We start from the raw sequence: 57,671 nt of genomic DNA, 5'->3' as shown, positions 1-57,671 counted from the left end.
CGGCGGCCTCCCGGGTGAGGCCGAGGGAGTGCCGGAGCAGCAGCGCGCCGGAGAGGACGGCGCCCACCGGGTTGGCCCGGTCCCGGCCGGCGATGTCGGGGGCGGAGCCGTGGATCGGCTCGTACAGCCCGAAGGTGCCGCCGGCCGTGCGCCGGGTTCCGAGGCTGGCGGACGGCAGCATGCCGATGGATCCCGTCAGCATCGACGCCTCGTCGGTGAGGATGTCGCCGAACAGGTTCTCGGTGACGACGACGTCGAACTCCGACGGCGTCCTGATCAGGCGCATGGCGCAGGCGTCGACCAGCATGTGCTCGTACGTGACGGTGGGGTGCTCGGCCGCCACCCGCTCCACCACCTCGCGCCACAGGACGGAGGAGCTGAGCACGTTGGCCTTGTCGACCGAGGTGACCTTCCGCTCCCGCAGCAGCGCGATCTCGAAGGCGGCGCGCACGACGCGTTCGATCTCCTCCTCGGTGTAGAGGAGGGTGTCCACGGCTTCGGTGCCGTGCGGTGCGCGGCGGATCTCGCTCGGCTTGCCGGGCACGGATTCCAGGCGCCCGTAGTAGAGCCCGGCCGACAGTTCCCGCACGAAGAGCAGGTCGGCGCCCTTGAGGTGTTCGGGCTTGAGCGAGGAGGCGCCGTACAGGGCCTCGAAGGGCCGTACGGGGCGCAGGTTGGCGAAGAAGCCGAACTCCTTGCGCAGGCGGAACAGGGCCTCCTCGGGCCGGGGGCCAACGCCGCGGTCCGCGCCGGGCGGCAGGCTGCCGATCGCGCCGAAGAGGATCGCGTCGCTCTGGCCGCAGATCTCGAAGGTGCTGTCGGAGATCGCGACGCCCTCGGCGGCGATGGCGTCCAGGCCGACCCGTCGCTTGTGGACCGTGAAGCGGTGCCCGTACGTCTCCTCGACGGCGCGCAGCACCGCCAGTGCCTGGGCCGTCACCTCGGGGCCGACCCCGTCGCCCGGCAGCACGGTGATCGTGGCTGCACTCATCTGGTTCACCTTTCGCGTGCGTTCTCGGTGCTTTCCGGCCGGTGTGCTCGGTGCGCGCTACCGGCCCGGGTGGAAGGAGCGCAGCCGGTCGACGACGGTGCCGCGCCAGCAGACCATGTCGTGGCCTCCCAGGAATTCGCTGAAGTCGACCTCGTAGCCCTTCTTTTCCAGGGCGGCCACCATGTTCCGGTGGCTCGTCATCGGGTCGTGGTCGACGATCGAGCGCTCAAGGCTTCCGATGTCCATGGAGAATCGGATCGGGAGTTTCGGCGATTCCTCGAACCGCCGGGTCAGCCATTCCTCCTCCTTCTCCGGTACGTCCTTTCCGGGCCACCAGTACGACCCCGACTGGGAGATGACGCAGCCGAACCGCTCGGGGGTGCGGTAGGCGGCGTACATCGCGGCCAGCGCGCCGAAGCAGGAGCCGCCGACCACGGTTTTCGCGGGGTCCGAGGTGATGTGGTAATTGGCGTGGACCCAGGGCATCAGCTCCTGGTTCAGGTACGCGTTGAACGGGTCGTGGCAGGTCAGTTCGCGGGCGCGGATCTCCTGGTCCTCGTTGGTGTGCATCACCAGGACGTACGGGGGGATGCGGCCGGCGTAGAGGAGGTTGTCCATGACGGTCGTGATGGCCGCGAAGTTGTAGTAGGACCACCCGTCGAAGAGCAGGAAGACGTGGTACTCGTCGCCGTCGGCGGTGTAGCCGGGCGGGGTGTGGACGCTGACGTGGTGGCGGGTGCCGAGCACGGCGCTGTCCATGGTCTGCATCCTGCTGTGGCCCTTCGGCACACCGCGCCGCGGGATGTTCCACGGCTGCGGGGGCGCGGCGGGCAGTTCCAGCACCGACACCCGGAACCGGTCGCGGTCGCCCGTGAGCGTGTAGTCGCGGGGGTTGAGGGGGTCGGGCTCGTACTCGGGCAGGCGGCGCAGCACCTGCGCGTACGACTCGAAGGGCTCCATCGGGTCGTTGACCGAGAGCAGATAGGTGGTCCGCAGCCGGGAGGGCATGAGGTAGGACCGGTACCAGAGGTCGGTGCCCGGCATCCGCTCCATGCGGAACTCCCGCAGGTCGCCGCTGGGCGCGCTGCAGAAGAGCACGATCACGTTCTCGGTGTCGCCCGGGTCCCGCCACAGGAAGGTGACCAGGGTCAGGGACTCGTCGTCGGTCGGCTCCATCAGGGGGGTGCCGGTCTCGGCGGCCTCCTTCCAGAACTCCTCGACGGCCGCGTGGTTCCCGGCGTCGACGGCCGCGGCGAGGGCGGCGATCCGGGGGCTGGTCATGGACGTCTCGGCCGCGAACGGCGCCTCGTCCCCGGGTGTCTCCCGGTCCGGGGCCGCCGGCTGGACTGCGGACATGGTCTTCGTCTCCTTGGGCCTGGCGGGCACGCACCGCGGTGCACGGTGCGCGCCGGCGTTTCTCAGAGCAGGTCGAACAGTTCCGCCGCGTCCGCCTCCGCGTCGTCGCCCTCCTCGACGCTCTGGTCGATGACCCGGGCGAGCGCTTCGACCGTCCGGTTCTGGAAGACCGAGGTGAGCATGAGCGTGACGCCCCACCGGTCCTGCACCTCGGTGGCCATGGAGGCGACGAGGAGGGAGTGGCCGCCGAGGGCGAAGAAGTCGTCCCGTGCGCCGACCCGTTCGAGGCCGAGGAGCCGGGCCCACAGCTCGGCCAGGGCCCGCTCCGTCCCGGTCGTCGGCGCGACGTAGGTGTCGTCGGCCCGGGTCTGCCGGACGACGTCGGAGAGCGCGGGCAGGGCCTTGCGGTCCACCTTGCCGTTGGCGGTGAGGGGGAACTCGTCCAGGGCCACGAAGTAGGCGGGCACCATGTACTCGGGCAGCCGTTCGAGCAGGGCCGCCCGCAGTTCCTCGGGGCCGGGCCGGTCCGCGGGCGCGAGGTCGGGCTGCCAGGTGACGAAGGCCGTCAGCCGTTTGTCCGCGGCGGTGACCTCGTGGACGACGACCAGGCAGGAGCGGACGGCCGGGTGCTCGGCCAGGACTGCCTCGATCTCCCCGATCTCGATGCGGTAGCCCCGGATCTTGATCTGGTGGTCCTTGCGGCCCACGTAGACGAGGGCGCCGTCGGGACGGTAGCGGGCCAGGTCACCGGTGGCGTAGAGGCGCCCTTCGCCGAACGGGTCGGCGACGAAGCGTTCCGCGGTGAGGTCGGGGCGGCCCAGGTAGCCGCGGGCCAGCTGCACGCCGCCGATGAACAGTTCGCCGACGACGCCGTCGGGCACCGGTTCCATCGCGGCGTCGAGGACGTACAGGCGGGTGTTGGCGACGGGGTGGCCGATGGGGACGGTGGCCGGGTCCGGCGTGTCGTCGCACTCCCAGAAGCTGACGTCGACCGACGCCTCGGTGGGACCGTAGAGGTTGTGCAGCCGGGCGTCCGGCAGGGTCCGCCGGAACTCGTCCCGCACCTCGGGCGGCAGCGCCTCGCCGCTGCACATCACGTGCCGGACGCCCCGGCACCGCTCGGGGACGGTCGGCTGCTGGAGGAAGGCCTGCAGCATCGAGGGGACGAAGTGCAGGACGCCGATGCCCTGCCGTTCGATCAGGTCGGCCAGGTAGGCCGGGTCCCGGTGGCCCTCGGGGCGGGCGAGGTGCAACTGCACGCCGGTGATCAGCGGCCAGAAGAACTCCCAGACCGACACGTCGAAGCTGTACGGGGTCTTCTGCAGGACCCGGTCGTCCGCCTCGAGGCCGTAGGCGTCCTGCATCCACAGCAGGCGGTTGCAGATGCCCCGGTGGGACAGCATCGCGCCCTTGGGGCGGCCGGTGGACCCGGAGGTGTAGATGACGTAGGCCAGACCGTCGGGGTGCACGGTGACGTCCAGCGGTTCCGGGCCGGCGTCCGGCCATGAGCCCTCGTCCGGACCGAGTTCGAGCAGGCGGACGCCGTCGGCGCCGTCCCCGGCGCCCAGGAAGCCGGCCTCGTCCCGGGTGTCCGGCTGGGTCAGGACGAGCCGCACCCCGGCGTCGCCGGCCATGTGGGCGAGCCGTTCCCTCGGGTGGTCCGGGTCCAGCGGGACGTAGGCCCCGCCGGCCTTGAGGACGGCGAGCAGTGAGGTCACCAGGTCGGGGGAGCGTCGCATGCAGACCCCGACGCGGCTCTCCGGTCCCACCCCCAGGTCGCGCAGGGTCCGGGCCAGCCGGTCGGCCCGCCGGTCGAGCGCGGCGTAGGTCAGGTGCCCGTCCTCGTGGGACAGGGCCACGCGGTCGGGCGTGCGGCGGACCTGTTCGGCGAAGAGGCCCTGGAGGGTGGCGGGCCGCAGCGCGGCCGGGTCGTCGGTGGCGTTGCGCTCCCGCAGGATGCGCTCGCGTGCCTCCCGCGGCAGCAGCGGCAGCCGTGCGACGGGCGTGCGCGGTGCGGCCAGGGCGGCGGTGAGCAGGGTGCGCAGGTGCTCCTGCATGCCGGCGACGGTGTCCCGCTCGAAGAGGTCGGTGCTGTACTCGAAGGTGCAGCTCAGCCGCCCGTCGCGCCGCTGGATGCTCATGCCGAGGTCGAACTTGGCGACGCCGACGCCGTCGTCGGTCACGTCGTGGATCCAGGCGGGCTGCCGGGAGTCGGGCAGTTCCTCGAAGAGTTTGTCCAGTCCGGTGAACATCACCTGGAAGACGGGGCTGTAGCTGAGGCTGCGTTCGGGCCTGAGCTCCTCGACGATGCGGTCGAAGGGGACCTCCTGCCGGCTCTGCGCCTCCAGGAGCTTCCAGCGCACCTGGTCGAGGACGTCCGCGAAGTCGGGGTCGCCCGCCAGGTCCACCGAGAGCGCGACGGTGTTGACGAGGAACCCGATCATGGGCTCGGTCTCGACCCGTCCGCGGCCCGCGACCGGGATACCGATGACCACCTTGTCCTGCCCGCTGTAGCGGGAGAGCAGGACGGCGAAGGCGCTCAGCAGGGTGACGAAGTCCGTCGTCCGGTGCTCGACGCTCACCGTGCTCAGCCGCTCGCCGAGGTCCGCGGGAAGGGTGGCGGTGAGGTTGGCACCGCGGTAGCGCTGCACCGCCGGGCGGGGGTGGTCGGTCGGCAGCGAGATGAGCGCGGGCGCGTCGGCCAGTTGCTCCTTCCAGTACTCCAGGTGTGGCCGCAGGCGTTCCTCCTCCAGCCACTGCCGCTGCCACACCGCGTAGTCGGCGAACTGGAGGGCCGGCGGCTCGGGCGGTGTGGCGCCGGGGTCGCCGAGGAGGTCGTACAGCCGCAGCAGCTCCTCGTTGAGGAGACCCACCGAGTAGCCGTCGAAGACCGCGTGGTGGGCGCTGAAGGCCAGCAGGGACTCGTCGCCGGGCAGGTGGATCAGCAGGGTGCGGAAGAGCGGCCCGCGGACGAGGTCGAAGGTCTCCAGCCACAGCTCGCGGGTGACGGCGCGCACCGCCTCCGCCCGCCGCCCGGACGGTTCGGCCGACAGGTCGGCCTCGCTCAGCACGACGGTCCCGGTCGGGGCGATCTCCTGCCAGAGGCGTCCTCGGCTCTCCCGGAACGTGGTCCGCAGCACCTCGTGGCGCGCGATCAGCGCCGCCAGGGCCCGCTCCAGCCGTGCGGGGTCCGTCGGCCCGTCCCGGTGCAGCAGCCAGCCCACCGTGTAGAGCGGGCTGTCGGGCACCAGCCGGTCCATGTACCACAGGCGCTGCTGGTCGAAGGTGGCCGGGACGGGCTCGTCGCGGGGCACGGGGACCAGGTCGAGCGCGGGGTACGGCTGCCGTTCCCGGAGCAGGCGGTCCACTTCGTCGGCGACCTGGGCCAGCGCGGGCCGCTCGAACAGCACCCGCACCGGCAGGTCGACGCCGAACGCCTGCTGGACACGGGCGGTCACCTTCACGGCGAGGAGCGAGTGCCCGCCCAGGGAGAAGAAGTCGTCGTGCACGCCGACGGCGTCGTGGCCCAGCACGTCGGACCAGATGTCCGCCAGCCTCGCCTGTGTCGCGGTCCGGGGCAGCGATGCCCCGGTCGGGGCGGGCGCCGTGCTCTCGTCGGGCAGCGGCAGGGCCCGGCGGTTGAGCTTGCCGTTGCCCGTCAGCGGCAGTTCGCCGAGGGTGACGAAGGCCGAGGGCACCATGTACGAGGGCAGTTGCTCCTTCAGGTGGGCCCGCAGGGTTGCTTCGAGGTCCGGGGCGTCCGGTCCGCTCCCGGGCGCCGGCACCACGTAGCCGACGAGCCGTTTGCCGGTGCCGTCGGGCTGGGCGAGCACCGCGCAGTTCGCCACCAGCGGGTGCTGTTCGAGTACGGCCTCGATCTCGCCCAGTTCGATCCGGAAGCCGCGGATCTTCACCTGGCCGTCGATGCGCTCGATGAACTCGATGTTCCCGTCGGGGAGATAACGGACCAGGTCGCCGCTGCGGTAGAGGCGCCCGCCCGGCTCGCCGCCGAACGGGTCGGCGACGAAGTACTCGGCGGTCAGGTCGGGGCGGTTCAGGTAGCCGCGGGTCACGCCCGCGCCACCGATCCAGAGTTCGCCGGGCACGCCGGGCGGTACGGGACACAGGTACGGGTCGAGGACGTAGAACCGTGCGTTGGTGATCGGCCGGCCGATGTGGATGAGGTCCAGGTTCTCGTCGGTGCGGGTGCCGGTGGCGAAGATCGTGGTCTCGGTCGGCCCGTAGACGTTGAAGAAGGTGCGGCCCGGCGCCCAGGTCCGGATGAGGTCCGCCGAGTACGCCTCCCCGCCGACGACCAGGGTGCGCAGCCGGGGCAGCGGGTCGTCGGTCGGCAGCGTGGCGAGGGCGCCCGGTGTGAAGTTCAGGCTCTCGATGGCCCGCTCGGACAGGATCTGCTGCAGGTCGGCGCCGATCATGCGGGTCCCGGGCGCCGGTATGTGCAGCGTTCCGCCGGTCACGAGCGGCAGGACGATCTCCCAGACGGAGAAGTCGAAGCTCGTGGAGGCGACCTGGAGGACGTTCTGCCGCCGGTCGAAGCACGGGTGGCGGCGGATCCAGGGCAGCACGTGCTGCAGGTTGCGGTGCGCGACCATGACGCCCTTGGGGCGGCCGGTCGATCCCGAGGTGTAGATGATGTAGGCCAGGTTCCGGGGGCCCGCCTCCGACACGGGCGCCGTCCTCGGGCCGGCGGCCACGGCTGCCCAGTCGGTGTCCAGGCACAGGGGCGCCGGGGCGCCGTCGGGCGGTTCGGGCAGCCTGGGCAGCAGGTGACGCTGGGTGAGCATCAGGCGCAGCCGCGAGTCCTCCACGACGTAGCGCATGCGGTCGAGGGGGTAGCGGGGGTCGATGGGCACGTAGGCGCCGCCCGCCTTCAGGATGCCGAGCAGGCCGACGATGCCCTCCAGGGAGCGGTCCAGGCAGAGTCCGACGAGTACGTCGGGGCCGACGCCGCGGTCACGCAGCCAGTGCGCGAGCTGGTTGGCGCGGGCGTCGAGTTCGGCGTAGGTGAGGTGCCCGTCCTCGTGGACCACGGCCACCGAGTCGGGTGTCCGGCGCGCCTGTTCGGCGATCAGGTCGTGCAGCATGACGTCCTCGACGGGCGCGGTGGACTCGCTGCTCCATTCGTTCAGCGCCCGGGCCAGCTCGGCGTCGGTGAGCAGGCTCACCTGGGCGAGGCTCTTGTCGGCCCCGGTCACCAGCTCGCGGCAGAGCTGCTTGAGGTGCCCGGTCATCGCCTCGACCGCGCGCCCGTCGAACCGGCGCGGGTCGTGGAGGAGGTTGATGCCGAGGCGTTCGCCCACCGTGATCACGGCGTTGAGCGGGTAGTGGGTCTGCTCCTTCGAGCCGAGCGCCTCCAGTCGCAGGGCGGCCCCGGCGTCGGTGTCCCCCTCGGGGTAGTTCTCGAAGACGAACAGGGTCTCGAAGAGGGGTGTGCCCGTGGGCAGGCCGCTCCAGCGCTGGACCTCGCTCAGCGGGCTGTACTCGTACTGCCGCATCGCCAGGCTCTGCTCCTGCAGCTCCCTCAGCCAGGCGAGCACGGTCGTCTCCCCCGGCATCCGCACCCGCAGCGGGAGGGTGTTGATGAAGAGGCCGACCATGTCCTCGACGCCCTCGACGTCCGCCGGGCGTCCCGAGGCCACGGTGCCGAAGACGACGTCCTCGGTGCGGGCGTAGCGGCCCAGCAGCAGTGCCCAGCAGCCCTGGAGGACCGTGTTGAGCGTGAGCCGGTTGCGCAGGGCGAAGTCCTGCAGCTCAGCGGTCTCCGCCTCGTCCAGGAAGTCCTCCGCCCAGCGGTGGGGGACCGGCTCGTCCGGGGCCGCGGTGCCGGCGGCGGACGGGGTGCCCAGGTCGAGCAGGGTGGCGTCCTCGACGTCCTGGAGGGTGTGGCGCCAGTAGTCCTCGGCCTGCCGGAGGTCCTGCTCGCCGAGCCAGGCCACGTAGTCCCGGTAGGGACGCGGCGCGGGCCTGTCCAGCACACGCCCCTCCAGCAGGGCCCCGTACCACCGCACCGCGTCACCCAGGACGAGACTGATGCTCCAGCCGTCCAGGATCGTGTGGTGGGCACTCCACACCAGCTCGTACCTCTCCTCACCGGTACGGGCCAGCAGCATCCGCCACTGCGGAGCGTCCTCGGGCCCGAAACCCCGCGCCCGGTCTCCGGCCAGATACGCCTCCAGCCGCGCACGCTGCTCCTCGGCGCTCCCGTCACGCCAGTCGGCCACCTCCAGCGGGACCGGCAGATCCGCCCACACCAGTTGCAGCGCCCGGTTGTCCCCGGTGGTCCAGAACCCCGTCCGCAGGATCGGATGCCGGCGCATCACCTGCGCCCAGCTCTCCCGGAACACCCCGACGTCCAGCTTCTGTTGGAGGCGGAAGTGGTTCTGCACGTGGTAGAAGCCCTCGCCCCGGGCGTACTGGCTCTGGAACCACATCCCCTGCTGGACGGGGGTCTGCGGCAGGCAGTCCTCCAGGGGGCGGACGGTGGTGGCGTCCCGCCACGCCGGATGCCCGCGCAGAGCGGCCACCAGGTCGTCCACCTGCCGCTGGTCGAGACCGGACAGCTCCCAGTCGGACGGCGTGTACCCCTGCACCTGCGGACGCCGTGCCTCCTCGGCCAGCGCCGACAGCACGCCCAGCGTCCGCTCGGCCACCTCCCGCACCGTCTCCTCCCGGTGCGCCGACGGACTGTACGTCCACTGCATGCGCAGCCGCCCGTCCCGGACATGACCGACCACGTCGATCAGATACGGCCGCCGGTTCACCGGGGAGGTGTCGTAGCCGGCCATGCCCAGGGAGTCCGCGAAGCCGCCGGCGAAGGTGCCGTCGAACTGGCCCAGGTAGTTGAAGCTGATCTGGGCAGTGGTGACCGGGTCGATCCCGGGGGCGGCGCCGGAGGGCCCGTGGGCGAGGAGGCCGTGGCCGATGCCCTGCCTGGGCCGGGCCCGCAGGAGTTCCTTGATCTCCTTGAGCCCCTCCGCCGGACGGTCCGCCGCGGGCACCGGCAGGTCCAACGGCGAGATCGTGGTGAACCAGCCCGTCGTCCGCGACACATCCGTGTCCTCGAACAGGTCCTCCCGCCCGTGCCCCTCCACGTCCACCCGCACCCGGCCGCTCCCGCACCAGGCACCCACCGCCGACGCCACACCCGTCAGCAACGCGTCGTTGACCCGCGTCCCGAACACCGACGGCACGTCCCGCAGCAACGCCCGTGTCTCCGCCTCACCCAGCACCACCTCGACCACCCGGCCGCCACCCACGGTGTCGTCCTCGCCCGGGCCGTCCATGGGCACGGGGTGTGCGGGTGGGGCCGACTGCTGCTGCCAGTAGGGAAGTTCGGCCGCGGTCGTCTCGCTGCCGGCCTCCTCGGCCAGCCGGGCCGCCCACTGCCGCCACGAGCTCGTCTTCTGCGGCAGCACCAGGTCCTCACCCCGCCGGACCTGACCGCACAGCGTCTCCAGGTCCTCCAGGATCACCCGCCAGGACACGGCGTCGACCACGAGGTGGTGCGCGACGAGCAGCAGGCGCGGGGCGCGGTCGCCGGACAGGCCGGTGAACAGGACGGCGCGCAGCAGCGGGGACCGGGAGAGGTCCAGGCCGGCCTGGACGGCACCGGCGACCTCCAGCAACCGCGCCTCCCGCTCACCCTCGGGGTGGGCGGACAGGTCCTCGGTGTGCCAGGGAACCTCGTCCGGTACGGGGGTCAGTTCCGCCTGCCACGTGCCGTCCTCCTGGAAGAAGCGGGTGCGCAGTCCGTCGTGCTGCTCCAGCACCCGCCGCACCACCACCCGCCACTGCTCCGCCGACAGCCCCGCCTCCGCCTCCACCAGCACCGACTGGTTCACATGCCCCGGAACAGCGAAATCCTGAGCGAAGAACCACCGCTGCACCGGCGTCAACGCCACCCGACCCGTCACCACACCCTGCTCGGCCACCACCCCGGCCCCACCACGCAACTCCACCACCGGCGCCAACGCCGCAACCGACTGGAACTCGAACAACTGCTTCACCGAAAAAAACAGACCCAACTGCTTCGCCCGGAAAATCACCTGAAGACTCAGAATCGAATCCCCACCCAGAGCAAAGAAATTGTCGTGCACCCCCACCGGAACACCCGTCCCCAACACCTCACCCCACACCAGAGCAAGCTTCTCCTCCACCTCCGTCCGCGGCGCCACAAAACCACCCTCACCCGCCCCCAAACCCTCACCCAACAACCCCGACAACGCCGCCCGGTCCACCTTCCCACTCGGGCCCAAAGGCAACTCGTCCACCACAACAAACACCCCCGGCACCATGTACGCCGGCAACCGCTCCCCCACGAACGACCGCAACTCCTCACCCCCCACCCCACCAGCCACCACCACAAACGCCACCAACCGCCGCACCGCACCCTCCTCCTGCACCACCACCGCCACACCCCGCACCCCCGAATGCCGCGCCACCACCTCCTCGACCTCACCCAACTCGATCCGGAACCCCCGGATCTTCACCTGATCATCCACCCGCCCCAAAAACTCCACATTCCCATCAGGCAGAAAACGCGCCAGATCCCCCGTCCGATACAAACGACTCCCCGCACCACCGAACGGATTCGCCACGAACGCCTCGGCCGTCACATCCGGCCGCCCCAGATAACCACGCGCCAAACCCGCCCCACCCACATACAACTCCCCCGCCACACCCACCGGCTGGAGCTGGAGGCGGGAGTCGAGGACGTACATCTGCGCCCCGTCGATGGGGCGGCCGATGTGGACGCGTTCGAGGTCGGCGGTGTAGCGGGCGACGCTGACGGCGATGGTGGTCTCGGAGGGGCCGTAGCCGTTGAAGAAGAGCCGGCCGTCGGCCCAGGTGCGGACGAGTTCGCGCGGGCAGGCCTCGCCTCCGACCGAGACGCACGTCAGGAAGGGCAGGGTCTCGGCGGGCAGCGTGGCCAGGGCCGCCGGGGTGAGGTTGATGTTCTCGACGGCCTGCTCGGCCAGGAAGTCGGCGAGGTCGGTGCCGATCATCCGCAGCTCCGGCGGCGGCAGCACCAGTGTGCCGCCGGACAGGAGTGCGGCGCAGATCTCCCACACGGAGATGTCGAAGCTCAGGGGGGTGCCCTGGAGGACGCGTCTGGGGGTGTCCAGGCCGTAGTTCTCGTTCTGCCAGCGCGCGATGGGACGGATGCCGCGGTGGGTCACGGCCACACCCTTGGGCCGGCCCGTGGAACCGGAGGTGTAGATGACGTAGGCCAGGTCGTCCGCGGTCACGTCCGGGCCGGTCTCGCCGTCGGGCCACCGGTCCAGCTCGGGCCACAGGTCCTCGACGACCAGCACCCGCGCGTCCGTCTCCGGCAGTATGCCGAGCGTCGGCCGTCCCGCCAGCACGACGCCCAGCCGGGAGTCCTCGACCATGTGGGCCAGGCGCTCGCGCGGATAGGAGGGGTCCAGCGGCACGTACGCCGCGCCCGCCTTCACGACCGCCAGCAGCCCGACGACGCTCTCGATCGAGCGGGGGACGCACAGGCCCACCAGGCTGCCCCGTTCGACGCCCCGGTCGCGCAGCAGCGCGGCGAGTCGGTTCGCCCACCGGTCCAGGGCGGCGTAGCTGATCTGTGCCGCCCCTTGGGCGACGGCGATCCGGTCGGGGTTCCTGCGGGCCTGCGCGGAGAACAGCTCGTGCAGGGGGGCCGGCTTCTGGGCCTGCTCCTTGAGCTGCCGCAGGCGCAGACGGAGCACGGCCTGCTGCTCGGGGCTGAGGTTCTCGAGCTGAGGAAGCAGTTCACTCATGGTGGTCACTCGTCTCGGTAGCCGGGGCGGCGTGCGGGATCTGGGCCTGGAGATCGCTCGGCGACATGCCCTGAACTTCTGCGACGAGTTGTTCGAGAAGCTCGCGTTCTTCGGCGGTTCCGGCGGTTCCCGCCGCCAGCGCGGACAGGTCGAGGTCGGTCTCGTCCGTCCGTTGCAGGGGGACGGCGTTGCCCTGTCGGAGGATGTGGCGGCGTTCCTCGTCCGTCAGGACGCTGACGTCGCCCAGTCGCATGTCGGGCTCGCGCGTGAGCTGGGAGCAGACGCTGCCCAGGTGGCCGAGCATGCGCTCGATCGTCTCGGGGTCGAACCGTGCGGTGTCGTACTGGACGACGATCCGCAGACGTTGCTGCCCGGGCGGCAGGGTGGCCACCACCCCGAGCGGGTAGTTGATCCGTTCCTCGGAGCGGGTGAGGTCGTAGCGCAGGGCGGCCTCGTCGTCCTTGTCCACCGGGTAGTTCTCGAAGACGAACAGGGTCTCGAAGAGGGGGGCGCCGGCGGGCAGCCCGCTCCACTGCTGCACCTTGTTGAGCGGGCTGTACTCGTACTGCCTCATGCGCAGGTTCTGCTCCTGCAGCTCCCGCAGCCAGGCGAGCACGGTGCTCTGCGCGGGCATCCGCACCCGCAGCGGCAGTGTGTTGATGAAGAGGCCGACGGTCCGCTCGATGCCCTCGATCTCGGCCGGGCGACCCGAGGCCACGGTGCCGAAGACGACGTCCTCGCGGCCCGAGTAGCGGCCGACCAGCAGTGCCCAGCAGCCCTGGAGGACCGTGTTGAGGGTCAGTTGGCGGGTCTGGGCGAGTTCCTGCAGGCGCCGGGTCTCCTCCACGCCGAAGAGGAAGTCGTACTCGGCCTGCCCACCGGTCCCGGGCGGTTCGGACCGTCCGGCCGCGTGCCGCTCGATGCTGAGCGGTTCGGCCGGCTGGACGTCCTGGAGGGTGCGGCGCCAGTAGTCCTCGGCCTGCCGGAGGTCCTGCTCGCCGAGCCAGGCCACGTAGTCCCGGTAGGGACGCGGCGCGGGCCTGTCCAGCACACGCCCCTCCAGCAGGGCCCCGTACCACCGCACCGCGTCACCCAGGACGAGACTGATGCTCCAGCCGTCCAGGATCGTGTGGTGGGCACTCCACACCAGCTCGTACCTCTCCTCACCGGTACGGGCCAGCAGCATCCGCCACTGCGGAGCGTCCTCGGGCCCGAAACCCCGCGCCCGGTCTCCGGCCAGATACGCCTCCAGCCGCGCACGCTGCTCCTCGGCGCTCCCGTCACGCCAGTCGGCCACCTCCAGCGGGACCGGCAGATCCGCCCACACCAGTTGCAGCGCCCGGTTGTCCCCGGTGGTCCAGAACCCCGTCCGCAGGATCGGATGCCGGCGCATCACCTGCGCCCAGCTCTCCCGGAACACCCCGACGTCCAGGTGCTGACCGATGCTCAGGATGAGCTGGACGTGGTAGACGCCCTCACCGTGCGCGAACTGGCTCTGGAACCAGAGCCCCTGCTGGACGGGGGTCTGCGGCAGGCAGTCCTCCAGGGGGCGGGCGGTGGTGGCGTCCCGCCACGCCGGATGCCCGCGCAGAGCGGCCACCAGGTCGTCCACCTGCCGCTGGTCGAGACCCGACAACTCCCAGTCGGACGGCGTGTACCCCTGCACCTGCGGACGCCGTGCCTCCTCGGCCAGCGCCGACAGCACGCCCAGCGTCCGCTCGGCCACCTCCCGCACCGTCTCCTCCCGGTGCGCCGACGGACTGTACGTCCACTGCATGCGCAGCCGCCCGTCCCGGACATGACCGACCACGTCGATCAGATACGGCCGCCGGTTCACCGGCGCCCAGTCCGGGCCCGCCGTACCGGACGACGCGGCGAAGCTGCCGGCGAACGACCCGTCGAACTGGCCCAGGTAGTTGAAGCTGATCTGCGCGGGTTCGGCCCCGTGCAGGGGGGAATCGGCACCTCCGTACGCGAGGAGGCCGTGGCCGATGCCCTGTCTGGGCCGGGCCCGCAGGAGTTCCTTGATCTCCTTGAGCCCCTCCGCCGGACGGTCCGCCGCGGGCACCGGCAGGTCCAACGGCGAGATCGTGGTGAACCAGCCCGTCGTCCGCGACACGTCCGTGTCCTCGAACAGGTCCTCCCGCCCGTGCCCCTCCACGTCCACCCGCACCCGGCCGCTCCCGCACCAGGCACCCACCGCCGACGCCACACCCGTCAGCAACGCGTCGTTGACCCGCGTCCCGAACACCGACGGCACGTCCCGCAGCAACGCCCGCGTCTCCGCCTCACCCAGCACCACCTCGACCACCCGGCCGCCACCCACGGTGTCGTCCTCGCCCGGACCGTCCATGGGCACGGGGTGTGCGGGCGGGGCCGACTGCTGCTGCCAGTAGGGCAGTTCGGCCGCGGTCGTCTCGCTGCCGGCCTCCTCGGCCAGCCGGGCCGCCCACTGCCGCCACGAACTCGTCTTCTGCGGCAGCACCAGGTCCTCACCCCGCCGGACCTGACCGCACAGCGTCTCCAGATCCTCCAGGATCACCCGCCACGAGACGACGTCGACCACGAGGTGGTGCGCGACGAGGAGGAGTTTCCGCCCTCCGTCCTCCAGGCCGGTGAACAGGACGGCGCGCAGCAGCGGGGACCGGGAGAGGTCCAGGCCGGCCTGGACGGCACCGGCGACCTCCAGCAACCGCGCCTCCCGCTCACCCTCCGGGCACCCCGACAGGTCCTCGACCCGCAACGGCGTCTCCTCGGGCATCCCGGTCAGCTCGGCGCACCAGGCACCGTCCTCCTGGAAGAAGCGGGTGCGCAGTCCGTCGTGCTGCTCCAGCACCCGCCGCACCACCACCCGCCACTGCTCCGCCGACAGCCCCGCCTCCGCCTCCACCAGCACCGACTGGTTCACATGCCCCGGAACAGCGAAATCCTGAGCGAAGAACCACCGCTGCACCGGCGTCAACGCCACCCGACCCGTCACCACACCCTGCTCGGCCACCACCCCGGCCCCACCACGCAACTCCACCACCGGCGCCAACGCCGCAACCGACTGAAACTCGAACAACTGCTTCACCGAAAAAAACAGACCCAACTGCTTCGCCCGGAAAATCACCTGAAGACTCAGAATCGAATCCCCACCCAGAGCAAAGAAATTGTCGTGCACCCCCACCGGAACACCCGTCCCCAACACCTCACCCCACACCAGAGCAAGCTTCTCCTCCACCTCCGTCCGCGGCGCCACAAAACCACCCTCACCCGCCCCCAAACCCTCACCCAACAACCCCGACAACGCCGCCCGGTCCACCTTCCCACTCGGGCCCAAAGGCAACTCGTCCACCACAACAAACACCCCCGGCACCATGTACGCCGGCAACCGCTCCCCCACGAACGACCGCAACTCCTCACCCCCCACCCCACCAGCCACCACCACAAACGCCACCAACCGCCGCACCGCACCCTCCTCCTGCACCACCACCGCCACACCCCGCACCCCCGAATGCCGCGCCACCACCTCCTCGACCTCACCCAACTCGATCCGGAACCCCCGGATCTTCACCTGATCATCCACCCGCCCCAAAAACTCCACATTCCCATCAGGCAGAAAACGCGCCAGATCCCCCGTCCGATACAAACGACTCCCCGCACCACCGAACGGATTCGCCACAAACGCCTCGGCCGTCACATCCGGCCGCCCCAGATAACCACGCGCCAAACCCGCCCCACCCACATACAACTCCCCCGCCACACCCACCGGCACCGGCTGAAGCAGGCCGTCCAGCACGTAGGCCTGGGTGTTGTCGAGCGGCCGGCCGATGGGGAGCACAGTGGGCGTGGGGTCCTGCGGTTCGATGCGGTGGCAGGTGGCGAAGGTCGTCGTCTCCGTCGGTCCGTAGACGTCCACGACCACCAGGCCCGGGCACGCCTCGCGGACCCTGCGCACCGCCTCGGTCCGTACCGCTTCGCCCCCGGTCCACACCTCCGCCAGGCCCGCGAAGCAGCCCGGGTCCTGCTCGGCGAAGAGGTGGAACAGCGCGGCCGTGAGGAACACGGCCGTGACCTCGTGCCGGGCGACCAGCTCGCGCAGCGCCTCGGCGGTCAGCGCGGTCTGCGGCGCGACCACCGTCCGGCCGCCGGACAGCAGCGGCGTCCAGACCTCGTGGGTGGAGGCGTCGAAGGCCTGCGGCGAGTGCATGAGGACGCGCTCGTGTCCCTGGGCGAAGCGGCTGTCCAGCGCCAGGGCGACCACGTCGGCGTGGGTCACGGCCACGCCCTTGGGCCGGCCCGTGGAACCGGAGGTGTAGATGACGTAGGCCAGGTCGTCCGCGGTCAGGTCCGGGCCGGATTCGCCGTCGGGCCACCGGTCCAGCTCGGGCCACAGGTCCTCGACGACCAGCACCCGCGCGTCCGTCTCCGGCAGCGCGCCGGCCGCCGAACGCTCGGTCAGGACGACCCGCAGTCCGGCGTCCTCGGCCATGTGGCCCAGGCGCTCGCGCGGATAGGAGGGGTCCAGCGGCACGTACGCCGCGCCCGCCTTCACGACCGCCAGCAGGGCGACGACGCTCTCGACGGAGCGCGACAGGCACAGCCCGACGAGGCTCTCGCGCCGGACGCCGCGGTCCCGCAGCAGTGCGGCGAGGCGGTTCGACCGCAGGTCGAGGTCGCGGTAGGTGGCCCGGCGGTCGCCGTCCACGATCGCCGTCCGGTCCGGGGTCCGACGCGCCTGTTCGCGGAACCGCGCCGGGAGGGACACCGGCGCGAGCGCCGCCGGGTTGCGGGGCCCGCGGCTCCGCTCCACGATCCGGTCGCGCTCGGCGGCGTCGACGAGCGGCAGGTCCCCGACGCGCTGTCCGGGGTCGGCCAGCGCGGCCTGGACGAGCACCTCGAAGCGGTCGGCCATGCGCGCGACCGTCTCGGCGGTGAACAGGTCGGTGGAGTACTCGAATCCGTAGTGCATGCCCTCCGGTGCCGACTGGATCATGAGGGTGAGGTCGAAGCGGGAGACGCCGACGCTCATGCCCTCGGCGATCAGGCTGTGCATCCACGGCCTGGGCTGCACCAGGGCCGACGGGTGGTCGAGGAGGGGCAGGCTCTCGTCGGCGAACATCACCTGGAAGACCGGGTTGTGGCCCAGGCTCCGGGCCGGCCGGAGCGCGTCGACCAGCCGCTCGAAGGGGACCTCCTGGTGGCTCTGGGCGTCGAACAGCCGCCTGCGGACCTGGAGCAGGACGTCCTCGAAGGTCGGGTTGTCGCGCAGGTCCACCCGGAGGGCGATCGTGTTGACCAGGAACCCGATCATGGATTCCAGTTCGACGTGGTTGCGGTTGGCGATCGGCACCCCGATGACCAGGTCGTCCTGGCCGCTGTGCCGCGCCAGGAAGACCGCGTAGGCGCTGAGCGTGGTGATGTAGGTGGTGACCTGGTAGTCGCGGCTCAGTTCCGCGATCCGGCGGGTCGCCTCCGGCGTCAGCTGCCGCCTGAGGAAGTCGCCGCGCAGGCTCTGCACCTCCGGTCGCGGGAAGTCCGTGGGCAGGGTGAGGAGTTCGGGCGCCCCGGCGAGCTGCCGGCGCCAGTGCTCCAGCTGGTGCCCGAGCCGCTCCTCCTCCAGCAGGCCCTGCTGCCACACCGCGTAGTCGGCGTACTGGACGGCGAGGTCGGGCAGCGGGCACGGTTCGCCGGCGTCGAGGGCCCGGCAGATCTCCAGGAACTCCTGGCCGAAGACGCCGATCGAGTAGCCGTCGAAGACCAGGTGGTGGGCGCTGAGCGCCAGGATCTGCTCCGTCGGCGACCACGTGACGAGCAGCGCCCGCAGCAGGGGCCCCTCGACCAGGTCGAACGGCTGGTCCCACCACTGGCGGATCTCGTCCCGGGTGCGCTGTTCGCTCTCGTCCTCGGGGAGACCGGACAGGTCCAGCGTGGGTACCTCGACGGCGCACCCGTCGCCGACGACCTGCCAGACCCGGCCGTCGCGTTCGCGGAAGGTCGTGCGCAGGGGTTCGTGCCGGCGCAGCATGTGTCCGAGCGCCTCGCCGATCACCGGGGCGCCGAGGGACGCCGGCAGGGGGACGAGCCAGTTGACGGTGTAGGAGGTGGTTCCGGGGCTCATCCGGTCGATGAACCACAGCCGCTGCTGGTCGAAGGTGGCGGGCAGCTCGCCGTCCCGGGGGACGGGGACGAGGGGGCGGGCCGGCTGCGGCTGCCGCTCGTCCTGGCGCCGCCGTATCTCGCGGGCGACCTCGGCGATCGTCGGGAGGTCGAAGAAGAGGCGGACCGGCACCTCCAGCGAGAACACCTGCCGGATGCGGGCCGCGAGCTGCACGGCGAGCAGCGAGTGTCCGCCCAGTTCGAAGAAGTCGTCGAGGACGCCGACGGGTGAGCGGTCGAGGATCTGCTCCCACATCGAGACGAGGAGTGCCTCGGTGGTGGTGCGGGCCGGCAGCGCCGCGGTCGCTCCCGCGGTCCTGGACGCCTGCGGGAGCAGCAGCGCGCGCCGGTCCAGCTTGCCGCTGGAGGTGACGGGGAGGAAGTCGAGCGGCACCAGGTCGGAGGGCACCATGTAGCCGGGGAGCCGCTCGGCGAGGTGGGCGTGCAGCCGCGGTACCAGGAGGTACTGGATCTCGGCCTTGAGGGGCTGGTTGGCGTACCGCGACCAGTCGTGCTCCTCCTGCTCCTCCGGACCCTCGCCGGGTGCCGTCGGGACGACGAACCGGGCGGCGTCCGGGGCCGGTTCCGTGCCGACGCGGGTCAGCAGGACGTCGTAGCCGCCGTCGCCGCCGTGCCGGCTCCAGTCGGGTGCGGCCAGGTAGCCGGCCTGCTCGGCGAGTTCGCGCAGCTCCTGCGGGTCGACGCCGTCGGCGGGCCGGTCCTGGGCGCGCCAGGCCCCGACGGTTTCCAGGCCGGCGCCGCTCTTCAGCCAGCGCAGGGTGCGCACGGCCTCCTCGACGCGTGCGTTGGGCACGTTGCGCAGCCGCAGCCGGTCGGGGCCGGCGGCGAGCAGCTCCCGCAGGGCCGCGGTGCCGAGGCGGTCGGCGGTCCAGTCGTGCTCGGGGCAGTCGGGCGCCGCGGTGGCGGCGTCCGGGAGGGGCTGCGCGACGTGCAGGACCACCTGGTAGCGGAACATCGACATCTCGTTGAGGTGGCGTGCGCCCTTGGGCCGTACCTCCACCCGGCGGATCCGGCCGGAGCGGGCCGCCCAGGCGTGGAAGAAGGCCGGGTCGAGCGTCAGCTCCTCCTCCTGGCGCACACGCTGCTGGACGCGCTGCCACAGCTCCGCCCGGGTGGTGGCGTCCGGGGCGCGGTCCGCCTCGACGGCCGCGTGGAAGGCGTCGAGCAGCGGGAGGCTCCGTACGTCGCCGACGATGATCCGTCCGCCGTCGCCGACCCGCGACAGTGCCTGGTCCAGGACGCGGACCAGGTAGTCCACGTCGGGGAAGTACTGGACGACGGAGTTGACGACGACGGTGTCGACCGGCTCCAGGGGGAGGTCGCCGACGGCGTCGGCCTCGCACCGGTGCAGGACGACCGCGTCCTTGAGGTCCGGGCGGTCGTCGAGGCGGCCGCGGACGGAGGCGAGGGCGGTGGTGGAGAAGTCCGTGCCGTAGTACCGCCGGCATTCCCCGGCGAGCGGGAAGAGCAGCAGGCCGGTGCCGCAGCCGATCTCCAGGACGGCGCGCGGCCGGTGGGCGCGGATGAGCCGGACCGTGTCCTCCTGCCAGTCCCGCATCTCCTCCGCGGGGAGGGGCAGACCGGTGAAGCTGCTGTTCCAGCCGGAGAAGTCGTTGCCGTCCGCGGACTCCTTCGCCGCGTCGGCGTCGAAGGAGTCGTAGACCTCGCGCCAGCGTTCGACCCGCTTGTCGGCGAGCGGATCGTCGCCGTCGCGGTGGCCGTCGTTGTCCAGTTCCCGCACGAGGGAGCGGGCGCGGCTCGGGTCCAGCACCACGTAGCTCACCAGCGACCGGTCGCCGGACCGGTCCTCGCGGACGATCGTGGCCGCGTCCCGGACCACGGGGTGTTCGTTCAGGGTGCTGTCGATCTCGCCCAGTTCGATGCGGTAGCCGCGGATCTTGACCTGGGAGTCGGTGCGTCCGAGGAACTCCAGGTTGCCGTCCGGGCGCCAGCGCGCCATGTCGCCCGTCTTGTACAGGCGTTCTCCGGGGGAACCGGCGAACGGCGACGGGAGGTACTTGGACGCCGTCAGGCCGGGCTCGTTCGCGTATCCGGAGCTGAGGCAGGGGCCGCCGATGTACAGGTCGCCCGGCACGTCGAGCGGGCAGGGGCGCAGGCTCTCGTCGAGGACGTAGTAGCGGGCGTTCTGGATGGGCCTGCCGTAGGGGATGCTCTTCCACTCGGGGTCGACGTCCGCGACGGGGAAGAAGTTCGACCAGACGGTCGCCTCGGTGGCTCCGCCGAGGCCGACGACCCGCACGGCGGGGAACACGGTCCGCATCAGGTCCGGCGAGTGGACCGGGATCCAGTCCCCGCTCATGAAGATCAGGCGCAGGGTACGGGAGACGACCCGGTGGGCGCCGTCGCCGTCGGTGGGGAGCAGGGGGACCAGTTGCATCAGGGCCGCGGGGGCCGAGTCCCAGAAGGTGATGGGCTCGTCGGCGAGGCGGCGCAGCAGGGCGGCCGGTTCCTGGATCTCCTCACCGGTGGCGATCCGGATCGATCCGCCGGCGGCGAGGATGCCGAAGACGTCGTAGACGGAGAGGTCGAAGGTGAGCGCCGTCACGAACAGGATCCGGTCGTCGGGGCCGACGCCGAAGGTGGTGTTGACCCATTCGATCAGGTTCACGGCCGGGGCGTGGGCCACCGTGACGCCCTTCGGCGTGCCCGTGGAGCCGGAGGTGAAGATGACGTAGGCCAGGTCGTCGGCGGTGGCCCGGCGGGGAAGGCCGTCGCGGGGCATGTCCGCGAGCGCCTCGGCGCCGTGCAGGGCGGGGTGCCCGTCGGCCGGGAGGTCCGGGTCCGGGGCGTCGCCGGGGTCGAGGCACAGGAGGTGCGCGAGGTCGGGCACGCCGTCCTCGGACAGCAGGCGGGGCACGAGGGAGTGCTGGGTGAGGACGCAGGTGGTCTTCAGCGCGTTGACGATCCAGTGCCAGCGTTTGACGGGGGCGTTGACGTCCAGCGGGACGTAGACGGCGCCGGCCTTGAGGATGCCCAGCAGGGCGGGGATCATCTCCGCGCGGCGTTCCAGGAGGATCGCGACGTGGTCGCCGCGGGCCACCCCGAGGCGGGTGAGGAGGTGCGCGATCTGGTTGGCCCGCTCGTCGACCTCCCGGTACGTCCACCGCTCGTCCTGGAAGAGCAGGGCCAGGGCGTCGGGCGTGCGCCGCGCCTGCCGCTCGAAGAGCTCGTGGATGCACAGGTCCCGCGAGTAGGGGGTGTCGGTGTCGTTCCACTCGTGGACCAGCCGGTCGAACTCCGCGGGGGTGAGCAGCGCCAGCTCCCCGGTGCGGGCGTGGGGCCGGGCGGTGAGGTCGGTGAGGACGCGGCGCAGGTGGCCCGCGGCCCGCTCGGCGGTCGCCGCCGCGAGGCGCCGGGTGTCGTAGTGGAGGGTGAGCGCGAGGCGCCGGCCGGGGGTGGCGACCAGGCTCAGCGGGTAGGGGGCGTGGCTCTCCTCATGGACCCGGTTCATCCGCAGGGCTGGGCCGGGTTCGGTGGCGGCGCCGTCCTCGGCGCCCGTCCCGTCCTCCGCGTCCGTCCCGTCCCCGGCGTCCGTCCCGTCCCCGGTGTCCGCCCAGTCCTCCACCAGGACGACGGTCTCGAAGAGCGACTCGCCCGAGCCGATACCGCCGCACTGCTGGATCCGCACCAGGGGGTGGTACTCGTGCTCCCGGACGCGGGCGTACGTCTCCTGCAGCTCCCGCATCCACTCCGCCCAGGGCGCCTCGGACGGCATCCGGACGCGCAGCGGGAGGGTGTTGACGAGGAGCCCCACCAGGTCCTGCGCGCCGGGCAGTTCGGCCGGGCGGCCGGGGGTGGTCACGCCCAGGACGACGTCCTCGGAGGTGGTGTAGCGGCTGAGCAGGAAGGCCCAGGCGCCCTGGACGAGGGTGGTGAGGGTGAGGCCGTGGTCACGGCCCGCGGCACGCAGGGCGGTGGTCTCGCGCTCGTCCAGGACGACGGCCGCCTGTGCGTACCGGACCGTCGCCGGAGCACCGTCCGGCTCGCCGGCCGGTCCGGCCCCGGCCCCGGCGGAGGCCGGGGCCGGGGACTCGACGGGCAGCGGATCGGCCGCCTCGGCCTCCCGCAACTCCTCGCGCCAGAAGGCCTCGGCCCGGTCGCTGTCCTGCCCGCCGCGCCAGTCGGCGTACGCCTCGAACGGGGTGGGCGCCGGGAGGTCCAGGGGCGTTCCCGCGAGCAGCGCACCGTAGGTCCGCTCCACCTCGCGCAGCACCGTCTCCTGGCCGCGCCCGTCCGTCAGCACGTAGTGCAGGCTCCACAGAACCTGGTACCGCGCCTGCTCCAGGCGGGCCACGTGCAGCCGCCACAACGGCGCCCGGTCCAGGGCGAACCCCCGTTCGTGGTCCTCGCGCAGCAGGGCCCTTCGCCGTTCGGCCACCTGCTCCTCGTCGAGTCCGCGCCAGTCCTCGTGGACCAGGGGTACCTCCACGCGCTTGAGCACGGTGCGCGACGGCCCCTCGCCGGTGGGGTCGGGGAAGCAGGTCCGCAGCGCCGCGTGCCGGGCCGCCACCGCCGCCCAGGAGCGGCGGAAGAGGTCGGGATCGATGTCCCGGGCGACGTCGAGAAGGACCTGTGTGTGAAAAAGGCCGGCTCCTTCTCCGTGGCGGGATTGGAAGAGAATCCCCTGCTCGGTGGGCGACGCCGGGCAGGAAGTCTCCACCTCCCGGTCTTCCGGGAAGACAGGGAGGTTTTCTGCCGAGTTACGAGAAGTACTCAAGACCACAATCCCCTGGAGTCATGAACGATGGCACGCGCCTGCGATCCGGTCCCGAACGGGGGTGCGCCCCCGGCGGACAAAGACCCGAATCAAAACCGGATCCCGATGTTCCGACCAGTAGCGCACTGAACCCGTACCGGCCGGGGCACGCGATGGTGAATCCGTTCTTCCCGGTCCGAAAATCGCGTCGGCGCGCCCTTTCGGCCGGCGTCCGACGGCGTCGGCTGTCCCGGTGTCAGGCCCGTCGGACCCACTCCGACCTGGCCTTCCGCCCGTCCGGACCCGACAGCGGCGACCGCGTCGAGACGTCGTGACGGGCAGGCGGCACAAGAATCAATGCATCACGCATCTCCATACCCGAAGCCCCCGTACATGCGCTGTTTCCCTGAGTTCACCAGGAATGGGAAGAACACTCGCCCGCTCCCTCGCGGGGCGGCGGCAGTGGCTTCACTCGTTCCGCATCGGTGTGCATGTTCGTCGACTCGAACGAACGCTGTCAACAGATCCGGTCCGCCGCCGGGAACCGCCACCGGATCGGTATTTCCACTCCACCGCCGCCACTGACCTGCGCGGATTCAGAATGGCACCGCCCCGATTCGCGCGGGCCGGTCCGGCTCACGCGTCGCGGAACTAGGAGAAAGTCCATTCATTGGTTTCACCCCGGGACGCCCGGGTGTGCCCCGGGGTGAGGTGGGAAAGCCCTACGTGGTGCGGTCACGCGCCACCCGCCCGACCCGTCACAAGCCCGCACCCCGGCCTCCCGCGGCCCCCGCGGGCGCCCGCCGCACAGCGTTCCTACCTCTCCGGGAGCCCCGTCCATGGCCCTTGCACTGCTGACCTCGGCCCTGCTCCTCTGCCTCCTGGTGGCCGTCCACCGGTACCTGTACCGACGGCTCGTCAAGGACGTGACGGTCCCGGGGAGCCGGGGGCGGCGCCTCGGCGCGGCGCTGGCGTGGCTGCCGGCCGCGCTCACCCTGCTCGTGCTGACGGCGGGTCCCGCCGAGCCCTCCCCCGGCGTCCGGTGGGTCGCCGCGCGCGTCGCCGCCGTGTGGCCGACGCTGCTGCTGTGCCTGACCGCCGCGGTGCTCCTCGGCGAGGCCGTCCGCCCGCTGGTCCGGCGTCTCGCGGCCCGCCGGGCCGCCCCCGCTCCGGACGCGGTCCCGCGGGAGCGCGAGGGCGGGGCCGCCGCGGGCGCGGCCGGGCCCCGGGCGGCCGACGACGATCCCGCGCGCAGGCTCTTCGTGGCCCGCACCGTCGCGATCGGCGCCTCCGCCCTCGCCACGGGCACCGCGTCGGTCGTGCTGGCCCGGTCGGGCGAGCCGGCCGGACAGGATCCCCGGGCGGCGGGCGTGACGATCGCACTGCCCTTCACCGGCCCGTGGCAGGTCAGGAACAGTCCGGGCCGGCGGGTCCCCAGCCATGGCACCAGCCTCCTCGGCAGCAGTCACGCCATCGACTTCGTCGCCGTGGACGAGCGGCACCGCACGGCGGGGACCCGGTCCTGGCGGACCTTCCTCGCCACCGAGCCGCCGGAGCTGTTCCACGCCTTCGGCCTGCCGGTGCTGGCCCCCGTCGCCGGGCGGATCGTCGCCGCCCACGACGCCGAGCCGGACCACGAGGCGCGGCGGTCGCAACTGGCGCTGGTGCCCTACATGCTGGGGCAGGGGGCGCGGCTGCGCGAGGGGGTGCGCGCCATCGCCGGGAACCACGTGATCATCGCGCTCTCCCCGAGCGGTCCGTTCGTCGCCCTGGTGCACTTCAAGGCCGGTTCGGTCCGCGTCGCCGTCGGCGACACGGTGTCCGTGGGCCGGCACATCGCGGACTGCGGCAACACCGGCAACTCGACCCAGCCGCACGTGCACGTCCAGGCCATGGACAGCGCCGACCTCTCCGTGGCCCGGGGGCTGCCCATGCGCTTCCCGGCGTACCGGGAGTGGAACCGGGGGCCGGGCGGCGGGTTCCGTGTCGTCGAGGGGGCCGCGCCGCGCGAGGGGTCCGTCGTGGAGCCGTTCTGAGGTCGTTGCCCCGCGGGCCGGCGTCCGGGGGAACGGGTGCGGCGGCAGGGACCCCGGGGACGGCGGACGGGGCGCCGGGCGGGAACGTCCCCGCCCGGTCGCCCCGTCCGCGCGGTCAGGGCCTGCGGGTGATCACCCGGTGGGTCAGCAGGAACCCGCCGAGGGACCAGGCCGCCAGGACGGCGAAGGGAAGCCCCGAGACACCGTCCGCCGGGGTGGCGAGCGTGTCCCGGACCGCCTCGGCCATGTACTGGAACGGGAGCACCGTGTGCACGGACTCGAACCAGTCCGGCAGCCGGGAGGCCGGGAAGGTGATCGGCGAGAACATCAGCGCCACGAAGACGACGAGCTGGGACATCAGCCGGGCGACCGGCGGAGCCATTCCGTACCCGATGCCGTATCCCAGTCCGATGGCCGTGAAGGCGGTCAGCAGGACGGCCGGCAGCACCAGCGGGCTGATGTCGAGGTCCAGGTCGAAGCGCAGCGCCGCGACGACGAGCGCGGCCACCATGCCGGGCAGCGCGGTGAGCAGCGCGATGGTGGCGTCCGAGGCGATCAGGGCGCTTCTGGGCACCGGCAGGGAGCGGTTGAAGTCGAAGATCCCCTCCTGCTTGGAGGACGCCACCTCCTGGGGGCCGATCACCATGCCCACGGTGATGAGGCCGAGCACCGGGGCACCGGTCGCCAGGTAGAGCGCGGTGGCGTCGTCCATCTCGGGCACGAGGTAGGCGAATCCGACGATGATGCCCACGGCGAGGCAGGTCTGGATGACGAGGTTGAGGGGCAGGGTCGCGCGGCTGCGCAACGCGGTCCATCCCAGCAACAGGCCGTAACTACGCAACCAGTGAGTCACCCTTCTCCCCCTCTTCCGTCCCCGGTCCGCCAGGGGTGTCCTCGCCGCCGACGAGTTGCAGGTACACGTCCTCCAGGCCGACCGGCACGAGGGCGAACTCGTCGATCTGCCCGGCGTCGCGCAGCTCCTGGGCCCAGGCGAGGGCCGTCGAGGCCGCGCCGGAGGCGATGGGCACCGCCATCCGTCTGGAGGCGACCAGGGGCGGCCCCTCGACGGGGAGCCGGGCCGGCAGCTCCGGCAGGCGGTCCGGGACGGCCGCGGTCAGTTCCAGTCTGAGGTCGCCGGGCGCCCGGGACCGCAACTGGGCGGCGGTGCCCTCCGCCAGCACCTTTCCGGCGCCCATCACGACGATGCGGTCCACGCTCCGTTCGGCCTCCACCACGTTGTGGGTGACGAGGAGCACCGCGTGCCCGCGGTCGGCGAGTGCGCGGATCTGCCGCCACAGCAGCCTGCGGCGCACGGGGTCCACGTCGTTGGTCGGCTCGTCGAGCATGGCGACGCGGCCGGGCTCGGCCGCCGCCATGCCGTAGGCGGTCAGCCGGCGAATGCCGCCGGACAGCCGTTCCCCGGTGGTGTCGGCCCACGTGCCGAGGTCCAGCGCGTCGATCAGTTCCCCGGTCCGCTCGGCGGCGGCCCGCTTGTCCAGGCCCCGGATCCGGGCCATCGTCCTGATGGCCTGTCGGGGGGTCACCCCGGTCAGCGGGGCGTGGCCCTGGGGCATCACGGAGACCACCCGGCGGGCCCGGGCGGGTTCGGCGACCGGGTCGCAGCCGTCGACGCGGATGGTCCCGGAGGTGGGAACCACGAGCCCGGCCACCTGGTTGATCAGCGTGGTCTTCCCTGCTCCGTTGTGCCCCAGCAGGCCGACCACCTCGCCGGCCTCGACGCTCAGGCTGATGCCGTCGTTGGCGCGGGTGCCGTCCCGGTAGCGCTTGACGAGGTCTCGGATGGTCAGCAAGGTTCCGCCCGGTGCCGTGGAGGGGTGCGAGTGGGTCGGGGCGACATCGGGGTGTCGCGCGGGCTCGGCGTCACGGTGCGGTCCTCAGCAGCTTGTCGGCGGTGCCGGCCGGTACGCCGGTGAGCGCGTTCTTCACGGCCCGGTTCTTCAGGGCCTTGTTCACGGCCCGCGGGGAGGCGTTCGGCCGCTCGCCCAGCAGGAGCGCGGCGGCGCCGGAGGCGTGCGCGGCGGCGACCGAGGTGCCGGACTCGGTGGCGGTGCCTCCGCCCGGCCGGGCGGAGGGGATGTCCACCCCGGGGGCGTAGAGGTCCAGCCCCTTGCCGTGGTTGCTGAACGGGGCGACCCGGTCGTCGCAGTCGGAGGCACCGACGGTGAGGCCCTCGGCCACCCGGGCCGGCGAGGAGTCGGCGAGGTCGACGCCGTCGGCGCCGGCCGACATCACGTACGTGACCCCGGCGCCGATGGAGCGGCGCACCGCGTCGTCGAGGACCTCGCTCGGCGGGGCCCCGATGACGAAGTTGGCGACCGAGGGCCCGTGCGCGTGCTCGGTGACCCAGTCGATCCCGGCCACCACCCCGGCGAGGGTGCCGCCGCCCTGCGCGTCGAGCACCTTCACCGAGATCAGCCGTGCCCGCTTGGCGACGCCGTGCTCGGTGCCGCCGATGACGCCGGCCATGTGGGTGCCGTTGCCGTGCTCGTCGCCGCCGTCGCCGCCGAAGGCGTCGAAGCCGAACTCGGCGCGGGGCCTCAGCTCCGGGTGGTCGTAGTCGATGCCGGTGTCGATCACGTACACGTCGACGCCCCGGCCCGCCGAGCGGGGGTAGCTGTAGGAGCCGTCGAGGGGCAGCGCCCGCTGGTCGATCCGGTCGAGCCCGCAGGACGGCGGGGACGACTGGGTCGCCTTCGGGGAACGGGCACGGTGCACCACGGTGTTCTGCTCGACCAGGCGCACCCCGGGGTCGGCGGCCAGGCGCCGGGCCTGCCGCTCGCTCCCCTCGACGAGCGCACCGCGCAGCGCGTGGTCGAACGTGTCGCGCACCCGCACCCCGTAGGCGCCGGCGAGGTCGGGTTTGGCTCCGTCCTCGAAGACGACGAGGTAGCTCGCGTCCACCGCCCGGTCGCTGCCCGCGTTGACGACGGTCGCGGCATCGGCCGCGTGTACCGGGGCCGCCGTCGCGCCCACGCAGAGCAGGGTGCCCAGGGCCAGGGCGGTGATCGGTGTGGGACGGCGACGGGCGAGCCGTTCTGACGACATTTCTGTCCCCTCGAGAGAAACGTTTTCACTTGGCGGGGGCCGCGCGGTGCGCTCCCCGTGGACCGGCTCCGCGGGCGTCGCGGACGCGCCGCCGGACTTCGCCGACCACGTTCCCCCGTGCGGTGGGCGACGCGCCGGTCCCGGCACCGATCACTGAAAGAATTCCCAGACCTGCGGGCCCCGGCTTGCCCCGGCGGTCGCGGGGCCGCACGGCGTTGCGGCCCCTCCGCGGCGGCCGGGGCAGGGCCACGGTCCGCACCGGCCGTCAGGCGTGGGGTCCGGTCTGGCGGATCCGGTAGAGCCCGTCCTCGGGGGAGTCCACGAGGCGGGAGGGTGCGAGCCGTTCCCTCAGGGCGGCGAGCCGGGCGGGCACCGTCGCGCGCAGGGACGCCCGCTGGGCCCGCACGATCTCCTCGACGATCCGGTCGGCGCTCAGTGCCTCGCCCGGTCGCCGGGCCAGCGCGGCGAGGATGTCGAACTCCTCGTCGGGCAGTTCGGTCGGGGCTCCGTCGACCAGGACGACCCGTTCCCGCAGGTCGACCCTGACCCGCCCGGCCAGCAACAGGTCCGGCGGCGGCTCGTCGGCGACGTCCTCGGCGGGGCCGGGCCGGGGGGCGCCCCCGGCGGCGGCGGGCCCGGCCGGCGCGTTGCGGCGTACGACGGCCCTGGTGCGGGCGAGGAGTTCGGCCAGGTTGTAGGGCTTGACGAGGTAGTCGTCGGCGCCCAGGTCGAGCGCTCGCACACACGACTGGTGATCGTCTCGTGCACTGGTCACGAGGATCGGTACGGTGCCGGTGGCGCGTATCGCGCCGCACAGCCAGTAGCTGTCGCAGTCGGAGAGGGCGAGGTCGAGCAGGACCGCGTCCGGCCGGGCCCGCTCCAGCAGGCCCAGGGCGGCTCCGCCGGTGGACGCGCACACCGCCTCGAGTCCCTGTTCCTCCAGAGCCGCGCCGAGGGCCACCGACACCCGTTCGTTGGGCTCAACGACCAGTAGTTTCACATCATCCTCGTTCAGGCGTGCTCGATGTCCGGGGTGCTCGGTGTCCGGGGCGCCCGGTGTGCCGGGGTGCCCGGTGTGCCGGGACGCGCGAGGTCCCGCGGTGCCCGCCGTCCTGACGTGCCCGGCGTGCCGGCCGGCTCAACGGCCCGAGGTCTGGCGCTGCGACCGGGGACGGCCGCCCCCGCCGCAGCCGGCCTCCGCCGTCTGCTGGTCCGAGCGGATGCAGTCCGGGAGCACCCTCGGCGGCCAGGCCCCGAGGCTGAACAGCCCCATCGAGTACGCCTTCGCCGCCAGTGCCGTCCGGTTGGGCACGTCGAACTGCCTGAGCAGCATGCCGACGTGGTACTCGATGCCCTGCCGGCTGAGGAACAGCTTGGCCGCCAGACGCACCGTCGGGTCGCCCGCCGCGACGCCTTCGAGGACCTTCGCACTGAGGGGGGCCAGCTTCCACCGGGAGCCGTCCCGCGCCGCGCGGTCGTCGGCCGTCGTCTCGGGCATGAACTGGACGACGATCATCTCGACCCGGCCGGCGTCACCGGTCACCGGGAACGCGGTGACCCGGCCGGACACCGTGGTCCCGTGGACGGACAGGACGAGGGAGTGCCCGACGAGACGGGAACGGTGGCCCTGCACGAGCCTCCCGAACTGACGCAGCGTCTGCCGGCGCACACTCGGGTGCAGGAACTCGACGAGCTCGCGTCCGCGCAGTTCGTCCGGCCGCCGGGCGCACCGGGGCATCAGGGGACTGCTGACGGAACGCACCCGCAGATTCGGGTCGAGGACGGCGAGGGCGATTCCGGAGTGCTCGAAAAAAGACCGCAATGCGTCGCGGTACTTCTCGCTTCCTATTTCCGCGTCGTACCGGGAAGAATCTATTTCCTGCAGCGTTTCGACGGGGCCCGGACATGCGCCGCGGAGCGTAGCACACGCTTCCGTCGCACGAAAGGGCCCCTCTACCGTGCCGGTCTTCGCGTGGGCCATACAAGCCCTCCTTCCCTCCTCCAGGCGTTCACTGGCTGCGAGCCAGGCTACGGAGCGGGAAGGTCGGCGTGCAATCGAACCGGGGGCTTGCGGCGAAAGACTGTGGTCGCCTCCGCGCGGGTTCGGAGAGACCGTCACCGGGCACCGGCAAAGAGCGGGAAACGACCCCCGAAAGCATTCGGCACCCTCCGTCCCACCAGGATTTTCCGGCATTTCGACCCACATTTTCCGTGACGGCCGGGGCGGAATCCGCTCTACCCGCGAGTAACCCGTTCGGTGCACCGGTCAGGTACCGCCGGCCGTCGGCCGCCGGTCACAGTCGGTCGGCGAGCACACCCGTACCGAAGGCCGCCCTGCCCGCCATGCGTCGCACCGCCGGGACCAGCCCGGACCTGCCGTCCACTTCGAGCCGCTGGTACAGCCTGGTGAGGATCTTCTCCACCGCGCGGCGGGTGACTCCCAGCGCGTCGGCGGCGTCCTGGTTGGTGTGACCGAGGGCGACCAGCGAGGCGACCCGACGCTCGGTGTCGCTCAGGGTCCCGCAGGCCACCGGGGCGTCCGCGTACGGCGGTGCGCCGGGCGGCAGCGGCTGCCGCACCTCGGTCCAGCGCCGCAGCACCGCCTCGCCCGTGGCCTCGGCGATCCGGTCCGCCTCCGCGAGGATCTCCTCGTGTCCCGGCCGTCCGGCCGCCCGCATCCGGTTGCCGTACGCCGTCAACGACCGCCCCAGTTCCAGCCGGTTGGAGCTCGGCCGGAGGACGGCGACGGACTCGGAGAGCAGGGACAGGGCGTAGCGGCCGCGCACCACGGTGCCCCACATGCGCAGGATCCGGCCGAGCGCGCCCGGGGCGCCGAAGCGCCGCGCCCGGTCGCAGGCGTCGGCCAGGAGGCGCAGCGCGGCCTCCGGGTCGCCGACGCGGAGCAGCAGGGGCACGCACCACAGGTCGACGGGGAACAGGATCCGGTTGCACCAGCCCGCGGCCTGCGCGTGACGTGCCGCGTCCAGCAGGTCGGCGACCACGACGGGGAGTTCCCGTTCCGGGGTCAGGGGGATGCGCAGCACCCGCAGGGCGAGCCGGCACACCGGCTGTCCGGCGCCCGGTCCCTGGGCCAGCCGGTCGCGCAACCGTTCCGCCAGCCAGGCGTCGCCCGTCTCCACCGCCACGGAGGTCAGAGCGAGCACCGTCAGCCAGTCGTGGTCCTCCGGGGCGTCCGCCGACGGGTCCCGGCCCGGGTCGGGGAAGGCCGCGCAGGCCCTGCGCGCGTCCGCCCGTGCGTCGGCGGGCCGGCCCTCGTGCACGGCGGTGAGCGCGCGCCAGCTCAGCACCGCCGTGAGCAGCCGCCGGTCGCCGCGCCCTCGTGCCGTCTCGAGTGCCATGTCCAGCCAGCAGCGGGCCGGTTCGCCGGTCTCGGCGACGGCCGCGCAGGCGATCGTCAGCGCGCAGGCCGTGTACCGGGCGACCGCCGAGGCCGGATCGTGCTCCAGCAGCCACCGGGTGCGCCGGGCGACCTCGTCGGCCCGGAGCCGTCCGCCGTGGGTTCCCGCGAAGACCAGGACCGCGGTGAGCTCCCGCAGGGCCGCGTCGTCGGGCCCGGCGTCCGGGACGGGGGCGAGGTTCCGCAGCCGGTCGACGGCGTCGTCGTGGGCCGCCGGGTCGCCCAGACCCGCCAGGCGTACCCGGGCCTCCAGCCGCGGCCCGGGGTGCCGTGCCCGCGGCGCGCCCGGCACCGCGGCGGCGGCAACGGCTCCCGTGCCGGCCGTGGCCCGTGCCTGCCCCGCGGCCCCCGCGTCCGCGCCGGCCGCGGCCGGTGTCCGCGGGGTGTGCCCGGCACCGGCCAGTTCCAGCAGCTCGGCGACGGCGTGCGGGGCGGAGAGGAACAGGGTGAGCGGTACGCAGGAGACGATCGCGGCGCGCTCCTCCACCGTGCCCAGCAGGGGCAGGGCCTGGCCCACGTGCCGCAGCATCGCGGAGGTGTCGGCCTCGCGTTCCACGTCGGCGAGGGCGGTCAGCAGGTCGCCGCGCCGCGGGCTGTCGGGCGGGAACTCGCGCAGGGCGCGGCGCAGCCCCCGGGCGGCGAGCGCGTCGTCGCCGAGCCGCCACAACTCGCAGGCGCTGTCCCGCAGCAGTCCCGCGGCACCGGTCCAGGCGCCGGGGCCGACCTCCATGACATGGCGGACCACGCGCTCGGCCGGTTCCCCCGCGACGTACAGCAACTCGGCCGCCCGGCGGTGCAGTCGGCCCCGGTCGGTGAGCGCGACGCCCTCCTCCGCGGCCTCCCGGACGCAGTCCCACAGGACGGGCGGGGTCCAGCGGTCGGCCGCCCAGCCGAGGGCGGACAGGGCACCGGCCGCCCGGTCCGCCTCGCCCGGGTCCAGCTCCGCGAGGCGGGCGAGAACGGACGTCGGGGCCCCGCCGCCGAGGAGCGCGGCGCAGGCGGCGAGGCGGCCGACGGAGTCCGGGTGTCCGGTCAGGGCCGCGGCCACGCGCGACCGCAGGCGCCAGGGCGCCGGCCGGGCGCGGGCGAGGTCGAGCAGGCGTGCGCGGGCCGGGCGTTCGGCACGGTCCAGACGCTCCAGCAGCGAGGTGACGAGGGCCGGATTGCCTCCCGTGGCGCGGTGCCAGGCGCGGACCTGGCCGTCCGCGAGCACATGACCGTGTTCGCCGAGCAGCGCGCCCACGCCCTGCGGCCCGAGCGGTCCCGTGCGGACCACGTGGTCGGCCCGGAGCAGGACGTCCTGCACCCCGGGCGTTTCGGCGGCGAACTCGCCCTCGCACACGGCGACCACCAGGAACAGCCGGCCCGGCCCCGGGTCGGCGAGCAGCACGGACAGCCGGGCCAGGGCGGGCTCCCCCGCCCACTGCAGGTCGTCGACGAGCAGCACGAGCGGACGGGCGGTGGGATCGGGAAGGGGTGCGGCCGGGTCGCCGAGGAACAGTCCGCGCGCCAGCCGGCTGCCCCGGGCCCGGCGTACGACGCAGCCGGCCTGTTCGGCGTGGGCGGCGACCGCGTCGAGGAAGGCCGACCGTCCCGTGCCCGGAGTCCCGGTGACCGCCGTGAGCACCGTCCCGTCCGCCCGCAGGCCGTCCAGCGCACGCCGGACCGTGTCGAGGCCCTGTTCCCGCTCCAGGAGCCGCACGGAGCCTCCGTTCACCGGCCGAGCCGGTCGGTCGTGGGGTGCCCGGACCCGGCCGGCCCCGGCGAGCCGCCTGGACGCGTGGGCACGGGAGCGCCAACAACAACGCACACCGCTGTCATATCGTAAGGATTATGTGGTCGCGACGATCGAATCCGGCGCATCCGTATCCCTCGTTACCAGTCTCCCGCTCCCGCTCCCCCCGGACCGGGGCCGTCGCGGGACCGGCCGCGCCGCACGGGCCGTCGGCCTGTCCGGTCCGGGGCGAACACCGCGGCGCGCGCTGCGTGGTGATGCTCGACCCTCCCGGCCACTCCTCGATGGACACCGTCGCCCACCACGTCAGCACCGCGTACGGACGGGAGGCGAACGTACGGCGGGTGGGCTGCCTGCGCGAGACGGCCGGCACCGAACACGCGGTGCTGCGACGCCTGCTCGGGGCACCGCCCTCCGGTCGTGGCGCGCGGTACGCGCCGCACACGGTGGTCTGCGGTCTTCTGGCCCGTGGGCCGCTCGTCCTCGCCATCGGTGACGCGCAGTGGTGCGACGAGGGCACGCTCCGCTTCATCGACGAGCTGATGCGCTCCTCCCACCCCGAGCCGCTGACCGTACTGCTGCACCTTCCGCGCGGCGTGCCCACGCCCGCGGCGGCGGCCTTCCACGAACTGGCGACACGGGACTACTGCACGGTCGTCGACTCCGCCCGCCCGCGGCCGGCCGGGACGACCGCGCCGGCCGCCGAGGACGTGGCCGAACTGGCCCGCAGCGAGCCGCGGCTGCTCGCCGTCGCGCGGGCCGCGGCGGCGCTCCACAGCACCGATCCCGACCTCGTCGGCGCCCTGGCCGGACTCCCGCCCCAGGCGGCCGACCGGCTCCTGGAGGAGGCCGGGACCCGCGGTCTCCTCCCCGGCCCGCTGCCCCTTCGCGGGACCCGCCCCCTGTGGGACACGCTGTCGGAGGGCGAACGGCAGCGGTGGTACGCCCAGGCCGCCGAGATCCTCAACGACGCGGCCGCACCCGTGGAGCAGGTCGCCGACCTGCTGCTGGAGCAGAGCAGGCTGGACCGTCCCTGGATGCGTACCGTCCTCAGGGAAGCGGCGGCGGCGTCCCGGCACCACCGTCCGGCCGCCGCGGTCGCGTACCTCACGCGGCTCCATGCCGCCGGCACCGAGGACGCCGCCGTGCACCTGGACCTGGCCGAGGCACTGGTCGACATCGACCCGTCGGCGGCCCGCGCCCACCTCGCCCGCCTGGCCGGTGCGCCGTCGGGCACGGCGCACCGGCCGATCCGGGACCACGCGGCCGGCCTGCTCCCGTTCGTCGCCCTCATGCTGCACGACTCCCCCGACTCACCGGCCGCGCTCGGCACCCTGCTGCGGCGGACGACGGCCGGCGGACAGGACGCACCACCGGCCGGGCCCGGCCCGCGGGACACGGGCACCGCCCCCGCCGCCCCTGCGGGCCCCGCGTCCTCCACGCCTCCCCCCACCCCCGTCTCGCCCCGACCCGCCGCCTCCGCACGGGCGTTCGCCCGCCCGACCGAGCACCTGGTCCTCGCCGCCCGTGCCCTGCGCACCGCGCTGACCGCCGACGGACCCGAGGCACGGGAGACGGCGGTCGCCGACGCCCGCCGCGTCATCTGGTCCGGACGGCCGCACACCGCCTGGGCCGCGGTCGCCGCGGCGCGGGTCCTCACCCTGGCCGACGACACCGCGACCGCGCTCGACCACCTGCAGCGGATCGTCGCGGACAGCGCCGAACGCGAAGAGCTGTGGGCGGAGTCGCACGCCGCCTCGGTGCGGGCGCTGGTGCTGCTCGACGCGGGCCGGGCGACCGAGGCCGCGGAGGCCGCGTCGGCGGCGTCGCGTCTCGCCGACGCCGAGGGCGCGACCGGGGGAAACCCGCTGGCCACCATCGCCCTCGCCCGCGCCCTGGTCGCCCGGGGCGACCTCGACCGGGCGCAGGAGGCGCTGCGCCGGATCGACGGCCGGCGTCTGGAGGACTGCTTCTGGGAACACCACCACCACCTGACGGCACTGGCCCTGGTCGAACGCGGCCGCGGCCGGCCGGAGCAGGCCCTGCGCCTGCTGGAACGGTGCGGCACGAGTCTCGAGGCGGCCGGTGTGGGCAACCCCGTGTTCACCCTCTGGTGGCTGCACAGCACCGAGTTGCTGATGCTGCTGGACCGGCCGGGCGAGGCCGCGCAGCGGGCGGAGCACGGACAGGAGCTGGCCGAACGCTGGCTGACGCCACGCAGTATGGGGCTCGGTCTGCTGGCCCGGAGCATGGTGGCCGGGCCCTCGGACCGCGTGGAGCTGCTCACCGAGAGCGCCCGGGTCCTCGCCCGCAGCTCCGACCGGCACGCCCACGCCCTGGCCGAACTGCACCTCGGCACGGAGCTGTTGCGGCGCTCGGACCGGGGTGCGCACCCCCGGCTGCGCACCGCGTTGGCGACCGCCGCACGGTGCGGCCTCGGCTCCGTCGCCGACCAGGCCCGGCGGGCACTCCGCTCGGCGGCGGACCGCCACGCCCCGGCCGTGCTCAGCCAGGCCGAACGCCCGGTCGCGGAGCTGGCGGCCGCCGGGAAGTCGAACCGGGCGATCGCGGACACCCTGTGCCTGACCGCCCGCACGGTCGAGTACCACCTGACGAACGTCTACCGCAAGCTCGGTGTCACCGGCCGCGCGGGCCTGACGAAATGGTTCGCGGCCCACCCGTCCCAGCCCGCTTCCGCGCGAGCGCTGGGCGACGCCTCGTGAACACGGCTTCCGTGGCCCCCTGTTCGCCCGCACCGGCCTCCGGGCTCGTGGAGCGGACCGGTGAACTGGCCGTGTGGGAGCGGGCCGTGCGCCGGGCCCTGAACGGCGCGGCCACGACCGTGGTGGTCCGCGGGCGCCCGGGCACGGGGCGCAGCGCCCTGCTGGCGGCGGGCGCCGAACTCGCCCGCCGAGCCGGCCTGCACGTCGTGACGGAGCCCGCACGGGCCCCGGAGACCGGACCGTGGGCACTGTTCACCGACGACGTCCCCACCGGCCCGGTGGCGGAGGCGGCCGGTCCCGTCTCCGACGCGGCCCCGCGGCCCGGGCCCGTGCTGCGGGCGCTCACCGGGGGGTGCGACGCCTCGCTCCCGCTGCCGCCCGACGCCCAGCGGGGCCGCCGGTACGAACTGTCGTCGCGTCCGCTGACCGACCAGGCCGTGGGGGCGCTGCTCGTCCGGGCGTACGGCCGGGAGGCGGCCGACGCGCTCCTGCCGGCCGCGACCGCGGCGACCGGCGGCAACCCGGCGGTCCTGTGCCCGGTGCTGCGGCGGTGGCCCGGCACGCCGCCCGACCCGGACGCGTTCGCCGCGCTCGCCGACCAAGTGGGACGGCACCACCTGCGCACCGTCCTGGCAGGGTCCTCCCCGCAGGCGTCCGCGCTCGTCACGGCGAGCGCGGTGGCCGCGGGCCACTTCTCGTTCCGTCAGGTCGGCGAGCTGGCCGGGCTCACCCCGCCGGAGGGCGAACAGGCCCGCACGGAACCGGCGGTGGCCGGCCTGCTCGGCTCACTCGTCCGTCCCCGGGTGTACGACCCCCTGACAGCGGAACGGCTGCTCGCGCTGCTGGACGCCGACCGGCGCCGACTGCTCCACGAGCGTGCCGTACGGCTGGCACGCCGCGAGGACTTCGCGCCGGAGGTGCTCGGGCTGCTGGTCTCCCGGATCTCGCTGGACGAACCGTGGGTGGCCGACGCGCTCCACGCGGCGGGCACGGCCGCGCGGCGGTCCGGCGACGACGAGACGGCGGTGGTCCTCCTGGACCGCGCCCTCGACCACGCCGCCGCGGCCCGCCCGCCCGCGAAGACGCTGCTGGAGCTGGCGAAGGCGCAGTGGGCGCGGCGGCCCGCGGCGGCCGAGCGCGCGTTCCGGCGGATCCTGCTGGAGGCCGAGGTCCCGGACGACTCCGGGGCGGTGCTGTTCGCCGCCGACATGCTGACCCTGTGCGCCGGGGACGACGCGGCGGCGGCGCTCGGTGCGGCGGCCGCCCGCGCGGGGACGGGAGCGGAAGGGCGGACGCTGCGCGGTCTGCACGCGCTGGCCGTGGAGGCCAGTCCGACGGGGTCGGCACGCGTGGCGGACCTCATCTCCCCGGGCGCGCGGGAGGCCGGGGACGCGCCGGGCTTCGACGCGCCCCGTGCCGCGGCCGGGGCGTGGCGGCACTGTCTGGACGGCCGGCGGATCGGCGAGGCGCGCCGGCTGGCCGGGGCCGTGCTGATCCGGGCGGGCAGGGGCGGGCTGCTCACACCCCGGCTGGTCGCCTCGCGCGTGCTGGCCGTCACCGAGGACGTGGCACCGGCCCGGGCCGAGTCGCTGCGGATCGCGGCCGAGGCCCGGCGGCGCGGGATGCCGCCCGTGGCCGGGCACGCCCTGCTGGACCTCGCCGAACTCGCCCTGCGCACCGGCGAGCCCGAGCGGGCCGGCCAGTGGCTGGCGGAGGCGACCGACGAGGTGCCCCGGCGGGACTGGCATCCGCGGACCCTGGCGAGACTGACCGCGGTGGAGGTGCTCGTCGCCGTCGAGACCGGAAGGACGGACCTGGCGGAATCGGTCCTGGCCCGCCCGGGCCGCCCGCCCGGCCGCGACGAGCACGGTCTGGGCCCCGCCCAGTTGTTGTTCGCCCGGGGCGTCCTGTGCCTGCGCACGGGCCGTCCGTCCGAGGCGAGGGCCTACCTGCGCGAGTGCGGCCGGATGGCACGGGCGCTGGGCTGCGTGAACCCGGCCGTCCTTCCCTGGGGTTCGCACCTGGCCGTCGCGGAGGTGGCCTGCGCCGCCCCGGACACCGCCGGGCGCCTGGTCGCCGAGAGCCTCGCCGCCGCCCGGTCCTGGGGTGCGCCCGGCACGGTCGGGGCGGTGCACCTGTGGTCGGGGCTCGCCCTCTCCGGCCGTGCGGCACTCGTCCACATACGGACCGCGCTCCGTCTGCTGGCCGACATGCCGCCCCGGCGCCTGTACGCCCGCGCGGTGGCGGCCCTGGCCTCCGGCCCGTCCGACACCGGACTGCCGCAGCAGGCGCGCCGCCTGCTCGACGAGGCGGTCGGGCGGGACCGCACCTTCCCGCTCACCGCGGAGGTCGCCGCCCGGCTCACCGCACCACCGGACTCGAACCGGTCCCGGCTGAGCCCGGCCCAGCTACGGGTCGCCCTGCTGGCGGCGAAGGGGTGGTCGAACACGGCCATCTCCCGGGAACTGTCGGTCGGCGTCCGCACGGTGGAGCTCCACCTGACGCACACCTACCGCGCCCTCGGCGTCAACGGCCGCTCCGACCTGCCGGTGGCGCTGGGCCACCCGTGAGGCAGGTCCAGCTCCGCACGGACGGTCTTGCCGACGGGCACGCGGTCGAAGACGCCCCACCGGTCGGCGAGCGCCTCCACGAGCAGCAGCCCGCGCCCGTGCTCGCCCTCCGGTGCCGCCGTGATCTCCGGGCGCCGCTCCCCCCGGCTGTCGGAGACGTCGATCCGCAGCGTGTACGCGTCGAGCCGCAGTCCCACCTCGATGTCCCGCCCCGGCACCCGCCCGTGCGTCACGGCGTTGGCCGCCAGCTCCGCGACGAGCAGGGCGGCCGTGTCCGAGAGCGCCGAGCCGTACGGGACGCCCCAGGTGTCCAGCCGGTGCAGGGCGAGGTGCCGGGCGAGTCGCGCACCGCGCGGGGTCGAGCTGAACCGCTGGACGAACACACGCGCGGTGACCGGGAGTCGGGGGGTGGAGGCTGGTCTCATGCGGCCCATCCCACCTGCGACGTCGCCCTCCCACCAGATCACCGACCGGTACGCACGGTGAGCGTACGGGTGCGGACGGTGGACAGTAGGAGTAACCGTCCGTGACCATGGGCCCGTTGAACGGGTGTGACGGGTGGGAGGTGTCCCGGATGACGGACGGTACGGGCGGCGCGGGTGAGCCGGAGGCGTCGGACAGCCTCAAGGCGTTCGGCGAGGTCGTCAAGGCCTTCCGCAAACGGGCGGGGCTGACCCAGGAGGAGTTCGCGCCACGAGTGCGGTACTCGGTGCCGACGGTGGCCTCCATCGAGCAGGGGCGGCGGTTCCCTCCGGGGGACTTCGTGACCCGCGCCGAGGAGGTCCTCGAAGCGTTCGGCGCGCTGCGAGGTGCGGCACGGCATCTGTCGCGGCAACCGGGGCTGGCGAGCTGGTTCCGCCAGTGGGCGCGGTTCGAGGCGGAGGCGGTGAGTCTGTATACGTATGAATGCCGCCTGATTCCGGGCCTGTTGCAGACCGAGGCGTACGCGCGCACGCTGTTCACCAACCAACTGCCGCCACTCAGCGACGACCAGGTCGAGGCCCAGTGGGCGGCACGAGCGGAACGACAGCGCCTGTTGAGGGAGCGGCCGAACACGGCGTTCAGCTTCATTCTGGAGGAGCACATGTTCCTGCGGCGCATGGGCGGGGCGGAGGTCACGCGGGAGCTGATCGACCACCTGCTGGGACTGGCCGAGCTGCGAAACGTCGAGGTGCAGCTGATGCCCCTGGTGCGGAACGCGCACGCAGGGTTGGACGGCCCGATGCAGCTCCTGGAGACGCCCGACGCGCGCTGGTTCGCGTACAACGAGGGTCAGCGCGGGGGCATGTTCGTCCCCGAGCGGAAGGAGGTCAGCGTCCTCCAGATGAGGTATGCCAGGATGCGGTCACAGGCTCTCTCCCTCGACGACTCCCTGAGCCTGTTGCAGCAGATGCGAGGAGCCTCATGAGCACTACGGAACTGGTCTGGTTCAAAAGCTCGTACAGCAGCGGCGGCGACGGCGACTGCGTCGAGGTGGCCCTGTCCTGGCACAAGTCCAGCTACAGCAGCGGCAGTCAGGGCGACTGCGTCGAGGTGGCGTCCTGCCCCGGCACCGTTCACGTCCGTGACTCCAAGGCGCCGCACGGCAACCGGCTCGCCGTCTCCCCGGAGGCATGGACCCGCTTCCTCACGTACACGGCCCACTCCTGAGCGACCCGCCCCGGAGCTGTCCCGGGGCGGGCCCCACTCATGACGTGCCGCAGCGCCCGCGCAGCAGTTCCACGCCCTCGCCCTCCAGGTCGTCGCAGTACGCCTCGCGGCCGGTCATGGCCATCACCAGGGCCGTGGTCGGGCCGGACACCACGGGCCCGGAACCGGTCGTGAACGTGCTGTCGGTCGCGGTGAGCCGCAGCCCCGCGATCCGCTTCCTGGCGACGACCACCATGTCCGAGCCCTGGTAGTACTCGGCCACCCGCGTGATCACGTCGATCGGGTAGGCGCGGTGGATGCCCAGGGGGCGTCGTATGTCCTCGCCGTGGACCAGGGTCTCGCCCAGCATGGCGACGGGGGGCAGGGGCGGCTTGGTCGTGCTCGCCACCACGCGCCGGAACCGTTCCAGGGTCTCGGCCGGATCCGCGCCGAGCTGCTCGGCCAGCCGCACGGCCACCTGCTTGTCGAAGTCGAACCGGCAGCGGATCACCCCCGCCAGCCAGCGGACCGTGTTGAGGCTCGCGCCGGCCGTGAGGTGGGCCAGGACCTCGCGCACGGTCAGGCCGCGGCACAGCGACGGCGTCGTCCACCGGTCGTCGGTCAGCTTTTCCAGGTCGGCCGCGAGCGCCGCGCGTTCCGTGTGGATCGAGGGCCAGACGCCGGCCCCTCGGTCGCGTCCCGCGGTCGGCTTCGGGTCAGTCATGCGGGTCATGCGGGGAGGTCTCCTGTCACGAGTCGGGCTCCGGGTCACCTGAGACCTCCGCCGGTGGGTGAACTCATCGGAGACGACGCACCCGGAGGTGAGGGACGCCCCGAACCGCGACGGACCGGGGAACCAGTGCGGCCCGAGAGCCGCGGCGTCGGTCGTGTTCACGAGCCGCGGCGGCACCGCTTCGGCTGCTCAAGGCAGGTACGCGGCTGTCGCGGTCCTGACGAAGGACCGGATCAACGGGTTGGTGTCACCTCTGTTCCACGCCACCACCACTCGGCTCGGCTCCATGTCGGTCAGCGGCACCACGGCCAGGTCCGCGGGCAGGTCGTGACCGAGCGGGGCCAGACCGACCGTACCGTTCCACAGCACGGCCTGCAGGCATTCCTGGACGGCCCGCACCGTCGGTCCCTCGCGCGGCCTGCCGCCGTTCCAGTACGACTGCCAGACGGGGTCGGTGCCCTGCGGGAACTGGAACCAGCGGCGGTCGTCCAGCTCGGCCAGCCGGAGCTGATCGCGGCCGGCCAGCGGATCGTCGGCGCGCAGGACCACCCCGACCGGGTCGGTCCGCAGCGCACGCACCGTCAGGGCGGTCTCGTCGAACGGCGCCCGGGTCAGGGCGACGTCGACCAGTCCGGCGCGCAGCCCGCACGTGGGGTCGCTCAGATCGGCGTCGCGGACGCGGATGCCGACGCCGGGATGGCTTCGGCGATAGACGGCAGCCAGCCTCGACACACCCGGGTCGGCGCCGTCGCCCAGGATGCCGACGGTGAGGGACGCGACGCCGGCCGCCGCTCTCACGCGCACACGGACGCGGTCGGCGTGGTCGAGGAGGGCCCGCGCCTCGTCGAGCAGCACCGTGCCCACCGGAGTGAGCGCGACGCCGGTGGACGAGCGGGAGAACAGCAAAGCCCCGGCCTCCGCCTCCAACTGCTTGATCGCCCGGCTCAGCGGCGGCTGGCTCATGTGCAGTCGGGCGGCGGCCCGGCCGAAGTGGCGTTCCTCGGCGACGGCCACGAAGTAGCGCAAGGTCCGTAGCTCCACGCTGCAACGATACCCAGCGGGTATCGGCGATGCGGAACGGGTTTTGGACACCGGCGGGGCGTCGGCGGTGCACTCGTGACCATGACCGAAGAAGCAGGAACCAACGAGCCGCAGGCCGACTCCGCCGTATCGGTGGTGGGTCCCGGCGAGGGCGAGACGATCGTTCTGGGCACCACGCGCATGCGCGTCCTGGAGGACGGCAGCCACACCGGCCACCGCCTCGCGATCGCGGAGTCCGTCCTCGCCCCGCACACCCAGGGGCCGCCCCAGCACCGCCACTCCCAGCACGACGAGGGTTTCTACGTCCTCTCCGGCACCGTGCGGTTCACCGTGGGGAACGAGGAGTACGACGCCACCACGGGCACGCTCGTGATGGTTCCGCCCGGCACCCCGCACACCTTCGCCAACCTTTCCGACCAGCCCGTCGTCATGCTCAGCACCTTCACCCCCGACTTGTACGTGCAGTACTTCCGGGACCTGGAGAAGGTGCTCGCCGGTGGCCGGCCACCGACACCGCGGGACACCGCCGACGCGATGAGCCGCTACGCGACCGAGCCCGCCACCGACCTCGCCTGACGCCCCCGGGACAGCACGTACGCAATCGACGGGCCCCGCGAACCGGTGGCCCATGAACGGGAACCATGAACATCGCCTATTGGGCAGTCGCGGGACTGCTCGCCCTCTTCTCCTTCTACTCCGGTGCGCTGAAGGTGAGCCGGAGCCGCGATCGGCTCCGCCCGATGATGGCCTGGGTCGATCGTGTGCCCTTGCCCGTCCTCAGGGCGCTGGGGGCGGTCGAACTCCTCGGTGCGACCGGCCTGGTCCTCCCCCGGCTGACCGGCATCGCCCCCTTGCTGGCACCGGCCGCGGCCATCGGCTTCGTCCTCCTGCAGGCGGGTGCGATCACCGTCCACCTGACCGGCGAGGACCGCCGGATCACGCTCAACGTCGGGCTCGCCGCCACGGCGGCCGTGACTGTCTGGCTGGGGCTGGCCACCTCGTAGGACGCACCGTCCCCGGGGCCTTCACCCCGGTGCCCCGCGCAGCGGGTTGGCCAGCGGCCGGTAGCGGGCGGCGGCGCCGTCCGCGCCGGTCCAGCGCAGCAGGAGGTTGGTCTTGGCGGGGAGGGCGGGGGCGGTGAGCAGGGCGGGGATCTCGGGCAGGTCGTGGCGGGCCAGGGCGCGGCGGACGGCGGGCCAGGGATCGAGGCCGGGGTGGTGTTCGGCGAGCGCGGCGGCGACCTCGTACAGGTGGTTGACGACCAGGCAGTAGACCAGGCGTTCCCAGCCGGCCGCCCGGGGTGTGTCCGGCAGCAGTTTGACGCCCTCCGCGTCCCGGAAGAGCGCCTGCACGGGGACGCCCGCCGCGTCCACGGCGACCAGGGTGTTCTGGAGGTGCGCCTCCAGGACGACGCCGTCGTCGGCGAAGGCGGTCAGGACGGGCGGGACGACGGCGGCGAGGTACGCCTCCCACCAGGCCGCCGGGTCCGGGCTGGCCGCCAGCGGGCTGCCGGGGAAGCCCTCCACGAGCGCGGCGGCCAGGAGCGGGGTCGCGCCGGGCACGAGGTGGTCGCGCACTCCGTCGCGGACGACCACGGCCAGTTCCTCGAAGGCGAAGTCCGCGGTGCGGTGGCCGCGGTCGCCCAGCCACGCGGCGGGGGGCTGGAGGGAGGCGAAGGCCTCGGTGACGGCCGTGTCGGTGCGGCGCAGCCGCATGAGGTCGTGGCGCCACAGGCGGCGGATGTCGTTGGTGATGCGCACGTCGAGGCTGAACTTCAGGAACAGGTCCCGTCCCGGCGGGTACTCGGGCGCGTACACGGTACGGACCGCGGCCGTCGGCCAGACGAAGAAGCCGGTCGTGCCCACCCGGACGAGGCGCCCGTCGGCGAAGGCGGGGGCGAGGGCCGGGGCCGTCAGTTCGAGCTGCCAGGGGTGGGCGGGCAGCAGGCGGTAGCCGGGCGGGGCCTTGCCGAGGGCGTCCAGGGCGGCGGTGTCGCCCTCGTCGACGACGGTGTCCTCGCGCACGCCGAGCAGCACCAGCGGGAAGCGGGCGTACGCCTCGGGCGCGTAGGGCAGCCAGCCGGCCTGCGGGCCGCCGCCGCGCGCCTTGGGGGCGGGGTGGTGGGTGTGGCCGGTGAGCAGCGACTGCTCGGAGCGGAGGTAGGTGTCCGCGGGCGGGGTGGCACGCGCGCGTGCCGTCAGCAGCGCGGCCACCGCGTCGCGGCTGTCGGTGATCTCAGTGGGCAGCTCGTGATTGGACACCCCGGTGTGCCGCCGCAGTGCGTCGGCGACGAGTTTCACCAGTTCGGCATGGTCGACGCGGTGCCAGCCGTCCGCCGTGCGGACCTCCGGCTCGGCGGGCCTGCGTCCCCGCCGCACCCGCAGCAGTCTGCCGCCGGGCAGCCGGTAGACGGGGCGGGCGCCGGGATGGGGGAGCGGTTCGGCCACCTCGCGCAGCAGGCAGTTGAGCAGCGGTACGGCCGCGTACGCGTCGGCGCGCCGCGCCGCGTCGTCCCGGGAGTCGGCGCCGGCGGGCGGGGGCAGGAGATCCACGCGTTCCACTCGTTCCCTACGGTCGGTCGATGGCGGAGAGGAGGACGGAGACGATCAGGACGATCAGTATGTCTCTCGTCGTGCGAGCGGTCGTGCCGCGCGTCATGACCGTCGTCCGCCCTCCGCCGTGCCGCCGTCCCACCCGTACCCGTACCCGAGGAGCCAGCCCGTGCACCGTCCCCCCAGTGCGGCGACCGAGGTCGCCGGCGAGCTGGCGGCCGCCCGTCCCGGTCTGGTCGCCCGGTTCACGGCCGAGCTGCCCGGCGCCCGCGCGGCCGTGCTGACCCGGCTGTGGCGCGCCCTCGCCTTCGAACCGCTGCCCTGGATCGAGGGCCGGGAGCGGGCCGGGGACACGGTCGTCCTGCGCCTGCGGGACGGCCGCCGGCTGACCGGTCCGGCCGCCGATCCGTACCGCACGGACGCGTACGTCCCGGTCGTGCGGCTGGACGAGGCCGCTTACGACGACCCGGAGCGGCTGATGACCGACCTGGCCGTACCGCACGCGGCGGGCTTCACCCGGGAACTGGGCCACAGCGCCGCGTCGTTGGCGCTGTCGCGGGCGGGGCAGCCCCGGGCGGGGGCGCGGGAGAATCACCCGGACGAGTGGCCGGACAGCGACTGGGGCTGGGAGCGGCGGGTGGTCGACGGGCATCCGTACCACCCCGGCTGCCGTGCCCGGCCGGGCTTCTCGGTGGCGGAGCAGCTCGCGTACGGGCCCGAGCACGGGCCGGTGGTGGGGCTGGGGCTGGTGCCGGTCGCGGCGGCGGAGTGCCTGGTGGCGGGGGCGTGGCCGCGGGAGCTGCGGGACGGGGCGCGGGTGCTGGTGCCGGTGCATCCGTGGCAGGCGGCCCATGTGCTCGACCGGCCTCGTCTGGCGTGGCGCGACGCGCATCCGCTGATGCCCCTGCGGACCCTCGCCGTGCCCGGCGGCCCCCACGTCAAGACCGCGCTGAGCGCCCGGCTGACCTCCTCGGTGCGGGACATCTCCGTCGCCTCGGTCGCCGCGTCGGCGGACCTGTCGTCGTTCGGGGAGGACCTGGCGGCGCGCACGGGCGGCCTGCTCCACGTGACCCGTACGCTGGGCGCGGCCACCGCCCACTCCCCCGACCTGGCCGCCGTACTGCGCGAGTCGCCGCGGGAGTACGCGGGGCCGGGCGAGCACGTGGTCCCGGTGGCGGCGCTGGCGACCACCGGCCTGCCCCGTTCCCCCGCGTGGTCGGCGGCGTTCGCCCGTCTCGCCCTCACCGTCGGGCTGCGCGCGCTGGAGCTGGGCGTGGCCCTGGAGGCGCACGGCCAGAACCTGCTGGTCGTGCTGTCCGCCGCGGGCGCTCCCCTGCGTCTGGTCTACCGCGACCTGGCCGACATCCGCGTCTCCCCGGCCCGTCTGGCCCGGCACGGCATCCCGGTCCCGCACCTGCCCGACCGGGTGCTCACCGACGAACCCGTGGCGCTGCGCCGGAAGTTGTTCGGCTCGCTGGTGGGCGGCGCGCTGGCGGCGACGGCCGGTTCGGGACCGGCGTTGTGCGGGGTCCTGGAGGCGGTGATGCCCCAACTTCCGGACACCGAGGACCTCGTGGCCCTGCGCGAGGGTCCGCTTCCGGTGAAGGCGCTGACGTTGATGCGGACTTCGCCGGGAACACCGGGGGACCTGTGGACGGAGCTGCCCCATCCCCTGCGGTACGGGTGACGTCGCGGTGTCCGCACGGTCTCGTTTTGGAGCGCGGCGCCACTGATCAATAGGATCCGCCGATGATCACAAGAACACGGCTGGCGGCGGGTACCTGTGCCCTGCTCGCCGCGCTGGCGGCCGGGATGGCGTTCCCGGCCGGGGCGGTCGCCGGTGAACCCACGGGTGAGGACGCGCCGAAGGTCGACCTCGTGCTCGACGTCAGCGGTTCGATGCGGACCCGGGACATCGACGGCGGCACGCGCATGGCCGCGGCGAAGCAGGCGTTCAACGAGGTGCTCGACGCGACACCGGAAGAGGTGCAGCTCGGCATCCGCACGCTGGGCGCCGACTATCCGGGCGACGACCGCAAGACCGGGTGCAAGGACACCGCGCAGCTCTATCCGGTGGGCCCGCTGGACCGCACCGAGGCGAAGACGGCGGTGGCCACCCTCTCGCCCACCGGGTGGACGCCGATCGGCCCCGCGCTGCTGAAGGCGGCCGACGACCTCGACGGCGGCAACGGCTCCAAGCGGATCGTGCTGATCAGCGACGGCGAGGACACCTGCGCCCCGCTCGACCCGTGCGAGGTGGCCCGCGAGATCGCCGCCAAGGGCATCGGGATCACTATCGACACGCTGGGTCTGGTCCCCAACACCAAGCTGCGTCAGCAGCTCAGTTGCATCGCCGAGGCGACCGGCGGCACCTACACCTCGGTCGCGCACGCGGACGAACTGACGGACAAGGTCAACCAGTTGGTGGACCGCGCGGCCGACCCGGTGGTGACGCCGGTCGCCACCGAGGGCGCCGACGCGTGCGCGAAGGCGCCGACGCTGAAGTCCGGGCTGTACACCGACCGCGAGGAGTTCGGGCAGCAGCGCTGGTACCGGGTGGACGTGGAACCGGGCCAGGAGCTGCGCGCCTCCGTGAGCGTGGGCGCCGACCGGGCCGTGAACCCGTCCTACGGGGTGCTGCTGCGCGCGGTGACGGTGCACGGCCGGGAGATCGTGCGCGGCGAGGCGGCGGGCAACGGCCGTACCGACGTGCTCTCGACGGGCCTGCGCTATCCCAAGGCGGAGAGCGACGAGGAGGACGCCCCGGCCGAGACCGTGTGCCTCCAGGTCACCAACTCCTTCTCCGTCGCCTCCGGTGTGAAGACCACGCCCGGTCTGCCGCTGGAGCTGACCGTCGACGTCGTGGACGGTCCGAACGACTCCGCCGACGTGGCCGCCTTCGGCCTCGGGCGCGGCTGGTGGCTGCTCGGCCTGCTGGTGCTGGTCGGCTTCGTCGCCGGTCTGCTGTGGGGCTGGCTCTCGCGCTGGCGGTTCGCGATCTGGAGGACCAACTGATGCGTTTCACCCGAGCGTTGACGGCGGCCGTGGTGCTGCTCGGCCTCGCCGCGGCACCCGCCGCGGCCGACGCCTCGCCCTCCGCGAGCCCGTCCCCGGACGGTGGCGCGCCGACCACGGCGGGCACGTCCTTCCGCACGGCCGCCGAGTTCGAGCAGGGGCAGACGGCCACGGCCAACGGCGCCGCGGGCGACTACCTGTACTGGTCGTTCCCCGCGGACGCGGAGCAGCGTCCCACCGTGAAGGCCACGGTGAAGCTGCTCGAGACGCACGCCCCGCAGACCTGGCGGGTCGACGTGTACGACGGTCTGCGCCGCCGCCAGGCCTGCCAGTGGGGCGCCCAGACCCGCACCGCGGACGCGCGCACCTCCTCCCTGGAACTGGCCTGCGTCCTGCGCACCGTGCGCGCCTGGTCCGAGCCGTGGTCCAACGACCCGCTGCCGGGCACGTACTACCTCCGGCTGACGGCGGTGAACGTGCCGGCCTCCGACCTCGGCATGCCGGTCTCCGCCGAGGTCCGGGTGGAGTCCAAGGACATCGGCGGCGCCGCGGCGGTGGACGGTTCGCTGGCCGAGCCGCTGGTGCCGGGCATCGCGGTGACCTCCGGTGACGGCAAGGGCGACGAGGACGACAAGAGCGCCGTCCTGTCCGCCATCGAGCCGGAGGACGGCTGGTCGTCGGGCTGGTGGTCGGACCGCTGGGTGTGGAGCGGGATCGGGGCCGTGCTGGCCGCGCTCGCGGGCATCGGCGGATACGCGCTGACCCGTGGTTCGGGACGGCCGTCCCGGGTGCCGCCCGGCGCCTGACGCGCCCTCGCCCACCGTGTCACCGGGAGGCCCGCTTCGGCGGGCCTCCCGCCGTTTCAGCCCTCCCTGAGCGCCTTGGCCGCGGCGCCGTCGCCGGTGACGACGACACGGCCGTCGCGCACCGCGTCCCGCAGGCCCGTCCCGCCCCGGCCGAGGGCGGCGCAGGTCCCGGCGTCCAGCACGAGCCGGGCGTCGGGCTCCCCGGGCGCCGGCCCGTCGCCGTACACCGGACGGCCCTCCCCCTCGGCACCGGCACCGGCGTACAGATGGAAGTCCCCCTCCTCCAGCCGCACTTCGACGAGTCCCTCGGTCACCCCGGCCTCCCGCAGGGCCCGCAGCAGCGGCAGCGCGAACCAGTGCGCCCGTACGGCGTCGGTGGGCCGCCGCTCCCCCAACTCGCCCGCGCCCCACGTGCCGAGCGCCTCCAGGACCGGCAGCAGGGACCGTCCCCGCGCGGTGAGTTCGTAGACGGAGACCGCGCCGGGCGGGGGCAGCCGGCGCCGGGTCGTCAGCCCGTCGCGCTCCATGTCCCTGAGCCGCGAGGCGAGGACGTCCGTGCTGACGCCGGGCAGGTCGGCGTGCAGGTCGGTGTAGCGCCGCGGACCGGCGAGAAGCTCCCGGACGATCAGCAGGGTCCAGCGGTCGCCGACGGCGTCGAGCGCGCGGGCGGCGGAACAGTACTGGTCGTAGCTACGGCGAGGACGAGGTGACATGCGACGCAGTGTAGACAAGTTGTTGGACTTTCCAAGCTGCTACTTGGTAAAACCAAGCAACACCAGATTCCGGAGGGGAAGCCGCGCATGGAGTTCCGGCAGTCGAACAAGCTCAGCGAGGTCTGTTACGAGATCCGCGGCCCGGTCATCGAGCACGCCAACGCGCTGGAGGAGGCGGGCCACAGCGTCCTGCGCCTCAACACCGGCAACCCGGCCCTCTTCGGCTTCGAGGCGCCGGAGGAGATCGTCCAGGACATGATCCGCATGCTCCCGCAGGCGCACGGCTACACGGACTCGCGCGGCGTCCTCTCCGCCCGCCGGGCCGTCGCCCAGCGCTACCAGGCCCTCGGCCTGGAGGTCGACGTGGACGACGTGTACCTGGGCAACGGCGTCTCGGAGCTGATCTCCATGGCCGTCCAGGCCCTGCTGGAGGACGGCGACGAGGTGCTGATCCCCGCCCCCGACTTCCCCCTCTGGACGGCGGTGACCACCCTCGCGGGCGGCAGGGCGGTGCACTACCTCTGCGACGAGCAGGCGGAGTGGTACCCGGACCTGGCCGACATGGAGTCGAAGATCACCGACCGCACCAAGGCGGTCGTCATCATCAACCCCAACAACCCCACGGGCGCCGTCTACCCCAAGGAGATCGTCGAGGGCATCCTCGACCTCGCCCGCCGGCACGGCCTGATGGTCCTCGCCGACGAGATCTACGACCAGATCCTGTACGACGACGCGGTGCACCACTCGGCCGCCGCCCTCGCCCCGGACCTGGTGGTGCTGACCTTCTGCGGCCTGTCCAAGACCTACCGGGTGGCGGGCTTCCGCTCCGGCTGGCTGGTGGTGACCGGGCCCAAGCAGCACGCCAGGGACTACCTGGAGGGCCTGACCATGCTGGCCTCCATGCGGCTGTGCGCCAACGCGCCCGCCCAGTACGCCATCCAGGCCGCGCTCGGCGGCCGCCAGTCCATCCGCGAGCTGACCGCACCCGGCGGACGGCTGCGCGAACAGCGGGACGTGGCCTGGGAGAAGCTCAACGAGATCCCCGGCATCTCCTGCGTCCGCCCCAAGGGCGCGCTGTACGCCTTCCCGCGCATCGACCCGGCGGTCCACAAGATCCACGACGACGAGCGCTTCGTCCTGGACCTGCTGCTCCGCGAGAAGATCCAGGTCGTCCAGGGCACCGGCTTCAACTGGCCGAGCCCCGACCACTTCCGCATCCTGACCCTGCCCCACGCGGAGGACCTGGAGGCGGCCATCGGACGCATCGGGCGGTTCCTGAGCGGATACCGGCAGTAGAGGCGCGCGCCGGGACCTCAGAACCGGGACAGGATCTGACGGACCGGGTGGCCGAGCGCCTCGGCGACCCGGGCCAGTTCCCTCGCGCTGAGCGGGCCCCGCTCCGGACAGAGCACGTCGATCTCGAACCGGGCGAAGCCGCACGGCCAGTCGTACACCAGGTCGTTGAGGGAGGTCTCAACCCCGCAGCAGGGCGGCGCGGCGCCCAGCGTGGTGAAGCCCTCCTCCTGCCGGAGCGTCACCTCCCGCCCCCACCACCGCATGCTCAGGTCCGCCCCGCATCCCGGGCAGCGGATGCGCTCCAGGTTCTGTCCGCAGGTGACGACCTCGACCGTGTCGTGCCAGGTGACCTCCTGCTCTCCCCCTCCGTCCCGGTCGGGAAGGAGCGCGGCCACGACCGCCGCGGCCCGCTCGGCCGCCTCCTCGGCGGGCTGCCACCAGGGGTCGGTCGGTATCACGGTCAGGTAGTCGTCACTCACGGGGTTCACTGAAGCAGACGCCACTGACAGAGGGCCGGGGCGAACGGCCCGCCGTAGCCTGGAGGCATGGGTGATCTTTTTCTGGTCCGGCACGGCGAGACCGAGTGGTCGCGGTCCGGGCGGCACACCGGGCTGACGGACGTTCCGCTGACCGAGAAGGGGCGGGAGCAGGCGCGGAGCCTGGTGCCGCTGATCCGGTCCCACCGGATCGGGGCCGCCTTCGTGAGCCCCTTCCAGCGGGCCCGGGAGACGGCCGAGCTGATCGGGCTGCACGAGGTGCGCGTCGAGCCGGACCTGCACGAGTGGGACTACGGCGGCTACGAGGGGATCACGACCGTCGAGATCCACCGGAGCCGGCCGGACTGGTTCCTGTTCACGGACGGGGTCGCGCCCGGGCCGCCGGACCACCCCGGGGAGACGCCCGAGCAGGTGGGTGAGCGGGCCGACCGGGTGCTGGCCACGGTGGAGGCCGCGTTCGCCGACACCGAGGGGTGCGTCGTACTGGTGGCACACGGGCACTTCCTGCGCGTGCTGACCGCCCGGCACCTGGGTCTTCCGGCGTCGCACGGGGCGCTGTTCCAACTGGGCACCGGCACGCTGTGCCGGCTGGGCACCGAGCACGGGCGGCCGGTGATCGCCGCCTGGAATGTCAGACCCCCGTCGTAGTCTTCGAAGGCGTGACCGTTGGGGGAAGGAGGGACGCCGTGGCACTGTCGCCCACCGCCGCGCAACGGCGGATCATCGCCGCCGCCGATCCCGTCACCGGGCGCCTGAGGGGCGCGGAGGCGCAGCTCACGGCGCTGGTGAAGCGCGGGCTCGCCTTCCGGCATCCGCGGCCGCCGCACGACCACTTCCTGACCCCGGCCGGGCACCGGATACGGGAGGCGGCCGAGGCGCCGGACGAGCCGGGGGTGCCCGCCGTACCGGACGCCGGGGCCGCCGGAGGCGTGTTCGCCGCACGGGTCGGCGGGGAGGAGGCCGCGCCGGGCGGCGATGCGGGGCCCGCACGGCTGCGGGAGGTGCGCGGCGCCTGGCAGGGGCTGCTGGAGCTGCGCCGGATGACACATCCCGACGGGAGCACGGACCGGCCGTGCGCGTGGGAGCGGTCTCACCTCGTACGGGCCGCGGCGCTCGCCCTGGAGGCGGCCGGGCACCGTCCGGCGGGCCCCGACGGCACCGGCGGATACCGGGTGCGGGCCACGCCGCAGCCCGAGGCCGTCGCCGTGCACGCGCCGGACGGCGCCGCGCTGCGGGACTGCGCGGCGACGCTGGAGCGGGCGGGCTGGCAGACCGGGGAGCACACCGAGCCGCGCACGCGGGCCCGTTATCTGCTGGCCTCCCCGCGGAAGGTGTGACGCCCGCATGTCAGGATCGGTACGTCCGTCCACGTGGGAAGAGAGGCAGCAGCAGTGAGCGAGCCGTTTTCCGTACCGGTGACCGTCCGCGGGTACGAGACCGACACCCAGGGCCACCTGAACCAGTCGGTGTACCTCAACTACGCCGAGCACGCCCGCTGGTCGCTGCTCCGGGCCGCGGGGATCAGCCAGGCCGGGCTGGTCGCCGGCGGGATCGGACCGGTGGCCCTGGAGACGACCATCCGGTTCCGGCGTGAGCTGCTCGCCGGGGACGAGGTCTCGGTGTCCTGTGTGTTCGAGTGGGGCGAGGGCAAGACCTTCCGGATCCGTCAGGTCGTCACCAAGGCCGACGGCACCGTCGCCGCCGAGGTCGAGGCCGTCGGCGGCCTGATGGACCTGACCGAGCGCAGACTGGTACCGGACCCGCGGCAGCGCTTCAAGGAACTGGCGACGGAGCCGGGCCTGTTCGGTCTGTAGGCCCGGCCCCCGCCACCACGGTCGCGGTCCCCGGCGTTACGGCATCGCCGCCGCCCGGGACGACTCGCTGATCTCGTCGCCCGCCTCCATCGGGTGGGTGACGTCCTCCGCGTCGCGTTCCCGGCCGCCGATGTGGTTGAAGACCAGGTTGAGCAGGACGGCGGCCACGCAGCCGGTGGAGATGCCCGAGTCGAGGATGATCCGCGCGTTCTCCGGGAACGAGTGGTAGAAGTCCGGCGCCGCGATCGGGATGATGCCGACGGCCAGGGACACCGCCACGATCAGGACGTTGTTGTCCTTGTCCAGGCTCGCCCGGACCAGCGTCTGGATGCCGCTGGCCGCGACCGAGCCGAAGAGGACCACGCCGGCGCCGCCCAGGACCGGGCGGGGGACGACGGCGATGAGCGAGGCGGCCATCGGACACAGGCCCATCAGGACCAGGAAGCCGCCGCCTGCCGCGACGACGAAGCGGCTGCGGATCTTCGTCATCGCGACCAGGCCGATGTTCTGGGCGAAGGCGCTGCACATGAAGCCGTTGAAGACCGGGCTGAGGGCCGAGCCCAGGGTGTCGGCGCGCAGGCCGGCGGCGATGGTCTTCTCGTCGGCCGGACGCTCGACGATCTCGCCGAGGGCGAGCATGTCGGCCGTGGACTCGGTCATCGAGACCACCATCACCACGCACATGGACAGGATCGCGGCGATCTGGAACTGCGGGGCGCCGAAGTGGAAGGGGGTGGGGAAGCCGACCACACTGGCGTCCGCGACCGGGCCGAAGTCAGTGACGCCGAACGGGATCGCGACGACGGTGCCCGCGATCAGGCCGAGCAGTACGGCGATCTGCTTGACGAAGCCCCGGGTGAAGCGGCGCAGCAGCAGCACGATGACGAGGGTGATCCCGGCCAGGCCGAGGTTGGTCGCCGAGCCGAAGTCGTCCGCCGTGGGACTCGGTCCCTGGGCCCAGCCGAAGGCGACCGGCAGCAGGGACACGCCTATGAGCGTGATGACGGTGCCGGTGACGACCGGCGGGAAGAAGCGGATCGCCTTGCAGAAGACGGGCGCGGCGAGGAAGCCGAGGATTCCGGCGACGATGACCGCGCCGAAGATGATCGGCAGCGCGTCGGACTTGTCGTCGGTGGAGGCGACGACCGCGGTCATGGGGGCGACACCGGCGAAGGTGACGCCGTTGACGAAGGGCAGCCGGGCACCGATCTTCCAGATGCCCAGCGTCTGCAGGAAGGTGGCGAGGCCCGCGGTGAACAGGCAGGCGCCGGTGAGGAAGGTCAGTTCGGTGGCGCTCAGGCCGATGGCCGCACCGACGATCAGGGGCGGGGCGACGACCCCGGCGTACATGGCGGCCACGTGTTGCAGGCCGGTCGTCGCCATCTTCAGCGGCGGGAGTTTCTCGTCAACAGGGTGGTCGGCCACGGCGGCGTTCCTCCGGTCGGTTGCACGTCGGCTCTGACGTGGGTGTCAAGGAGGTGGTGCGGGTGGTGGTCGTGCGGGACCCGGACGGGCCGTTCGGGGAAACGGGAGACCTATCCGGGGCGTACGCGCTGGGGCGCACGCCCCGGAGTCGGTCACCGTGGACCCCGCTCGGGTCCACGGTTACCGGCCGGGAGCCGTCCCTCCCGGCCGGAGATCAAGTGGTGTTCTGTTGTGCGGGCGCCGTGCGGGGTTCTCAGCCCTGCGCGGCGATCCGTGCCAGGCGTCGTGCCTCGTCCCGGGTGGAGCGGGCGAGGGCGTCCTCGTCGACGGTGAGCAGCCTGCCGTCCTCGACGATCTGACGGCCGTTCACGAACGACGCCGTGACCGGGGCGGCGGCGCCGAAGACCAGGGCGGTCACCGGGTCGGTGATGGCGGAGTGGGCGAGGGTGTCCATCCGCCACAGCACCAGGTCGGCGAGCTTGCCCGCCTCCAGGGAGCCGGTCTCGGCGGCCCGGCCGAGGACCCGGGCGCCGCCGTGGGTGCCCAGGCGCAGCGCCTGGCGGGCGTCGAGGGCGGACTCGCGGTGGGCGCCGAGGCGGTTGATCAGCAGGGCGTTGCGCAGTTCGGTGTGCAGTTCGCCGGACTCGTTGGAGGCGGTGCCGTCGACGCCCAGGCCGACCGGGACGCCGGCGGCGAGCAGGTCGGGGACCCGGGCGATGCCCGCGGCCAGGCGGGCGTTGGAGGAGGGGCAGTGGGCGACGCCGGTGCCGGTGCGGGCGAAGGCGGCGATGTCGGATTCGTTCATGTGGACGCAGTGCGCCATCCACACGTCCTCGCCGAGCCAGCCGGTGGACTCGAAGTAGTCGGTGGGGCCCATGCCGAACAGCTCGTGGCAGAACTTCTCCTCCTCCACCGTCTCCGAGCCGTGGGTGTGCAGCCGTACGCCGAGCCGGCGGGCCAGTTCGGCGCCCTGGCGCATCAGTTCGGTGGAGACGGAGAAGGGCGAGCAGGGGGCGACGGCGACCTGGGTCATCGCGTCGAAGGAGGGGTCGTGGTGCTCCCGGACGGTGGCCTCGGTGGCGGCCAGCGCGTCGTCCAGGCTCTCGACCGCGAAGTCGGGCGGCAGTCCGCCGTCGGACTCGCCGCGGTCCATGGAGCCGCGGGCGAGGGTGAAGCGGACGCCCATGTCGCGGGCGGCGCGGACGATCGCGCCGGACAGGTCGCCGGCGCCGCGCGGGTGGATGTAGTGGTGGTCCGCGGCGGTGGTGACGCCGCCGCGGGCCATCATCGCCAGCGAGCCCTGGGCCGCTGTGCGGGCCATCGGCTCGTCGATGCGCGCCCAGGTCGGGTACAGGGCGACCAGCCACGCGAACAGGTTGTGGTCGGTGGCCAGGCCCCGGGTGAGCCACTGGTAGAAGTGGTGATGGGTGTTGACCAGGCCGGGGGTGACCAGGTGTCCGGTCGCGTCGATCCGGCGTACGACGTTCTCCAGGCCCTCGGGTGCACGCCCCGCGCCGACCGACTCGATCCGGTTGCCGGCGAGGACGACATGGCCCGAGGCGTACTCGGTGTCGTCCGCGTCGACGGTCGCGACGGCGCAGTTCTCGACGACGATGCGATCGGGTGCCGTCCCGGCGGCGACGCGATCGGCTGCCGCTGATGCTGCCATGCTGCTTCCTTCTCTGTCTGCGCGGCCCGTGGACGGGGAGTCGGATGTCCACGGGGAGGGCACGGCAGGACCCTAGGAGGATTTGAGTGCCGGGGCCGCGTGGCGGCTCCGGGTGCCGAGGTGGTGAAAGAACAGGTTGAGGGCGACGGCGACGATCGCCCCGGCACTGATGCCGGAGCCCAGGACGGTCTGGGCCCAGGCGGGGAACTCGGCGTAGAAGGTCGGCGCGGCCAGCGGGATGATGCCCGCGCCCAGCGCCACGGCGACCAGGATGATGTTGGAGCTGTCGTCGAGGCCGGCCTCGGAGAGCGTACGGATGCCGCTGACCGCGATCGAGCCGAACAGCACGATGCCCGCGCCGCCGAGCACCGGCATCGGCACCAGCGAGACGACCGCGCCGAGGACCGGGAAGGCGCCGAGGACGAGCAGGGTGGCGCCGGCGACGGCGACGACGTAGCGGCTGCGCACCCGGGTGAGGGAGACGACGCCGACGTTCTGCGCGAAGGCGGAGGTGGGGAAGCCGCCGAAGACGGGGCCGATCAGGGTGGCGAGGCCGTCGGTGCGCAGGCCGCGGGTGATGACCTTGGCGTCGGCGCGGCGGTCGCAGATCTCGCCGAGGGCGAGCATGCCCGCGGACGACTCCGTCATCAGGACCAGCATGACGATGCACAGCGACAGGATGGCCGCGGGCTGGAACTCGGGGGCACCGAAGGCGAAGGGGGTGGGCAGGGCGGCCACCGGCGCGGAACGCAGGGCGCCGAAGTCGGCCATGCCGAAGGGGACGGCGACCAGGGTGCCGATCAACAGGCCGAAGAGCAGCGCCACTTGCTTGACGAAGCCCTGGCCGAAGCGCTGGATGACGAGAATGACCGCGAGGGTGAAGGCGGCGAGCGCGAGGTTGCGCATCGAGCCGAAGTCCGCGGCGGCCTTGTCGCCGCCCTGGGCCCAGCCGACCGGGACGGGCATCAGCGTGACGCCGATGAGGGTGATGACGACACCCGTGACCAGGGGCGGGAAGAAGCGCAGCAGTCTGCCGAAGAACGGGCCGACGGCGAGACAGAAGACGCCGGCGACCATCACCGCGCCGTAGACGGCGGGGAGTTGGCTGCCCTTCGCGTTGGTCTCGACGATGGCGAGGATGGGCGCGATGCCGGCCGAGGAGGCGGCGTTGACGAACGGCAGGCGGTTGCCGACGAAGCCCTTGACGCCGAGCGTCTGGAGCAGGGTGGCGACGCCCGCGATCAGCAGCGAGGCGGCGATCAGCCGGGTGCGGCCCTCGATGTCCAGGCCGCAGGCCTGGCCGATGATGAGCGGAGGAGTGACGACGCCCGCGTACATGGCGGCGATGTGCTGGAGCGCGGCGGGAACGAGCCGCGAGGGGTGGAGCTTCTCGTCCACCGGGTGCACGGACGTGACGGCGTCCTCGGTGTGCACCGGCGGGGTGGTACAGGGGCCGGCGGCCGGGGCGGAACCCTGGCCTGTGACGGGCCCTTTCGCAGGCTGTGCCATGGTGAATCCTCCGGTGTGCCGCGCCGCCGGCCCCGGGGGGCGGGGCCGGCGGCGCGCGTACCGCGTCAGAGGTTGGTCATGTCGACCGGGATGAGTTGCTCGGCGCCGTCGCGCAGGATGGTGGCCTCGATCAGGCCGTAGGGGCGGTCGGCGGCGTAGTACACGGCGCCGTCCTTGGCCTCGTTGTCGATCCCGAAGGGCGACAGGTCCGAGCGGAAGTGGTGCTTGTTGGGCATCGAGAAGCGGATCTCGTCGACCTCGTCGCGGGAGTTGAGCACCCGCACACCCATCTCGAAGAGGGTCTGCTGGAGCGAGTACGAGTAGGTCTCGGCGAACGCCTGGAGCGCGTGCTTGCGCACCCCGTTGTAGGAACGGTCCCAGTCGGGGGCGTGCGAGTCGATGCCGTCCCA

General features: G+C 73.2%; 34 protein-coding genes (2 of these 34 running past the window's edge). 14 read left to right on the top strand and 20 right to left on the bottom strand.

Annotated features, from left to right (window positions below; genetic code table 11):
• The 4 genes from leuB to Sdi02f_RS00415 all read right to left on the bottom strand — a co-directional run.
• On the bottom strand, positions 1 to 991 hold the 5' portion of the coding sequence (gene leuB, locus Sdi02f_RS00430; RefSeq protein WP_108932480.1) for a 3-isopropylmalate dehydrogenase. It extends 137 nt beyond the left edge of the window; the window shows 991 of its 1,128 coding nt (coding positions 1-991); it begins with the start codon at positions 989 to 991; the stop codon falls past the left edge of the window.
• 57 nt (positions 992 to 1,048) lie between these two features.
• On the bottom strand, positions 1,049 to 2,347 hold the full coding sequence (fes, locus tag Sdi02f_RS00425; protein ID WP_030403450.1) for an enterochelin esterase: 1,299 nt from the start codon (positions 2,345 to 2,347) through the stop codon (positions 1,049 to 1,051).
• A gap of 62 nt (positions 2,348 to 2,409) precedes the next feature.
• Positions 2,410 to 12,135 carry a non-ribosomal peptide synthetase gene (locus Sdi02f_RS00420; RefSeq protein WP_108932479.1) on the bottom strand — a complete coding sequence of 3,242 codons (9,726 nt, stop codon included), beginning with the start codon at positions 12,133 to 12,135 and terminating at the stop codon, positions 2,410 to 2,412.
• Complete coding sequence (locus Sdi02f_RS00415) at positions 12,128 to 22,978, bottom strand: non-ribosomal peptide synthetase (protein WP_159107619.1); 10,851 nt, start codon at positions 22,976 to 22,978, stop codon at positions 12,128 to 12,130. Before Sdi02f_RS00415 ends, Sdi02f_RS00420 begins: the two co-directional genes overlap by 8 nt.
• 875 nt (positions 22,979 to 23,853) lie before the next feature.
• Between Sdi02f_RS00415 and Sdi02f_RS36085 the strand changes: the two genes are divergently transcribed.
• Positions 23,854 to 25,050, top strand: a complete 1,197-nt coding sequence (locus Sdi02f_RS36085; RefSeq protein ID WP_107087391.1) for a M23 family metallopeptidase — start codon at positions 23,854 to 23,856, stop codon at positions 25,048 to 25,050.
• Positions 25,051 to 25,165: 115 nt separating this feature from the next.
• Here Sdi02f_RS36085 and Sdi02f_RS00405 read toward each other — a convergent pair whose 3' ends face one another.
• The 6 genes from Sdi02f_RS00405 to Sdi02f_RS00380 all read right to left on the bottom strand — a co-directional run bounded on the left by Sdi02f_RS00405 (position 25,166) and on the right by Sdi02f_RS00380 (position 33,236).
• Entirely contained in the window at positions 25,166 to 25,891 is a 726-nt protein-coding gene (locus Sdi02f_RS00405) for an ABC transporter permease (RefSeq protein WP_234319822.1), read from the bottom strand.
• Entirely contained in the window at positions 25,884 to 26,861 is a 978-nt protein-coding gene (locus Sdi02f_RS00400) for an ABC transporter ATP-binding protein (RefSeq protein ID WP_030403445.1), read from the bottom strand. The genes Sdi02f_RS00405 and Sdi02f_RS00400 overlap by 8 nt, the downstream gene beginning before the upstream one ends.
• 70 nt (positions 26,862 to 26,931) lie before the next feature.
• Positions 26,932 to 28,116 carry a S8 family peptidase gene (locus Sdi02f_RS00395; RefSeq protein WP_053639241.1) on the bottom strand — a complete coding sequence of 395 codons (1,185 nt, stop codon included), beginning with the start codon at positions 28,114 to 28,116 and terminating at the stop codon, positions 26,932 to 26,934.
• A gap of 265 nt (positions 28,117 to 28,381) precedes the next feature.
• Positions 28,382 to 29,116 (bottom strand): response regulator transcription factor, encoded by a 735-nt coding sequence (locus Sdi02f_RS00390; RefSeq protein ID WP_108932477.1) that lies wholly within the window; start codon positions 29,114 to 29,116, stop codon positions 28,382 to 28,384.
• A gap of 138 nt (positions 29,117 to 29,254) precedes the next feature.
• Positions 29,255 to 29,938: a helix-turn-helix transcriptional regulator gene (locus tag Sdi02f_RS00385; protein WP_234328467.1), complete on the bottom strand. Its 684-nt coding sequence runs from the start codon at positions 29,936 to 29,938 to the stop codon at positions 29,255 to 29,257.
• 472 nt (positions 29,939 to 30,410) lie between these two features.
• Entirely contained in the window at positions 30,411 to 33,236 is a 2,826-nt protein-coding gene (locus tag Sdi02f_RS00380; protein ID WP_108932476.1) for a helix-turn-helix transcriptional regulator, read from the bottom strand.
• A 290-nt stretch (positions 33,237 to 33,526) separates the two neighbouring features.
• On the opposite strand from Sdi02f_RS00380, the gene Sdi02f_RS00375 reads away from it, so the two are divergent.
• A complete protein-coding gene (locus Sdi02f_RS00375) occupies positions 33,527 to 35,992 on the top strand; it encodes a helix-turn-helix transcriptional regulator (RefSeq protein WP_159107618.1) in 2,466 nt (821 codons plus the stop codon).
• Positions 35,989 to 38,562: a helix-turn-helix transcriptional regulator gene (locus tag Sdi02f_RS00370; protein WP_108932474.1), complete on the top strand. Its 2,574-nt coding sequence runs from the start codon at positions 35,989 to 35,991 to the stop codon at positions 38,560 to 38,562. Before Sdi02f_RS00375 ends, Sdi02f_RS00370 begins: the two co-directional genes overlap by 4 nt.
• On the opposite strand, the gene Sdi02f_RS00365 is transcribed toward Sdi02f_RS00370, so the two are convergent.
• On the bottom strand, positions 38,502 to 38,987 hold the full coding sequence (locus Sdi02f_RS00365; RefSeq protein ID WP_051783603.1) for an ATP-binding protein: 486 nt from the start codon (positions 38,985 to 38,987) through the stop codon (positions 38,502 to 38,504). The genes Sdi02f_RS00370 and Sdi02f_RS00365 overlap by 61 nt on opposite strands.
• Positions 38,988 to 39,136: 149 nt before the next feature.
• Here Sdi02f_RS00365 and Sdi02f_RS00360 point away from each other — a divergent pair, with 149 nt between their 5' ends.
• Both Sdi02f_RS00360 and Sdi02f_RS00355 read left to right on the top strand, forming a co-directional pair.
• Positions 39,137 to 39,970, top strand: coding sequence for a helix-turn-helix domain-containing protein (locus Sdi02f_RS00360; protein WP_051908978.1), 834 nt, complete (start codon positions 39,137 to 39,139; stop codon positions 39,968 to 39,970).
• A complete protein-coding gene (locus tag Sdi02f_RS00355; RefSeq protein ID WP_031185137.1) occupies positions 39,967 to 40,212 on the top strand; it encodes a DUF397 domain-containing protein in 246 nt (81 codons plus the stop codon). The genes Sdi02f_RS00360 and Sdi02f_RS00355 overlap by 4 nt, the downstream gene beginning before the upstream one ends.
• A 37-nt stretch (positions 40,213 to 40,249) precedes the next feature.
• Here Sdi02f_RS00355 and Sdi02f_RS00350 read toward each other — a convergent pair whose 3' ends face one another.
• Together Sdi02f_RS00350 and Sdi02f_RS00345 are read right to left on the bottom strand one after the other, a co-directional pair.
• Complete coding sequence (locus Sdi02f_RS00350; RefSeq protein ID WP_108932902.1) at positions 40,250 to 40,915, bottom strand: maleylpyruvate isomerase family mycothiol-dependent enzyme; 666 nt, start codon at positions 40,913 to 40,915, stop codon at positions 40,250 to 40,252.
• A 198-nt stretch (positions 40,916 to 41,113) separates the two neighbouring features.
• The gene (locus Sdi02f_RS00345; RefSeq protein WP_234319824.1) at positions 41,114 to 41,965 is read right to left on the bottom strand and encodes a LysR family transcriptional regulator; all 852 of its coding nucleotides are present in this window, start codon (positions 41,963 to 41,965) and stop codon (positions 41,114 to 41,116) included.
• Between the two features lie 81 nt (positions 41,966 to 42,046).
• Between Sdi02f_RS00345 and Sdi02f_RS00340 the strand changes: the two genes are divergently transcribed.
• Together Sdi02f_RS00340 and Sdi02f_RS00335 are read left to right on the top strand one after the other, a co-directional pair.
• Complete coding sequence (locus Sdi02f_RS00340) at positions 42,047 to 42,541, top strand: dimethylsulfonioproprionate lyase family protein (RefSeq protein ID WP_031185138.1); 495 nt, start codon at positions 42,047 to 42,049, stop codon at positions 42,539 to 42,541.
• 65 nt (positions 42,542 to 42,606) lie between these two features.
• Positions 42,607 to 42,969 (top strand): DoxX family protein, encoded by a 363-nt coding sequence (locus tag Sdi02f_RS00335; RefSeq protein WP_030403432.1) that lies wholly within the window; start codon positions 42,607 to 42,609, stop codon positions 42,967 to 42,969.
• 21 nt (positions 42,970 to 42,990) lie between these two features.
• Here the strand turns inward: Sdi02f_RS00335 and Sdi02f_RS00330 are convergent, their stop codons facing one another.
• Positions 42,991 to 44,526: an IucA/IucC family protein gene (locus tag Sdi02f_RS00330; RefSeq protein WP_030403431.1), complete on the bottom strand. Its 1,536-nt coding sequence runs from the start codon at positions 44,524 to 44,526 to the stop codon at positions 42,991 to 42,993.
• A 160-nt stretch (positions 44,527 to 44,686) separates the two neighbouring features.
• On the opposite strand from Sdi02f_RS00330, the gene Sdi02f_RS00325 reads away from it, so the two are divergent.
• The 3 genes from Sdi02f_RS00325 to Sdi02f_RS00315 all read left to right on the top strand — a co-directional run bounded on the left by Sdi02f_RS00325 (position 44,687) and on the right by Sdi02f_RS00315 (position 48,338).
• The gene (locus Sdi02f_RS00325; protein ID WP_030403430.1) at positions 44,687 to 46,204 is read left to right on the top strand and encodes an IucA/IucC family protein; all 1,518 of its coding nucleotides are present in this window, start codon (positions 44,687 to 44,689) and stop codon (positions 46,202 to 46,204) included.
• Positions 46,205 to 46,266: 62 nt separating this feature from the next.
• Positions 46,267 to 47,532, top strand: a complete 1,266-nt coding sequence (locus Sdi02f_RS00320; RefSeq protein WP_030403429.1) for a VWA domain-containing protein — start codon at positions 46,267 to 46,269, stop codon at positions 47,530 to 47,532.
• Entirely contained in the window at positions 47,532 to 48,338 is an 807-nt protein-coding gene (locus tag Sdi02f_RS00315; protein WP_030403428.1) for a hypothetical protein, read from the top strand. The genes Sdi02f_RS00320 and Sdi02f_RS00315 overlap by 1 nt, the downstream gene beginning before the upstream one ends.
• Positions 48,339 to 48,394: 56 nt before the next feature.
• On the opposite strand, the gene Sdi02f_RS00310 is transcribed toward Sdi02f_RS00315, so the two are convergent.
• A complete protein-coding gene (locus Sdi02f_RS00310; protein ID WP_031185140.1) occupies positions 48,395 to 49,051 on the bottom strand; it encodes a winged helix-turn-helix transcriptional regulator in 657 nt (218 codons plus the stop codon).
• Between the two features lie 87 nt (positions 49,052 to 49,138).
• Between Sdi02f_RS00310 and Sdi02f_RS00305 the strand changes: the two genes are divergently transcribed.
• Positions 49,139 to 50,347, top strand: coding sequence for a pyridoxal phosphate-dependent aminotransferase (locus Sdi02f_RS00305; protein ID WP_053663910.1), 1,209 nt, complete (start codon positions 49,139 to 49,141; stop codon positions 50,345 to 50,347).
• A gap of 17 nt (positions 50,348 to 50,364) precedes the next feature.
• Here Sdi02f_RS00305 and Sdi02f_RS00300 read toward each other — a convergent pair whose 3' ends face one another.
• Entirely contained in the window at positions 50,365 to 50,826 is a 462-nt protein-coding gene (locus tag Sdi02f_RS00300; protein ID WP_030403425.1) for a hypothetical protein, read from the bottom strand.
• Positions 50,827 to 50,892: 66 nt separating this feature from the next.
• Between Sdi02f_RS00300 and Sdi02f_RS00295 the strand changes: the two genes are divergently transcribed.
• The 3 genes from Sdi02f_RS00295 to Sdi02f_RS00285 are packed head-to-tail and all read left to right on the top strand — an operon-like array spanning position 50,893 to position 52,658.
• Positions 50,893 to 51,492, top strand: a complete 600-nt coding sequence (locus tag Sdi02f_RS00295; RefSeq protein WP_030403424.1) for a histidine phosphatase family protein — start codon at positions 50,893 to 50,895, stop codon at positions 51,490 to 51,492.
• Positions 51,493 to 51,530: 38 nt separating this feature from the next.
• On the top strand, positions 51,531 to 52,181 hold the full coding sequence (locus Sdi02f_RS00290) for a hypothetical protein (RefSeq protein ID WP_108932473.1): 651 nt from the start codon (positions 51,531 to 51,533) through the stop codon (positions 52,179 to 52,181).
• A 54-nt stretch (positions 52,182 to 52,235) separates the two neighbouring features.
• Positions 52,236 to 52,658, top strand: coding sequence for an acyl-CoA thioesterase (locus tag Sdi02f_RS00285; protein WP_030403422.1), 423 nt, complete (start codon positions 52,236 to 52,238; stop codon positions 52,656 to 52,658).
• Positions 52,659 to 52,694: 36 nt separating this feature from the next.
• On the opposite strand, the gene Sdi02f_RS00280 is transcribed toward Sdi02f_RS00285, so the two are convergent.
• From Sdi02f_RS00280 to pucL, 4 genes are all read right to left on the bottom strand, one after another.
• Positions 52,695 to 54,083, bottom strand: a complete 1,389-nt coding sequence (locus Sdi02f_RS00280; protein ID WP_030403421.1) for a nucleobase:cation symporter-2 family protein — start codon at positions 54,081 to 54,083, stop codon at positions 52,695 to 52,697.
• 253 nt (positions 54,084 to 54,336) lie between these two features.
• On the bottom strand, positions 54,337 to 55,752 hold the full coding sequence (locus Sdi02f_RS00275; protein ID WP_108932472.1) for an 8-oxoguanine deaminase: 1,416 nt from the start codon (positions 55,750 to 55,752) through the stop codon (positions 54,337 to 54,339).
• 72 nt (positions 55,753 to 55,824) lie between these two features.
• Positions 55,825 to 57,261: a nucleobase:cation symporter-2 family protein gene (locus Sdi02f_RS00270; protein WP_030403419.1), complete on the bottom strand. Its 1,437-nt coding sequence runs from the start codon at positions 57,259 to 57,261 to the stop codon at positions 55,825 to 55,827.
• A 65-nt stretch (positions 57,262 to 57,326) separates the two neighbouring features.
• A protein-coding gene (pucL, locus tag Sdi02f_RS00265; RefSeq protein ID WP_030403418.1) for a factor-independent urate hydroxylase crosses the window boundary here: on the bottom strand, positions 57,327 to 57,671 show its final stretch. The gene runs 591 nt beyond the window's last position; the window shows 345 of its 936 coding nt (coding positions 592-936); its start codon lies off the right edge, out of view; its stop codon occupies positions 57,327 to 57,329.

It is taken from the genome of Streptomyces ardesiacus (assembly GCF_003112575.1).
Classification (GTDB): Bacteria; Actinomycetota; Actinomycetes; order Streptomycetales; family Streptomycetaceae; genus Streptomyces; species Streptomyces ardesiacus.
Note: the sequence above shows the minus strand (reverse complement) of the source record. Positions and strands in the feature narration are given on the sequence as shown.

Coding starts and splice junctions, on each gene's coding strand:
- Sdi02f_RS00365 (WP_051783603.1), bottom strand. CDS start 38,987: ATGAGACCAGCCTCCACCCCCCGACTCCCGGTCACCGCGCGTGTGTTC.
- Sdi02f_RS00335 (WP_030403432.1), top strand. CDS start 42,607: ATGAACATCGCCTATTGGGCAGTCGCGGGACTGCTCGCCCTCTTCTCC.
- fes (WP_030403450.1), bottom strand. CDS start 2,347: ATGTCCGCAGTCCAGCCGGCGGCCCCGGACCGGGAGACACCCGGGGAC.
- Sdi02f_RS00310 (WP_031185140.1), bottom strand. CDS start 49,051: ATGTCACCTCGTCCTCGCCGTAGCTACGACCAGTACTGTTCCGCCGCC.
- Sdi02f_RS00305 (WP_053663910.1), top strand. CDS start 49,139: ATGGAGTTCCGGCAGTCGAACAAGCTCAGCGAGGTCTGTTACGAGATC.
- Sdi02f_RS00340 (WP_031185138.1), top strand. CDS start 42,047: ATGACCGAAGAAGCAGGAACCAACGAGCCGCAGGCCGACTCCGCCGTA.
- Sdi02f_RS36085 (WP_107087391.1), top strand. CDS start 23,854: ATGGCCCTTGCACTGCTGACCTCGGCCCTGCTCCTCTGCCTCCTGGTG.
- Sdi02f_RS00320 (WP_030403429.1), top strand. CDS start 46,267: ATGATCACAAGAACACGGCTGGCGGCGGGTACCTGTGCCCTGCTCGCC.
- Sdi02f_RS00360 (WP_051908978.1), top strand. CDS start 39,137: ATGACGGACGGTACGGGCGGCGCGGGTGAGCCGGAGGCGTCGGACAGC.
- Sdi02f_RS00375 (WP_159107618.1), top strand. CDS start 33,527: ATGCTCGACCCTCCCGGCCACTCCTCGATGGACACCGTCGCCCACCAC.
- Sdi02f_RS00420 (WP_108932479.1), bottom strand. CDS start 12,135: ATGAGTGAACTGCTTCCTCAGCTCGAGAACCTCAGCCCCGAGCAGCAG.
- Sdi02f_RS00270 (WP_030403419.1), bottom strand. CDS start 57,261: ATGGCACAGCCTGCGAAAGGGCCCGTCACAGGCCAGGGTTCCGCCCCG.
- Sdi02f_RS00395 (WP_053639241.1), bottom strand. CDS start 28,116: ATGTCGTCAGAACGGCTCGCCCGTCGCCGTCCCACACCGATCACCGCC.
- Sdi02f_RS00295 (WP_030403424.1), top strand. CDS start 50,893: ATGGGTGATCTTTTTCTGGTCCGGCACGGCGAGACCGAGTGGTCGCGG.
- Sdi02f_RS00355 (WP_031185137.1), top strand. CDS start 39,967: ATGAGCACTACGGAACTGGTCTGGTTCAAAAGCTCGTACAGCAGCGGC.
- Sdi02f_RS00275 (WP_108932472.1), bottom strand. CDS start 55,752: ATGGCAGCATCAGCGGCAGCCGATCGCGTCGCCGCCGGGACGGCACCC.
- Sdi02f_RS00315 (WP_030403428.1), top strand. CDS start 47,532: ATGCGTTTCACCCGAGCGTTGACGGCGGCCGTGGTGCTGCTCGGCCTC.
- Sdi02f_RS00350 (WP_108932902.1), bottom strand. CDS start 40,915: ATGACTGACCCGAAGCCGACCGCGGGACGCGACCGAGGGGCCGGCGTC.